We start from the raw sequence: 57671 nt of genomic DNA, 5'->3' as shown, positions 1-57671 counted from the left end.
ATAAGAACCTTTCCCCGTATAAATATAAGCCCATTTTGTAGGATTGAATGAAGCGTCTAATTTCATGCCCTTCATCTTTGTTTTTACTGATTTAACCGCAGTAGTATCCTGGCTATCTTCCCCATCTACACTATTCGGTCCTAAATCAGCAGTCACTTCGTCTAAGGTCATGTCATATTTACCCGCACGATCTTTATCTACATCAAAACCAATATTGATATTTGACCACGCTATTTTATTTTGTGGAGAATTTGGATCTGTCACTTCCCCTGCAGCTAGTTCAACTTTACCTTTCGTTGCTAAGCTATAGCTAGTAGATGCCTGATATTGAATAGGCTTATCTGATTTAAGTAAATCAAATAAAGGTTGGGTTGTTTCATTTTTACCAATCACACCTTGTGCTGAAAACATCGTTGGCACAAAGTTGAATTTTTCTAACTGATTAAGCGGAAATGGACCATGATAAAGTTTCGTTGAAAATGGAATAGTGAAAGTCTCACCTTCTTCAGGTAAGGAAATCACGAGTTCATCTTCTACTTGAGAGGTAAATAAACCACGATCAAACTGTTTATTTTTATAAACAACCTTAAATGAATCAGATGAGCCTAAAGCCTGAGCTTGTTTATTTGCTAATTCAATTTGGCGTAAATATTCAGTTTGTGCTTTTTCCCCAGTAAACCAGGCCCCACCGACACCTACCGCACCGAGAGCCACAATCATACCTAATGCTACGACTGATTTTTTCATTTAGATTCCTTTGTTAAATTAATAGATGATTAAAATTGTCGGCAATTTACCACAAAACAAAAATTTTTTCTTATTTTTTCAAAATAATTTTATATTTCCCCCTTGAACTTTGTTCAGCTGGACTTATTTTGTAAAACAAGAACGGAAATGACCGCACTTTAAAAGGAAGAAAAAATTTAAATCTTACCTCTTGAAATGCGAAAAAGTATCCACATCTTATTCATCGTAACAATTTACAACGAATTTAAAATTTAATTAGGAGTAACAACATGGGAAAAATTATTGGTATTGACTTAGGTACAACAAACTCTTGTGTGGCAGTAATGGATGGTGATAAACCACGCGTAATTGAAAACGCAGAAGGTGATCGCACTACTCCGTCAATTATTGCTTATACAAATGATAACGAAATTTTAGTAGGTCAACCGGCAAAACGCCAAGCGGTAACCAACCCGAAAAATACTTTATTTGCAATTAAACGTTTAATCGGTCGTCGTTTTGACGATGCTGAAGTAAAACGTGATATCGACATTATGCCATTTGAAATCACCAAAGCAGACAACGGTGATGCATGGGTAAATGTAAAAGGTGAAAAACTTGCGCCTCCACAAATCTCTGCAGAAGTATTGAAAAAAATGAAGAAAACTGCGGAAGATTTCTTAGGTGAGCCAGTGACTGAAGCGGTAATCACTGTTCCTGCATACTTTAACGATGCTCAACGTCAAGCAACAAAAGATGCAGGTCGTATCGCAGGCTTAGAAGTTAAACGTATTATCAACGAACCTACAGCTGCAGCATTAGCTTACGGTTTAGATAAAGGTCAAGGCAACAAAACTATCGCCGTATATGACTTAGGTGGTGGTACATTCGACTTATCTATCATCGAAATTGATGAAGTAGGTGGCGAAAAAACCTTTGAAGTATTGGCAACCAACGGTGATACTCACTTAGGTGGTGAAGACTTCGATAACCGTGTAATCAACTACTTAGTAGATGAGTTCAAAAAAGAACAAGGCGTTGATTTACGTAATGATCCACTTGCAATGCAACGTTTAAAAGAAGCAGGTGAAAAAGCGAAAATTGAACTTTCTTCTGCACAACAAACTGATGTTAACTTACCTTACATCACTGCAGATGCGACGGGTCCTAAACACTTAAACATTAAATTAACTCGTGCTAAATTAGAATCTTTAGTAGAAGATTTAGTGGCTAAATCACTTGAACCTGTAAAAGTTGCATTAAACGATGCTGGCTTAAGTGCATCACAAATTGATGATGTTATCCTAGTGGGCGGTCAAACCCGTATGCCATTAGTACAACAAAAAGTAGAAGAATTCTTCGGTAAAGCACCTCGTAAAGATGTGAACCCGGATGAAGCTGTTGCTATCGGTGCAGCAGTTCAAGGTGGTGTATTAGCAGGTGATGTAACTGATGTCTTATTGTTAGACGTAACGCCATTATCTTTAGGTATCGAAACCATGGGTGGTGTGATGACTACCTTAATTGAGAAAAACACGACGATTCCAACTAAGAAATCACAAGTGTTCTCAACAGCAGAAGATAACCAAAGTGCAGTAACCATTCACGTGTTACAAGGTGAACGTAAACAAGCATCTGCGAATAAATCTTTAGGTCAATTCAACCTTGAAGGCATCAACCCTGCTCCACGCGGTATGCCACAAATTGAAGTAACCTTCGATATCGACGCTGACGGTATTATCCACGTTTCTGCGAAAGATAAAGGTACAGGTAAAGAACAACAAATCACCATCAAAGCCTCTTCAGGTTTAAGTGATGAAGAAATTCAACAAATGGTTCGTGATGCAGAAGCAAACGCTGAAGCAGACCGTAAATTTGAAGAATTAGTACAAGCTCGCAACCAAGCGGATCATCTTGTACACGCTACACGTAAACAATTAGAAGAAGCCGGTGATAAAGTTCCAACTGAAGATCGTGCAGCAATTGAAAGCGCATTAAGCGATTTAGAAACTGCGGCGAAAGGCGAAGATAAAGCAGCAATCGAAGCTAAACTTCAAGCGCTTGCAGAAGTTGCTCAAAAACTCGCTCAAGCGGCTCAACCACAAGGTGATGCACAACAAGCTCAAAGCAGCAGCAAACCAAATGATGATGTTGTTGATGCAGAGTTTGAAGAAGTGAAAGACAATAAATAATTTCACTTAAACCCAAATTGAAGGGCGTAGCGATACGCCCTTTTGGCATATTCATTAAACGAATATTTTTCCTGACTTTATTTGAAAGAGTAGAGTCAGAAAAAATCCAATTAGTAGGATAATTTACGTGAGTACTCTACCTAATAATTAGGTAGACGTTAATGTTGAGCATTTCCACATTACAAATCCAAAGTGTAAAAAACGTTATCAAAAACGACCGCACTTTACCCAAAACAAACACAACCAAAGGAAAAAACAATGAAATTCGAAACGAAATGCCTCCATGCTGGCTATAGCCCTAAAAACGGTGAGCCACGTGTTCAACCTATCGTACAAAGCACGACTTATACCTACGATTCTGCAGAAGAAATTGGCAAGTTATTTGATTTACAAGCTGCAGGTTATTTCTATACTCGCCTAGCAAACCCAACAACCAATGCTGCGGAAGAAAAAATTACAGCACTTGAAGGTGGCGTTGCAACAATGTGTACTGCTTCTGGTCAATCTGCGGTTTTCTACGCAATGCTGAATATTTTAGAAGCGGGCGATCACTTCATTTCCTCTTCTTATGTGTATGGCGGTTCCTATAATTTATTTGCCCACACATTCAAAAAAATGGGTATTGAAGTGACTTTTGTAGATCAAGATTTACCACTTGAAGAACTCAAAAAAGCAATCCGTCCAAATACAAAAGCGGTCTTTGCTGAAACTATTGCTAACCCTGCTTTACGAGTATTAGATATTGAAAAATTTGCTGCCTTAGCGAAAGCAGCAGAGGCGCCATTATTAATTGATAACACTTTTGCCACCCCCTATTTTTGTCGCCCAATCGAATTTGGCGCAAACGTGGTCATTCACAGCGCATCTAAATATTTAGATGGTCATGCTATTGCCTTAGGTGGATCCATTACTGATGGTGGTAACTTTAATTGGAATAACGGCAAATATCCGCAATTAAGCACGCCAGACCAAACTTATCATGGTTTAGTTTATACAGAAACCTTTGGCCCTGCGGCTTATATTGTCAAAGCACGTGTGCAATTAATGCGTGATTTAGGTGCTACTCCTGCCCCACAAAATAGTTTCTTGTTGAATGTAGGCATGGAAACCCTGGCTCTTCGCATGCAACGTCATTATGAAAATGCACAGACTGTGGCAGAGTTTTTAGAAAAACATCCGCAAGTCGCTAAAGTGAATTATCCTGGCTTACCGAGCTCACCAGATTACGCTCTCAAACAAAAATACTTACCGAACGGTTTGTGTGGTGTCATTTCCTTTGAGATTAAAGGTGACAAAGAAACCGCGGCAAAATGGTTAAACGCATTGCAAATGACTTCACGAGAAGTACACGTAGCCGATATTCGTACTTGTGCGTTACATCCAGCAACCTCAACGCACCGCCAATTAAATGAAGCTGAATTAGAAAAAGCGGGGATTTCTGCAGGACTTATTCGTCTCTCTTGCGGTATTGAAAATATTCAAGATATTTTAGCAGACTTAGAGCAAGCATTTGCAGCAGCAAAATAAGTCATAAATTAACGAATTTACCCTTGATATTTCTGACTTCGGCATTATTTTTATTCTTAGGTATGTTGTTAACGCAATACCATACAATAACAAAATAAAATTTTTTAAATTTATATTTTTAAACGGAAAACGAAAACATTATGGCAAAGAAAGATTATTACGACGTTCTTGGTGTTGAACGTGGCGCAGATGAAAAAGCAATTAAACGTGCTTACAAAAAGCTCGCCATGCAATATCACCCTGATAGAACCAAAGGTGATAAAGCCAAAGAAGAAAAATTTAAAGAAATCCAAGAAGCCTATGAAATTTTAGGTGATAAAGAAAAGCGTGCCGCTTACGATCAATATGGTCACGCAGCCTTTGAACAAGGCGGCATGGGAGGCGGCGACTTCGGTGGCGGATTCAGCGGTGCTGATTTCGGTGATATTTTTGGTGATATGTTTGGCGATATCTTCGGCGGTGGCGGACGTGGTCGTCAACGTGTAGTACGCGGTGAAGATTTACGTTATGACATCCAAATCACGTTAGAAGAAGCCGTAAAAGGTACAACCAAAGATATCCAAATCAATACACTTGCTCACTGTGATAGCTGTGATGGCTCTGGTGCAGAAAAAGGATCGAAAGTTGAAACATGTCCAAGCTGTCATGGTTCTGGTCGTGTTCGTCGTCAACAAGGTTTCTTCGTAACTGAAACGGTTTGTCCTACTTGTCATGGTTCTGGTAAGAAAATTGAAAAGCCATGTAAAAGCTGCCATGGCGAAGGTCGTGTTCATAAGAAGAAAAACCTTTCTGTTAAAATCCCAGCAGGTGTGGATACCGGCAACCAATTACGTTTAAGCGGTGAAGGTGCGGCTGGCGAAAATGGTGCACCAGCAGGCGATTTATATGTGGTGATTCACGTTAAAGAACATCATATCTTTGAACGTGATGGAAACAACCTCTACTGCGAAGTGCCAATCAGTTTCTCAATGGCAGCGTTAGGGGGGGAAATTGAGGTCCCAACCTTAGACGGTAAAGTGAAACTCAAAATTCCTGCGGAAACCCAAACAGGCAAACTATTCCGTATGCGTGGTAAAGGGGTGACCTCTACACGTAGCGGCTACGCAGGCGATCTCATTTGTCGAGTAGTAATTGAAACACCGGTAAACTTAAATAAAGAACAAAAAGAATTATTAGAAAAACTGGAAGAAAGTTTGAAAGGGCAAAAATCTCATAGCCCGAAATCTTCAAGCTTTTTAGACGGTGTGAAGAAATTCTTTGATAACTTAGGTAAGTAAGCCTAAATAGAAAGTGCGGTCAATTTTAAAACTATTTTGAAATTGACCGCACTTTTATTTTATAAGCAATGATTTTACACGACAGAAATGGCTTTTATTTGTACATAAACATCCATGCTTTGAGCAAAATGTAATTCATTAAACGCCCATTTACTGATACTTGCCCAAACTTTATGCCCTTCTACCAATACCGCAATATCAATGCGATTCTCTTGCGGAACAATTTGTACAATTTGCCCACGTAAGATATTACGAATACTCGTTTGTTCTGGTTTGCTGAGAGTGAGTGATACATCGGAACTATAAATACAGACGCGCACTTTTTCATTCGCTTGATGATGCACTTCGTTAATCCAAAGCTGTTGTTCGCCTAAAGAAAGTGCGGTCATTTTATAGGTTGGATTATGCAAATAGACAGGCAACGCCAACACACTACTCTGCTCCGATTCACCTTTCCAAGGGGCAAATAACGGACTGTTCCAGACATTTTCTAAGGTGTCATAGGCTTTCACTTTGCCATTTTCCATCAGCACAACGCGATCGGCCAAACGTAATAATTCGTCCAAACTGTGCGTCACATATAAAATCGGCACATTAATTTCTTTGGATAGACTTTCCAAATATTGCATGAGCTCACGTTTACGAGGCACATCTAAAGCAGAAAGCGGTTCATCCATTAGCAAAATATCAGGATCCGTTAATAAGGCTCGCCCAATCGCCACACGTTGTTTTTCTCCGCCTGATAAAGTAAGCGGATAGCGTTTGAGCAACGGTTCAATACCAAGTAGCTGGACAATATAGTCAAAATCTTCACGACTGACATGCTTCATGCCATAACGCAAATTACCTTTGACATTGTAATGCGGAAATAAACGAGCATCTTGGAATACATAACCAATTTTGCGTTGGTGCACAGGGAGATTCTCACCGTTCTCCACATCGACCAAAGTGCGGTCATTTAAACGAATAAATCCTTGATCGGGATGAGTTAAACCACTCACTAAATTAATCAATGAGGTTTTACCCGAGCCTGACAAACCAAAAATAGCCGTCACACCTTGAGTTGGCAATTGCAGATCCGCACGTAAGGTCAGGCGACCTAATTGTTGTTGTACATTAATGTGTAGCATCGCCCTGCCCCAATTTTTTCTGCATCCGTTTACTTAAGGCTTCGGAAAGCAATAAAGAAATTAATGAAAGGATCACCGCAAATAAGCAAAGTCGTGCAGTTTGTGCTTCCGCGCCAGGTGTTTGGATGAATGAATACATCGCTAAAGGAATAGTTTGAGTTTCCCCCGCAATATTGGAAACGAAAGTAATGGTTGCGCCAAACTCACCTAAAGAGCGTGCAAACCCTAATACTAAACCCGCTAATACACCAGGTAGAGAAAGGGGTAAAGTAATCGTGAAAAAAACTCGCCAAGGTGAAGCGCCAAGCGTTTGTGCAGCTTGCTCTAATTTAAAATCAATACTTTCCAAGGAAAGACGAATCGCCCGCACGACCAATGGAAATGCCACTACTGCAGAAGCTAATACCGCCCCCTTCCAGCTAAAGCCAAAGGATAAGCCAAACCATTGATATAAATACTTGCCGATAAAACCGTTACGCCCCATGGCGACTAATAATAAATAGCCGATTACCACCGGCGGTAGCACCAAAGGCAGATGAATAATCCCTGTGATTAGCGACTTACCGTAGAATTCTTTACGAGCCAGCAACCAAGCGATAAAAATTGCGAAGGGCAAACTCCAAAGCATAGAATTCAATGCGACACTCATGCTTAAGTGAATCGCATCCCATTCCATCGGGCTTAATTGAAACCAAGAGAGCAAAATATTTCCTTGTGTATATATCGATATGACGAAATTTCTTTAGAGATAACAAAAAGGACAGTTTCCTGTCCTTTCTTTATAAAGTCTGAGCTCATTATTTCACAGAGAAACCATATTCAACAAATATTTTTTTCGCTGCACTTGATTCTAAGTAATTAAGGAAATCACGGGTATCCGCATTGTCATGATCTTTTAAAATCGCAACCGGATATTCAACCGGTTTATAACTGTCTTTCGGGAATACACCTACTGCTTTCACGTCTTTACTCACTTTTGCATCAGTGCTATACACGATACCATAAGGGGCTTCAGCGCGTTCAACTAAAGCTAACGCACCACGCACGTCTTTCGCACGCGCTAATTTATCTTTGACTTGATCCCATAAATTCAATTTCGTTAATGATTCTTCTGCATATTGTCCTGCAGGAACATGCGCAGGATCACCCACGGACAAATAACTGTCTTTTAAGCCTTTAATCCATTCACCTTTAGCAATATCCACTGAATTAACCGCACTTTTAGCCGGCGCAATCAACACTAATTCATTGCCTGCTAATACTTTTTCCGTTTCTTTTACAGTGAGATTTTTATCTGATAAATATTTCATCCATTTGTTGCTAGCTGAAATAAATAAGTCTGCAGGTGCACCTTCTTCAACTTGTTTTGCAAGGGTAGAAGAAGAAGCAAAAGAGAAAACCACGGTATTATTTGGCTTTTCAGTTTGGTATTGATCCGCAATTTGTTGTAACGCATCAGTCATTGAAGCTGCTGCAAACACAGTCACTTTTGCTGATGCCGCAAAAGATACGCCCATGCCTGCAATTAAAAGTGCGGTTGCAAATTTAGTTAATTTCATTATTTATCTCCTATATAAATGAAACTATATATAAAAAAATATACTACGAGTGAATTATAACTTGAATTTTTAAATAAGCATACAGAAAAACTTAAAGATCAAGTAAAATAGACAGAATTGTGTATTAGGAGGAGATGATGAAACAAACTGAAATTTTACTAACGATCAAACTTCATCAAGAATTATTTATTGATCCAAAACGTGTTCGCCTCTTAAAAGAAATTAAAGAATGTGGCTCAATCAACCAAGCGGCCAAAAATGCTAAAGTGAGCTATAAAAGTGCTTGGGATCACCTTGAGGCAATGAATAAAATCAGCCCCAAACCGCTTTTAGAACGTAATATCGGTGGGAAAAATGGGGGCGGCACTTCATTAACTACTTATGCTGAGCGTTTGCTGCAGCTTTATGATTTGCTCGAACAAACACAAGAGCACGCGTTCCATATTCTGCAAGATGAGACGATCCCGTTAAACAGCCTTCTTTCAGCAACAGCAAAATTCTCCTTACAAAGTAGCGCTCGCAATCAATTTTTCGGTAAGGTGGCAAGCCAACATATTGTGGATTCCCGCTGCATTGTTGCAGTAAATATTCAGGATTTAGCTTATCCATTACATGTTTCGATCACCATGCGCAGCGCTGAGCGTCTCAGACTCATTACTGAAAAAGAAGTGATGGTCATGTTTAAAGCCCCTTGGGTGAAAATTAGCTCTACCCCATTAGAAGAAAAAAATAACCTCTTCCAAGCAACAATTCTTTCAATGCAGAATGAAGAAGCAATTCTACAAATAAAGGACAGTTCAATTGAATTTTGTGCGAGTATTCATAGCAAAGATGGTTGGAAAGTGGGGCAAGAAGTGTGGTTACACGTAGATCCTGAACAGATTATTTTGGCAACATTGAAATAATCCAAGAAATAAAAAGTGCGGTCAAAACTCACCGCACTTTTTTATTTTCGCTTATAACGCGATCTCATCAATCGAACGCCCAAAACTCGGCAAAAAGACCTGTAAAAAATAATCCATTTCTTGACTGTGCCATTGTTCCATTAAATTTTCTAAGCGTTTTTTCGCTGTTTTAAATTCATGGTTACCATGCTCTAATTCAAATTGAGCTTTAATATAGGCACAAATCAAATCCGCTTGTTTTACTATATGCTTTTCTTCAGGGCTAAATTGCTCGCTATCTAAATATGGCGCGAAACTGTCTTGTAATTCTGTCGGGAGCAAACTAATTAAATGCAATTCTGCAGCCGCTTCAATATCTTTGTAAGCATGAGTAATTTCAGAATTGAAATACTTAATTGGGGTCGGCAAATCTCCAGTAAAAATTTCAGAAGTGTCATGATACATTGCCATCACCGCAATACGCTCAGGATTCACTTCCCCACCAAAAAATTGATTTTTAATAATGGCTAAGGCTTGTGCCACAAAGGCAACTTGCAGACTATGCTCTGCCAAGTTTTCCTTTTCAATATTGCGCATCAATGACCAACGCTGAATTAAGCGAAGACGATCTAAACAGGCAAAAAAGTGACTGGTTTTAACTTCCACAATATATCCTTAGTTAGATGGTAACTCTTCAATAACCACAGGGAGATCAATCACTTTACCTAAGCGAGAAACAGTAACAATAACTTCTGTATTCGGTTTAGTATCACTAATAATTTGCATCATGTCACGAATAGATAAGTTATCTTGTTTATTTAAACGTAAAATCACATCACCGACTTGGATGCCTGCTTTAGCGGCAGGACTATTCGCTGTCACACCGGTAATCACAATACCACCGTTTGAATTAGCGGTGATTTCACTTTGTACCCCAAAATAACCACGAATCACGCGACCATCGCGAATAATTTTATACAATACATCGTTTGCAATACTGATTGGAATCGCAAAATTTAACCCTTCTGCAATTTCATTAGCTGTTTTACCAATACTTAACGTGCTGATCCCCACTAATTCGCCAGCTGAGTTAATCAATGCACCACCAGAGTTACCACGGTTAATTGATGCATCTGTTTGAATAAAGTTTTGACGACCTAAAGAATCCCCTACGGCACTACGTCCTACCGCACTGATAATCCCTTGTGACACACTTTGACCAAGGTTATACGGGTTACCAATAGCCAGAGCAATATCCCCCACTCGTACTTGGCGTTCATTATTTTGTGGAATCGTCGAAAGATTGGTTGCTTTAATTTTTAATACTGCAAGATCCGTCAAATTATCCGAACCAATTAAATTTGCTTCATAAATATTGCCGTTTTGCAAAGCGACTACAATTTGATCAGCATTTTGAATAACGTGTTTATTGGTGAGAATATAACCGTCTTTGGTCATAATCACGCCAGAACCTAAGTTATTTACCTGTAATTGTTCGCTATCATTAATGCTAGCAGAAGAAAAAGATCGATTGTACACATTCACCACGGCTGGAGAAGCAATTCTCACGGCACTGTTGAAAGACACGATATCATCAGCAGAGAAAAGGCTGCTGTTATTGAGCTTAGGAACGGCAAATAAAATAACACCTGCCGCAGCAAGCCCCCAAAGGGCGGAGTGGAAAAGTTTTTTAAGCATTTTTTTATTCTTTTATTAATAAGTTAGGTAAATAACTGAGCTTTAAATCATCCCCAATTCTTTCACATTCTTGCAGTTGCCACAATGGGGCATCCGCAAGTTTTTCCAAATGCGAAAGTTGGCATAATCCTCGAGCTTTATCTCCCAAGAGTTTCGGGGCAACATAAATGATTAATTCATCTACAGCATGTTGTTCAATCAAGCTACCCGCTAAATGGGCGCCCGCTTCTACCCAAACAGAATTCACTTGTCGCTTACCTAATTCTATCATCAATAGATCTAAATCATAGTTTTCTGGCAGTAGAATTTGCTCACAGAAATCAGGGAATACAGACATATCTCGTGGAATTGAACCCACAAGCCAAACTGGCGAATAGGTATGGAATAATTGATGGCTTGGCTGAACTCGATTTTGAGAATCTAAAATAACACGAATAGGCTGACGCACAGTCTCTTCGGCATATTCCGCTTTTAAATCATCAGGGAATTGATTCCAACGCACGTTCAAGTTTGGATCATCAGCTAATACGGTAGCGCTAGTTGATAAAAGTGCGGTCGCTTTGGCTCGCATTTTTTGTACATCTGCACGAGCTGCTTCACCTGTGATCCACTTGCTTTCACCGCTCGCCATGGCTGTTCGACCATCTAAACTCATGGCTAATTTTAGTTGCACATAAGGCTTGCCGGTTCGCATACGTTTGAGAAAACCTTTATTTAAGGCTTCTGCTTGTTCATTCAGTAAATTGACCGCAATTGGTATGCCTGCATCGGCTAACATTTTTAAGCCCTTACCTGCCACTTGCGGATTAGGATCTGCCATGGCCGCTACTACTCGACTGACTCCGGCTTCAATTAACCCTAATGCACAAGGCGGTGTACGTCCATAATGAGAACAGGGCTCAAGCGTCACATAAGCCGTTGCGCCTTTCGCTTTCTCACCGGCATCGGCCAACGCCACACGTTCTGCATGAGGCTGACCGGCTTTAAAATGAAACCCTTTCCCGACAATTTCACCGTTCTTAACTAACACACATCCTACGGACGGATTCGGTGCGGTGGTGTACTGCCCTTTTGCCGCAAGCTCAAGAGCCAGTTGCATAAATTTCACGTCATCAGGGGAAAAGGTGTCACTCATATTAATCCTTTAAGCTTTCAATTTCTTTGGTGAATTCATTGATATTATCAAAGCTCAAATAAACGGACGCAAAACGGATATACGCCACTTTATCTAATTCTTTCAGCTCATTCATGGCTAATTTACCCACGAGATGACTTGGCACTTCGCGCTCACCTGTCGCACGTAATTGGATAATAATATGGCTGATGGCTTTTTCCACATCATCCGAACTTACAGGGCGTTTTTCTAACGCATGTTGAATACCGCTACGCAATTTATCTTCATTAAACGGCTCGCGTGACCCATCATTTTTAATAATTTTTGGCACCACTAATTCGGCCGTTTCAAAGGTGGTAAAGCGTTCATGACAATTCCCGCATTCCCGACGACGACGCACTTGATACCCATCAGAAACCAAACGGCTGTCAATCACCTTAGTTTCTTCAGTTGAACAAAACGGACAACGCATTTTAGCTCCTTTTCAAAATCATTCTTAGGTCAATATCTTATCAAAAATCCAAGATCTTTTCGATCTGAAGATCCGCGTTAAGTCAACATTTCTCCAAACCAGGATGTGGTTTGTTTCACTAACTGCAAAAGACCATCCTGCGATTTAAATTGTTCTGTTTGCCCCAAAACCCTTGCCCAATAAGGATCGGCTTTTCTATAACTATAGTTATCATCTTTCGCAAGGGATTCAATATTCGTTAAAACATTGTCAAAATTGACCGCACTTTCATCTTTTTCAATAAACTTCGCTATATTTTCCGTTGGAATGAGCTGAATTTGTTGCTGGCTTTGTAAATAAGCCTCGACATACATTTTCAGTTTCTCAAGTGCGGTTGATTTTTCTATTGTTTTTAATGTTAAATTCTTATCTTTAGCGATAATGCGTGGTGGCAGTGCGTTCTCTTTTGTCGCCAGTTGAATGAGATAATAAAGCCATGGGCGAATGCGATAACGATCTTTATATTTTGCAAATCGCCATTCGATTATCTGATTTTCATCGCCAAATAATGGCTCCATATAGCCAAACAAGCGAATATTGCCTTGTGCCGTTTCCACCACAAAATCGACACTCTCACTATGTGGTGAAGAATAATCCTTAATTTTCTCTTTAAAAGCCAATACATCAGCACGAATGGATTGCGCGCAGACTTCCGCAAACTCGCCGCGTGGCATGATGCCTTTCACTCGCTGTTTGGCAAAATAATCGTTAAATTGCGCTTCCTCTAAATGCAATAACTCATTACTAATGTGATAATGATCCAAACCATTTAACGTGAAGTTTTCACTTTCTTCAATGCGATCGTCTTCATCTCGAAAATACACGCCAAGCTGCTTTTCAAAAAAGAACTTCACTGGATTTTCAACAAAACTCACAAAACGATCGAGCTCAATTTCCGTTATTGGCGCTTGATTTTCGCTCATCGGCACAACAAATTCATGACATTTTCGTTCTTGGAATTGGGCAATCGGCAACCATTTTTTCGCAAAAGAGCGGTTAATTTCTCCTTCATTTTGGAAATTGCTTGGACTAAATGCCGTCATTGGATGTTGTTCAATTCTCAAGCCATTGTCTGAATAATGATTAATATAATCAACCAACTGGCTCACCAATACTGAAGGTTCTTTAGGTTGATTATCAATAATCGAACAGCCCACATAACTCACATAAAAATGAGATCTTGCGGCCAGCAAGGCTTCAAGGAATAAGTAACGATCATCATCTCGACGAACACGATCGCCTTTTTGATGATGATATTGCATCAAGTCAAAACTATTTGGTGTATGACTGCGTGGGTAATCTGCCTCATTCATCCCAAGCAAACACACCACTTTGAAAGGAATAGAACGCATTGGTAAAAGCGTGCAGAAATTCACTTTCCCCGCTAAGAAACGAAGGCTGTTTGGTGTTTCTTCTAAACGTGCAGACATCACTTCCGCAATCACATCCGCTTGCAAAGTTTCTTCAAAATTGACGGTCTGCAAATCATCTGCAAAGACATTGATACAATCTTGAATATAAAATAAGGTATCCGCGGTTTCTTCATTTTGCACAAAGAAATCCGTCAAAAGTGCAGTCAATTTTTCACGCCATTTTTCAATATTGTGTGCCTTTTGCAAATCTTGATGCCATTTATTTAAAGCCGTAAAAAATTGATTCACCGCACCGACTAATTGCCCCTTCAATCCATAGCTACTATCAAGTCCAAGACTGTCTTGCCAAACGCCTTGCTCTTCACGCATCGCATAACCTAAGGTCATACGTTCAAGCCCCGCCTGCCACGCATTAAAATTCAGTGTATTCTGCAATTTTTCCAAACCAAAGCGAATACCCGACTCTTTCACCCATTCACGTATTTGTTCGAGATCGGCAAGGGCAATATTAAAACGTTCACGGATAGCGGGAATATCCAATAAAGCCAGTACTTCTTCCGCGCCAAACTGACTTTCTCTTAAATTTAACAGAGAAAGATAGCTTGATACGATCACATCACTTTCAGACAATTTACTGTCCGAAATTGAGAACGGAATAACGGGTGCGTCCACACTATTCGCACCAAAGACAGCCTGAATATAAGGCGTGTATTGATTAACATCGGCCACCATGACCACCACATCTTTTGGTGTAATCTGTTCTTCTTTTGGCTTATGCTGATTTTGATTGAATAAATCCAACAAATAATCATGCAGCACTTCAACTTCTCGCATCGCGCTATGGCAAGATTTCACGACCAAAGAGCGGTCATTTTTCGCGACATTTAATGCACCATGACTTAACGTTAAAATTTGATTTTGGATCTGCCCTAACAACGTTTTTTCGGGAAGTTCTGCATAGTAATCACGGGAAATAGCTTGAATATTCTCCTCATCACGCACTAATTGGTAGAGAAAATCCCGTCCCATTTTTCCCCAAGAGGCTAAAAGCGGATTCCCGCTGAACAATTCTTCTTGTTGATTAGTGTAATCAAGGTCGGCAGGTTCCCATGACACTTGCTCGGCTGAAATTAAAGGCTTCACATCATCACTTGCTTGCACGAAACGCTGTCTTTCTAATAAATAAGATTTACTCAGATCTCGCAAGTCGCCCCAGTATTCTTGACATGGATTATTAAAGAATAAATGCACATCTGTTTTAGCTGAAATACCTTGGAAAATATTGAGATAAACTGTTGGCAATGCTGGAATACCAAAAATAAAAATACGTTCTGGTAAGTTGAGTGTCGCATTGGGATCACGACATAATGCTAAAAATTGTTGATTGAGTGCAGCACGATGTTTTGCTTTTCCACCGAAATCACGTTGAACATCATCCACCAAGGCTCGCCATAAAATTCCCTGCCAGTGAATATTGCCTTTAATTTGAGAAAGAAAGGTAGGATTTAATGCCGAAAGCTCCTGCTTTTGCTGATTAATTTGAGCCAAGATCTTTTCATCGTTATTTTCTTCCCATGCGGCAATCCATTCGGGACGATAGACGAGATATTGGTCAAATAAATCGGCAACTTTTAGGCTTAATTGATAAAGTTTTTGCTGTTCTGATGCAGGTGAAGACGCTAAATATTTTTTTAATGGTTCAAATTCTTTTTGCTGTAAAAAAGTAGGGATTAATCGCATTAATCGCCATAACGTTGAATCTTTTTCAAAAGGGTTTTGCGTAGAAACATTCGGCAAATTATCGGCGTAAAGTTTCCAAATAAAACTGGAAGGCATGGGGAATTGAAAATTCGCTGCAACACCGCGTTTTTTCGCAATTTCCATTTGTAACCATTGTGCCATACCAGGGCTTTGCACCAACACAATGTCAGATTGAAACGGATCATCTTGCGGTAAATTTTCCAACAGCGAAACTAAAATATCTTTTTGAATTTCTGGTTGGTTTGAATAATAAGTAACGAACAAAGTAACGCCCTTTTGAAAGCAAAAACAATGCGTTATTTTACTCGGTTTTCAATAAAAATTCACCTTGAGGATAGCGTATATTCACTTGATGATGACTGCATTGAATTGCAAATTGAATGCCATTTTGTTCTACGCTATTTTCACAAGACAAGCCTAAAAACTGACGTTGAGCCTGATTTTCAGCAATTTGAATCGCCTGAAATTCTTGAAAAATTCTGACCGCACTTTTCCGTTGCTCACTCGTCCATCGGTTAAAGATCAAAAATAATCCGCTGAAAATCGATAAGGCTAATAAAAGTGACATTAACGACATGCCTTTATTCACTTTGACCTTGCGCACTTAAATCACTCCAGCTTTTATTCACCAAACGCCATTGGCTATATTCTTGTACAAGTTTTGTCACCACGGTTTTACCGTAAGCCACCGTCACGCCCTCCTCTAACTTAAGCGAACCACCTGTAATCACTGCACCGCTAATTCGCCCTTTGCCGGTTAAAGTTAAATCCCCTTCTGCTAACAAAATGCCACTCACATTCCCTTTAACTTCTAATTGGTTTTGCGTTATCCAATACACTTGTAGTGTTTTTTGAGCAGTTAAAGTAGTATCTACTTTCACAAAGTGCGGTTGAAAATCAGCTTGTTTTTCGCTGGAAATAAAATCTCGCAGCATATTTTCATTAATGCCTTTTGTGGGCGATTTCTTAAATAACTCTGCTCGTTTACACCAAACAGAATAGGCTACTTTATCCTCTGCCCCATTAGACTCGAAAAAGACTTGTTTCACTTTTTCAGCACCATTTAAAGGCAAGTTTTGGCAAATATGTTTTTGTTGCTGCTGACTGATTTTCTGTAACGCAAGGCTTTGTTCTACATAATATTTTCGCTGACTCATTTGAGCTCGAAAAAACGCAAAGATCTGTTCATCAAATAATAAGATCAGCGCCAATAAGCCTGAAAGTAAAATCAGTGCCGTCAGTGTCACCATCCCTTTTTTCATGATCATTCTTCTTGATTTAATAAAGGCACCACAAGCGAAGTTTCATATTGAATATGCTTATGTGTTGCAAGATTTCCCGCGAGTTTGATTTCAATCCCTTTCCCTGCCTTTAACCAATCAAAACGTAATTGAGAGATCTCAAACTCTTTTTCATCCAATAAATCAGTCCATCCACCACCAGCGTTACAAGTAGATTGTGCTAAGGCTCTCTGACACTCTGCCGAGCGACAATCTGCATTTACTGCATTTTTGTAGGTTTGTTTGGTTTCGATCATTTTCCCGTTAAGTTTGTAACCAAATAGCTCTTTTTCGATATTTTTCGCCACATTTTTAACACCATTTACGCAGGTATTTTTTGTGTATTTTTCACCAATACAACCATTGCTATTCAAATCATAAAAAAACAAAACACAACTATTTGACGGGGCATTGTCTGCTTGAGCAATGGTTATTGCAGTGCCCTTTTCATCCAATTCAAATAAAGCCAGATTATCCTCGATGAGTTTTTGGTTTGCGCTCCGAAAGCCTACGCGACGCAAATCTTTCCCGATGAGTTGAATTGTACGTTGTAATTCCGTTTGTAGTTTGAGTTGTAACATTAAACGCTGATTCTGCTGTTGAGTTTGGGCATAAAATTGTGCAACCAATAGCAATAATAAAGCGGATAAGCCAAGTGAAATCAACAAACTCACCAATGTTTCGCCTTTTAATGGTTTCATCTTGTACATGCACTCGCCGCTTGATCAGACTTTAATTTAATACTGCCTACATTGAAAAAAGAGAACAATGTACGATGCTCTTCAGCCTGTAACATAAAACAATTCGTTTCCATGGTATTTCTTGCTCCATTAAATTTCACCGCCACTTCTGACGGATATAATTTAGGGCCTATAAGCATCGTTTTTCCTTCAAAATAAGGATAGTAAAAATGTGCATAAAGGTTTTTAGGACAATCCTGGGGATGAAAACAATCACAAAAATGATCGCTTTTTACTTGAGCAGTGATACACCAACGCTGATTCGCCCTATCTTGATTGGCCAAAATAAACCAAATTGCCGATGAGTTTTCTGCCCTCGCTTGAATATTACGTAAGAAAAAATAAAGCCGTTGTTGCTCTTTTTCGAGAAAATATTTGGGATCGTTTTTCTGCCATTTGGGTAATGCAAACGTCAACGTTAAGCTTAAAATAAATAATACAATCAAGGTTTCTAATAAGGTTATCCCTTTATACATAAAATGCCTTCTTTTTTGACCGCACTTTAAAATTCCTTAAGAAGAAAGCCAAATTTGCTACTTTATTTTTGCGATACTGATCGCAAATTTCCTTTAAAAAACGGGAAAAACCGTGAATTAAACATTTTCAACTGGCTATTTACTAAAACTCCCTTATAATAGGCGACCTATTTATCTGTTCTTTAAAATCTGGTGGAAATATGAACCCAATGTTAAATATCGCTATTCGTGCGGCACGAAAAGCGGGCAACGTGATTGCTAAAAACTATGAGCGCCGTGATGACATCCAAACAAGTAAAAAAGGTATTAATGATTATGTGACCAGCGTCGATAAAGCCGCTGAAGCTGAGATCATTGAAATCATTCAAAAATCTTATCCTGATCACACAATTATCAGTGAAGAACGTGGTGCATTAGAAGGCAAAGACAGTGATATTCAATGGGTGATTGATCCACTAGATGGCACAACCAACTTCGTAAAAGGTTTGCCACATTTCTCCGTTTCTATTGCTATCCGTGTAAAAAACCGTACCGAAGTGGGTGTGGTTTACGATCCTATTCGTAATGAATTATTCACTGCTGTGCGTGGTGAAGGCGCAAAATTAAATGAAGTGCGTTTACGTGTAGATAGTCAAAATGAACTTAACGGGGCGATTTTAGCCACTGGTTTCCCATTCAAACAACCAAGCTTGATGCCTACTCAATTTGCGATCATGAATAACTTAATTGATGAAGCAGCCGATTTCCGTCGTACGGGTTCTGCCGCATTAGACCTTTGCTATGTGGCATCCGGTCGCGTTGACGGTTATTTTGAAATGGGGTTAAAACCTTGGGATTGCGCAGCGGGTGATTTAATCGTGCGTGAAGCGGGCGGTTTAGTATGTGATTTCAATGCGGGTCACGGCTATTTACGCTCAGGCAATATCGTGGCTGCACCAGCACGTATTTTAAAAGAAATGCTAAATAAAATTCAGCCTTGCTTAACCGAACAAGTTAAGTAAGCCTCAAACAAAAGTGCGGTAGATTTCACCGCACTTTTTTTATGACTAATTTCTGTCGAGTGGCTTTCTATTTTCTTCCGTTTCCGGCTCAAGATCCAATTTAGCCATAAGAAGTTGATCGCCATCTTCTTCTGGGTTGCCTGTCACTAACAATTTGTCACCATAGAAAATGGAATTCGCACCCGCCATAAAGCACATCGCTTGCATTTCTTCACTCATGCCTTGACGACCAGCAGAAAGACGAACATAACTTTTCGGCATGGTAATACGCGCCACCGCAATAGTACGAACAAACTCTGTCCAATCTAAATCAGCTGCATCAGCCATTGGCGTGCCTTCCACTTTCACTAATTGGTTAATCGGCACTGACTCCGGCTGAGGATCAAGATTTGCCAAACTTGCAATAAGGCCTGCTCGCTCTTTACGGGTTTCATTCATACCCACAATACCACCACAGCAAACTTTCAAACCGGCATGACGCACTTTTCCTAATGTGCTTAAACGATCATCAAAACGGCGCGTGCCAATGACATTGTGATAATTCTCTGGCGCGGTATCTAGATTGTGGTTGTAATAATCCAATCCTGCATCTTTTAACTCTTCCGCCATACCATCCTGTAGTAAGCCAAAAGTACCGCACGTTTCTAAGCCAATATCTTTTACCGCACGAATAATCGCTGTCACTTTTTCCATATCTTTAGGCTTAGGACCACGCCATGCTGCGCCCATACAAAAACGTCCTGCACCACGTGCTTTCGCAATTTTGGCTTTTTCGACAATTTCATCAATATCCAAGATCTGCTGATTTTGTACACCTGTTTGATAACGCGCTGATTGAGGACAATAGCCACAATCCTCTGGACAACCACCCGTTTTAATCGACATCAACGTCGATAACTGTATCGCGCCAGGGTTGAAATGCTCTCGATGCACTTGAGCTGCACGATAGACTAATTCTAAAAAAGGGGTTTCAAATAGCGCTTCGACTTTACAAACAGACCAATACTCTACTGAAGGATGCGGTGTAATGGATGAAAGCTGTACTACATTTGTTGTGGTCATTATATTTTCCTCGTTTAAGCAACGTTGCTTTTATTAAGTTGAGCATATTACTCTGCAATATGATAAAAAGAGATCAGATCACTTTTCCTTGATGAATTTCAATCACTCGATCAATATGCCGTTCAATTTCTTTGGGTTGATGCGTCACCAATAACATGGTGAGCTTTTTTTCTTCACATAATTGATCCATTAAATCTTGCATCTCAATGCGTAATTTAGGATCAAGAGCTGAAAAAGGCTCATCCAATAATAAAATAGGTTTATCTCGTAGCAAACAGCGCGCTAACGCTACTCGCTGTTTTTGTCCGCCTGAAAGTGCGGTCGGTTTTCTCGTTAAAAAATCCTGTAAATTGACCGCACTTGCAGCTTGTTCTACAAGTGCTTTTTCTTCTGTATTTAAGGCTAAATTCGGTTTTAAACCTAAAGCGATATTCTCTTCTACTGAAAGATGAGTAAAGAGATTATTTTCCTGAAATAGCATAGAAACGGGGCGTTCAAAAGGTGCCGTTTTGGTATGATTCTCACCATTGAGCCAAATCTCCCCACTATCGGCATATTCAAAGCCAGCAATTAAGTTCAGCAAGGTACTTTTTCCTGCGCCACTTTCACCAATGATGGCGATTTTTTCTTGCGCTTGAATCTGTAAATCAAACACCATCGGCATGGATTGATAATTGAAGACTACATTATCTAATTTAATCATGTTGTTCCTTCTGCCCTTCAATAAACATAAATAAACCTAAACATAAGACCAATAAAATCAATGCCGTCACTGCCGCTTCTTGGCTTCGATATTGCCCGATTTGTTGATAAAGCAAATGAGGCAACGAAGTGAAGTCAGGGCTACCAAATAAAGCTATCGCCGTAAAATCGCCGAGTGATAAGGTTGTCGCGAGTGCCAAGGCATATTTCAACGGTGCTTTTAGTAGCGGATATTCAATTAAACGAAAACGCTGCCAGCCTGTAATATTCAGCGATAAACAGAGTTTTTCATAATATTGCATCGATTGATTCATTGGTGTATTGAGAATTTTGATCACAAATGGCAAGGCAGCCAAGGCGTTACAAACAGATACTACCACAAACAAATGCCCTGCCGAGAAATCAATATCTTGTAACCAAAGGAATAAGCCGACTGCTAAGACAATCGTCGGAATGGCTAAAATCATCATTCCACCTGTTAAAATCAAGTGAGCTAATTTAGGGTGATATAACCATTGCAGTTGACGGGAAAGTAACAATAAGAAGAACCCAAATAATACCGATAAAATCCCTGCGGTCGGCGCCATGGTTAATGAATAAGCAAGCGCCTTCCATAATTGTGGGTTTTGCCAATAGCCAAATAATTGGGTAGCTGACAAACCTTGAAAAACAATATTGAATAAGGGACTTAAAATAAATAAGCACACCGAGAATAAGACAAAAACATGCCCAAATTTGACCGCACTTGAAATAGGTAAAACCCATCGATAACATTGCGAAATCTGTGTTTCAGGTGCTTTAGCCCAATATTGTGAAAGTGAAAATAACGCAAAACAAAATGCAAATTGTACAAGCGCAAAAAGTGCGGCTTTGGGTAAATCAAATTCAAAGAAAATGGCTTGGTAAATGGCGACTTCTAGTGTGCTATTTTGTGGCCCGCCACCAAGTGCCAAGACAATCGTAAAACTGGTGAAACACAACATAAAAATCAGCACAAAGGCAGACACGATTTGGCTTTTCAAATAAGGCCATTCAATTAAGCGGAAAAATGTGAAACCTTTGATATTCAATTGTGCCGCAAGTTGGTGCTGTTCAGTCGGTACACTTTGCAAAGCCTGCAAACTCATTCGTGCCGCTAAAGGAATATTAAAAAATAAATGGGCAATGAGAATGCCACTTAAACCATAAATGGAGGGTTTCCACGAAATACCTAAGGCTTGCAGCAGTTGTGTTAGCCAACCGGCTGTGCCATAAATACCAATCAAACCGAAAATAGCCAGCAATGCTGGCAAAACAAACGTAAGAGAAAAAATGCGTAAAATGAGCGATTTGCCTTTGAAATCTAAATAGAAAAAAGCGCGTGCAAATAAAGTTCCAATTACGCTAGAAAGCAAGGCTGACAAGAATGCCTGCCCGACACTAAAGGCGATAACTTGATGCAAATAATCGTCTTTTAAGAAATCAGATAAGGCATAATCACTTCCGACTGAAAAAACAGCAGAAAGTGAAAATCCATAGAGCAAAACAATGAAAAAAATGACCGCACTTCCGCCCAAATAATGGCGAGGACGAAAATGCGGATGTTGCAATAAGCTCATTAATACTATTTAGATAAGGCTTTTTGCCATTGATTGATCCAGCCTTTCAGCTGCTCACTTGTTACCGTTGTGGTATCTAAAATACGCATTGATTTTGCGCGAGAATTAAGCGCATCAATATGACTTTCGATATTGGTCTCTACCACGGGTAACATGACATTATTTTTAGCAATATCCGCTTGAGCTAGCGGTGAAAGTAAGAATCCTAAAAATTCATCAGCACAGGCATTATTACGATTAGCGACTTTTGCTGCCACTTCAACTTGTAATACGCTCCCTTCTGCAAATTCCGTTGCCACATAATTGTCTTTTTGTTCAGAAAGAATATGGTAAATCGGTGAAGTATTGACGCTTAAAACCACATCCCCTTCGCCTTTTAAGAAGGCTCCATAAGACTCGGTCCAACCTTTGGTGACCGTGACCGTATGTTTAGAAAGAGTTTTCCAGGCATTTGCTACATCAGCTTCTGGATAAACCGCATTCATCCAAAGCAATAAGCCTCGTCCAATACTGCTTGTACGCGGATCTTGATATAACACTTTAAGATCTTGACGCTCAACTAATTCTTTTAAGCTCTTTGGTGGATTAGCCAGTTTATTTTTATCATAAATAAACGCATATTGCGCATAATCAAATGGTAAGAACGTGTGATTTTCCCATTTAATTGGTAAACGTAACTGGCTTAAATCCACTTTATTTGGCTCAAAAATATTGAGTTTTTGTGCATCCTCAATTTGATAACTATCTAAACCGAGCACCACATCCGCCTTAATTTTTTTACCTTCTAGACGAACACGGTTAAACAAAGTGCCATTATTGTCAAAAGCCACATAATTCAGCTTACATTGCGGGAATTGTTGTTCAAAAGCTGCTTTTACTTTTGGTCCAGCACTCCAATCAGCACTAAATGAATCATAAGTATAAACATCTAATGTTTGAGGTGCAGCTTGTGCGAAAGCGGAAAAGGTGAAAAGTGCGGTTAAAATGGGAAGCGTTTTGTTCATTATGCGTTCTCCTTATGTTTGCATAACGAAACAGCATAATGAGATGATTAGTTTCCTACGCCAGCATTATCTGTTTCAGGTTCACGGGTATTTCTCAGCCATCAGTATTGGCACCCCGACTAATGCGATGTAGTCTATCTTAAGGAAATTTAATCAACAAGTTATTTCATTTAAAAATGTTAATTCGATCACAATTTTATATCTGATTTATCATTTTTTAAGCAAAAGAAAACCTGCTAAAAGCAGGTTTATCTTGATAATCTATCGTCAATTAAGCTTGGTGTTTAGCAGCGACTTCGCTTAATAAAGTTTGAAGTTCGCCCGCTTGATACATTTCTAAAATAATATCACAACCACCAATTAACTCACCTTCTACCCATAATTGTGGAAAAGTTGGCCAGTTTGCATAAGCCGGTAATTCAGCACGAATATCTGGGTGTTGAAGAATATCAACATAGCCGAAAGGCACTTTGCAATTCATTAATGCTTCAGATGCACGCGCAGAGAAACCACAAGAAGGTAATTTTGGTGAACCTTTCATATAAATTAAGATTGGGTTTTCAGCGATTTGTTTTTTGATTTTGTCTAACGTTTCCATAATGTTCCTTGTTCAAATAAGTCTGAATAGGGCGTTATTCTAGCATAAGATAGAACCTGAGTGAAAGACTTGGTCTTACCAACTTCCACCTGCTCCACCGCCGCCGAAGCCACCGCCGCCAAAGCCGCCACCGGAAGAATCACCTCCGCCGAAGCCTCCACCAAATCCGCCTCCGAAACCAGAACCGCCACCTCGACGACGAGAAATCGCGCTTTGACGAATAATTTTATTCAGTTGGTCTCGTTGATTCGGGCTAATATAGACTTCATCTTTGTGATATTGGAATTCGCCAAATAATACAATAGCAATAAACGCCAATACCATTAAGAATGGAATATACTTATCGAACGCATCTTCTTCAACTTGTGCCGCGTCAAACTCGCCTTTACTTGCCGCAATAATTTGGTTTAAGCCGTCATTAATACCTTGCGCATATTGGCCTTGTTTAAATTGTGGCAAAATTGCCGAACGGATGACTTGCGATAAAAAAGCATCTGGCAGTACGCCTTCTAAACCTTGCCCTGTTGCGATAAAGACTTTGCGATCATCCTTCGCAATCAGCATCAACACACCATTATTCAGATTTTTACGTCCAATGCCCCATTTATCACCTAAAGCAAAGGTATAATCCGCAATTTCATATTCACCGGTTGTAGGAACCAAAACGACGGCGATTTGTGAACTCGTTTCTTTGCTATAAGCAATCAGTTTATTTTCTAAAATTTGCTTATGCTCTGCAGAAAGTGTGTTGGTGTAATCGTTAATATAATGGAAAGGATTTGGTGCAGGCGGAAACTCTGCCGCAGCAACCACTTGAACAAAAAAAACAAGGCTAAAAATAACCGCACTTTTCATAAAAGATAAAAGCTTAGCCATTAATAATTACCTCATTAGATAATTCATTCACGTCATCAGGCTGAATAGGGAAATGGCGAGATAAAATATCACTGATACGATCAATCGCATCCACAATGCCTTGTGTATAAGCTTTTTGTTTAAACTGCTCAATCATTAAATCACATTGTAACTGCCAATAAGCCACATCAACAAATTGATGGATTCCTTTATCACCTACGATTGCACAAAGATGATTTTTATATCCCACATAAATCAACACGGCATTTTGTGCCGCTGTTTTATGCATTTCCAGTTCATCAAACACTTCTAAAGCTCGTTCCATTGCAGACAGCTGTGCTGAAGCCTTTGGTACTTTACGTTCAATATAAACACGTAATTCAGCCGAACTTAAGCTTTCGAGGCGACTAATCGCCGCCTCGATTTGCTTTTTATCTACCGGAATTCTGGAAAAGAATGGCATAGATAAACCTTAGTTAAAGTTTACAGTTGGTGCATTTTCAGCGCCTGCAGCTGATTTAAAGTAAGGTTTAGCTTTAAAACCAAAAATCATTGCCGCTAATTTAGTTGGGAATTGACGTACTTTTTCATTATAGATACGTGCAGCTTCATTAAATTTATTACGAGCCACATTGATACGGTTTTCTGTACCTTCAAGTTGCGCTTGTAAGTTCATAAAACCTTCATTCGCTTTTAATTGTGGGTATTGTTCTACTGTAACAAGTAAGCGAGATAATGCTGAACCCACTTGATTTTGGTTTTGTTGGAATTCGTTTAATTGTTCTTCCGTTAAATTAGACGGATCAATTTTAGTTTGTGTCGCTTTTGCGCGAGCTTCGATTACATTGGTTAATGTCTGTTGTTCAAAATTAGCTTGACCTTTTACAGTATTCACTAAGTTTGGAATTAAATCAGCACGACGTTGATAAGATGATTCAACATTTGCCCAAACAGAATCAATTTCAGTTTCTGCTTTTACTAAGCCATTGTAGCTAGACATTAAGCCAAAACCTGCAGCAACGGCGATAATAATCAAGATAATCCACTTTTTCATTCAAAAATTCCTTCAATTTATAGGTTTAATTTATATAAGAAAAGACCTAAACCGAAGTTTAGGTCTTCTAATGCCAATCCGTTAATGGATAACTAAATAAAATTATTTAGTACCGTTAACTGCGATTTCAACACGACGGTCTGGCGCTAAACAAGCGATAAGTGCTTTACGACCTTTAACCGCGTCACAAGTAGAACCTGTAACTGGGTTAGCTTTACCGTGACCAACTGCAGAAATGTTTTGAGCTGGAACACCTTTAGCTACTAAGTAGTTAGCTACAGAGTCTGCACGACGTTGTGATAATTTAACGTTTGGTTCATCTTTACCGATACGGTCTGTATAACCCGCAACTGCTACGTTAGCGTTGTTGATTTGAACGATTTCACCGTAGATACCGTCTAAAGTTGCTTGAGCTTGTGGTTTTAAGTTAGCTTTACCGAACGCGAAAGTTACATCAGAGCTTAAGTTGAAAGTTTTGCTTACAACTTCAGGTGCAACAACTGGAGCAGCACCTTGACCGAAACGGTAAGATAAACCAGCGTTGATAGAACCGATCCATGGGTTGTAGTCTACAGAACTGTTCTCAGTAGCACCGGTACGTAATTTACCTACGCGAGCTAACCATTGATATTCAAGACGTAATGCTAACTCTGGTAAAGATGGTAACGCATACTCGAAACCTGCTGCGAATACTGGAGAAACACGTAAGCTGTGTTCACCTGCACCACGAACGCGAGCGCCTGTTGAGTTGTATACTTTATAGTCTGAACGAACTAAAGCTGCACCAGCACGACCGTAGAAGTCTAAACCTTCTAAAGCAGAAGTTAAACCGCCAAGGTTGTAGCTACCTTTAACGCTTAAGTGTGCACCATGGTTGGTGTGTTTGCGTGCTACTTTACCAGCATCTTTAAATTTAACACGACCGAAATCGTCGTAACCTAATTCAACCGCTAAACCTAAGTTGTCACGATTTAAGATTTGGTAACCACCGAATACACCGTAAGTGAAAGAATTACGGTTGTAACCAGTACCAAAACCTAAGCTACGAGGGTTAGTAGCATCAGTATTAGCTTTGATACCATCATGGAAAGATGCTTGACCAGCTTTAACACCTGCATAGAAAGTGTTTTCTTGTGGAGCTGCTTGAGCTACAGAAGCTGCTGCTAAACCAGCAACAACTAATGCGATTGCAGTTTTTTTCATTTTGATGTCCTCTATTTAGTCATCGTTATTAATAAGAAAAGTTTCCTTGTCTATCGTGAACTTTACAAAAAAGAAACACTCTAAACATTGCTTAACTAGGGTTTTGAATTTGCCCTAACTTATCCTTTTGACAAATTCAATTCCTTTGCCATAGCCAAAGGAACGTTCAAAAGTATGGTTATTATCCTATAAAAACACCAAAGATCAAACTTTTTTTGCCCCTTTTGGTTGTTTTATAGACAAACCACCCAAAAAATGAACGTTCATTCACAAAAAACAGGGTAATTTTTAACCCGTTTTCTATTCTAACAAAAAATATCTTTTGTTGAAATCGACTTTTTTTTGAGCTTCATATATCATCAAATTCACTTTCTTCTCTATTTATGTGTGAGTGATTTTATGTTGCCCCGTCTTTCTAATGTGCCACAACTTAATAATGTGGTAAGTGATTATCTTAGCGAGCTCCAAAAACAGCATTTTGAAGGTGATATTGCCTCAAATTATGCCGACCGTTTAAGTCTCTCTACGGATAACAGCGTCTATCAGCAACTTCCACAAGCTATTTTATTCCCTAAATCTGTTGCTGATGTGGTACGTATCACTAAATTAGCGAATAAAGAGAAATACCTTCACTTGACCTTTACACCTCGCGGTGGTGGCACGGGCACTAATGGACAATCTATTAATAACAATATTATTGTGGATCTCTCTCGCCACATGACAGGCATTTTAGAGCTTAATATAGAAGAACGTTGGGTTCGCGTACAAGCAGGCGTAGTAAAAGACCAACTAAACCAATTTTTAAAACCTCACGGCTTATTCTTTGCGCCAGAACTCTCTACCAGTAATCGAGCAACCCTCGGTGGCATGATTAATACCGATGCTTCCGGTCAAGGTTCATTACAATATGGTAAAACCTCCGATCACGTTTTAGCATTACGTTCTGTTTTGATGAATGGTGAAATATTAGATACAAGTGCGGTCAAATCTGACGATGTTTTAGAAAACTACCCGCTTACAGAAAATGGAAAAACACTACATCAAACGATTTTCCAACGTTGTAAAGAAAAGCGCGCCTCAATCATTCAAGATTTACCACAACTCAATCGCTTTCTCACTGGTTACGATCTTAAGAATGTCTTTAATAACGATGAAAGTGAATTTAATCTCACCCGAATTTTAACGGGATCAGAAGGTTCACTTGCGTTTATCTGCGAAGCTAAACTCAATTTATTGCCTATTCCTAAATATCGTACCTTAATTAATGTGAAGTACAGCTCATTTGATGCAGCCCTTCGCAATGCGCCTTTTATGGTGAAAGCCAATGCCCTTTCAGTTGAAACCGTCGATTCCAAAGTGCTGAACCTTGCTAAGCAAGATATTATTTGGCATTCAGTGAAAGAACTTTTAACAGAAGAAGAACAAAATCCAATTCTTGGTTTAAACATTGTTGAATATGCGGGCAACAATCAAGCTAAAATCGACAGCCAAGTGACCGCACTTTGTCAGCAATTAGATGAAAAAATTGCACAAGGCAAAGATCATATTATCGGCTACCAACTTTGTTCTGACTTGCCTTCTATTGAACGTATTTACGCCATGCGTAAAAAAGCGGTGGGGCTATTGGGGAATGCGAAAGGTGCTGCCAAACCGATTCCTTTTGTGGAAGATACCTGTGTGCCACCAGAACATCTTGCGGATTACATTGCAGAATTTAGAGCCTTATTAGATAGTCATAATCTGCAATATGGGATGTTTGGTCATGTGGATGCTGGCGTATTACACGTTCGCCCGGCTTTGGACTTATGCGATAAAGACCAAATAAAACTCTTTAAACTAATTTCAGATGAAGTAGCTGAACTCACAGTGAAATACGGCGGTTTGCTATGGGGGGAACACGGTAAAGGGGTACGCTCTCATTATGGCGAGAAATTCTTTACTCCCGAACTTTGGCAAGAGTTACGTTATGTGAAATTTTTATTTGATCCAAACAATCGTCTCAATCCAGGTAAAATCTGTACGCCACTTAATAGCAATGCTGAACTCTATTCTATTCTCTCGCCAATGCGTGCGGACAATGATCGCCAAATCCCAATTCAAATGCGAGATGAATTCAAAGGTGCGATGAATTGTAACGGTAACGGACTTTGCTTTAACTTTGATGAGCACAGCATTATGTGTCCTTCCATGAAAGTGAGTAAAAACCGCGTATTCTCGCCAAAAGGACGAGCCGCTATGGTGCGTGAGTGGCTGCGATTGATGGCGAATGAAAACGTATCGCCTGATCAATTAGATTTTCATAAAACACAAGTGAAACTGACCGCACTTGTGGAACGTTTCCGCAATAGCGTGCAGAAATGGCGTGGTGAATATGACTTCTCACATGAAGTAAAAGCAGCAATGGATACTTGTCTGGCTTGTAAAGCCTGTGCAAGCCAATGCCCGATTAAAATTGACGTACCAAGTTTCCGTGCGAAATTTTTCCATTTCTACCACAGTCGTTATTTGCGCCCAGCCAAAGATCATATTGTGGCGAATTTAGAAGTTGCTGCACCTTATATGGCGAAACAACCGGCATTATTCAATTATTTCACCAAACTGAAAGTTACTCAAAGCTTGGTTGAAAAAACGCTTGGCATGACTGATTTGCCTCTCCTTTCTGAGCCAAACCTTCAACAACAATTAGTGGAAATTGGCTACCAAGACAAAAAATTAGAAGAGTTGGAAGGTCTCAGTGCAACAGAAAAAGCCAATATGCTCTTTATCGTACAAGATCCTTATACCTCTTATTACGATGCTAAAGTGGTGCGAGACTTTGTCGCTCTCACACAAAAATTAGGATTCTCACCAATCCTTCTGCCTTTCAAACCCAATGGCAAAGCCATGCATATTAAAGGTTTTTTAGCTCGCTTTAGTAAAACCGCGAAAACACAAGCGGAGTTTTTAAATCGCGTCGCCAAATTAAATGTGCCTTTAGTCGGAGTTGATTCCGCTATTGTGCTTTCTTATCGAGATGAATATAAAGAGGCCTTAGGTGATTCTCGCGGTGATTTCCATGTACTCACAGCTCATGAATGGCTGACCAATCAATTAGAAAGTACCACATTACAAAGTGCAGTGAAAAATATTGCAAAATCTGACCGCACTTTTGAGTGGCATTTATTCCCTCATTGTACTGAATCCACCTTTATGCCAAACAGCCCGAAAGAATGGCAGTATATTTTTGCGCAATTTGGACAAACCTTGAAGGTAGAAAAAGTCGGCTGCTGTGGTATGGCGGGTGTATTTGGTCATGAGGTTCGAAATCAAACCATGTCGAAAGATATTTACGACGTATCTTGGGGCAAAAAATTACAAGGTAAAGATCCGAATCATTGTCTCGCAACCGGCTATTCCTGCCGTAGCCAAGTGAAGCGATATGAAAAAGCCATCTTGAAACACCCTGTGCAAGCATTGCTTGAAGTATTGAATAACTAGAATAGATTTTCTACTTACAACAAATATCGTAAAAAATAAAAAAGCGGTCAGACTTTAAATCTGACCGCTTTTTTACTTCGTTTTAAAACTACAACGCTTCAATCGCTTTATACTGTTCTTGGATTTTTTCTAAACCAGATTGGTATTCCGCTTGTTTTTCGCGTTCTTTCGCAATTACTGCTTCAGGCGCTTTAGCCACAAAAGCTTCATTACTAAGTTTATTCTCGATACGTTTAACTTCATTTTGATATTTTTCAATCTCTTTAGTTAAACGCGCAAGCTCAGCTTCTTTATTAATAAAGCCAGCCATTGGTACGAGCAATTCCGCATTGCCGACGAGTTTTGCTACCGCAAGTGGTGCGGTTTCGTTTGCGGCTAATACTTGAACATTGTCTAATTTCGCCATGGCTTTTAAAAGAGCGCTCTGTTTTTCGAGAATTTTTGCGTTTTCTGCACTTAAATTACGGAATAACAGATCTAAGCCTTTGCTTGGTGCGATGTTGCTTTCTGCACGAATATTCCGCACCGCAACGATCACTTCTTTTAACCACTCAATTTCTGTTTCTGCTTCTGGATCAAAGCCGTTATCTTCCACTTGTGGGAAAGGTTGTAGCATAATGCTGTCAGCTGTAATGCCCACAAATCCTTTCACTTTTTGCCAAATTTCTTCGGTAATAAATGGAATCAGTGGATGTGCTAAACGTAATAATTTTTCTAACACGTGAACCAAAGTTTGACTTGCCGCACGGATTTGTGCTGCATTGCCGTTTGCAAATACTGGTTTAGTTAATTCTAAATACCAGTCACAGAATTGGTTCCAAGTGAATTCATAAATCGCATTGGCACAAAGGTCAAAACGATATTGGCTTAATGAATTACGGAAAGTCTCCACTGTGCGGTTGAATTCTGATTGAATCCAACGATCCGCTAATGAGAATTCGATCTCACCTTCGCTTAAATCTAATTTTTCATTTGTTAAGACGAAACGGCTTGCATTCCACAATTTATTACAGAAGTTGCGGTAGCCTTCTAAACGTTTCATATCCCAGTTGATGTCACGACCGTTTGAAGCCAATGCCGCTAATGTGAAACGTAATGCGTCTGTACCGTGAGCCGCAATACCTTCAGCAAATTCTTTGCGCGTTGCTTTAGCAATTTTCTCGGCTAATTGCGGCTGCATCATGTTGCCGGTACGTTTTTCAAGTAAATCCTCAAGGCTGATACCGTCAATCATATCGATTGGGTCAAGCACATTACCTTTCGATTTCGACATTTTTTGTCCGTTTTCATCACGGATCAAGCCTGTTACGTACACGGTTTTGAATGGTACTTGTGGTTTGCCGTTTTCATCTTTCACGAAGTGCATCGTGAACATAATCATACGCGCAACCCAGAAGAAGATGATATCGAAGCCCGTGATTAACACATCCGTTGGGTGGAACATTTTGAGTTCTTTAGTTTGCTCTGGCCAGCCTAAAGTTGAGAATGTCCATAAGCCTGATGAGAACCACGTGTCTAACACGTCTTCATCTTGTTTGAGTTCAACCGCAGAATCTAAGTTGTATTTTGACCGCACTTCTTCTTCGTTACGCGCAACATACACATTGCCTTCCGCGTCATACCACGCCGGAATGCGGTGCCCCCACCAAAGTTGGCGAGAGATACACCAATCTTGAATATCACGCATCCAAGAGAAATAAAGGTTTTCGTATTGTTTCGGCACGAATTGGATTTCGCCGTCTTCCACCGCTTTAATTGCCACATCGGCAAGCGGTTTCACGCTCACATACCATTGGTCAGTTAGCATCGGCTCAATCGGCACGCCACCACGGTCGCCATAAGGCACTTTGAGATCGTGCGGTTTAATTTCGTCTAATAAACCAAGCGCTTCAAAATCTGCCACGATTTTCTTACGAGCAGCAAAACGCTCTAAGCCACGGTAATCTTCAGGAATAGTCGCTTCATAGCCTGCAAGTGGTTTGCCATCAGTACCGATAATTTCTGCTTCATCACGAATATCTGCATTTAAGGTTAATACGTTAACCATCGGCAAGCTGTGACGTTTACCGACTTCGTAGTCGTTAAAGTCGTGCGCAGGGGTAATTTTCACTACACCAGTACCGAATTCACGATCCACATATTCATCGGCAATAATCGGAATTTCACGGTTTGCCAATGGCAGAACGACCGTTTTACCGATTAAAGATTGATAACGCTCATCTTCAGGATGCACCGCAACCGCTGTATCGCCCAACATGGTTTCTGGACGCGTGGTTGCCACCACTAAATAATCCTTACCATCTGCCGTTTTCGCGCCATTTGCTAACGGATAGCGGAAATGCCAAAGCGAACCTTTGCTCTCTTTGTTTTCCACTTCTAAATCAGAAATCGCGGTGTGAAGTTTTGGATCCCAGTTTACTAAGCGTTTACCACGGTAAATCAAGCCTTCTTCGTACAAACGAACAAACACTTCTTTTACTGCATTCGATAAACCATCGTCCATCGTGAAACGCTCACGTTCCCAGTCGATTGAGTTACCTAAACGACGCATTTGTTGGCTGATTGTGCCGCCTGAATAGGCTTTCCAATCCCAAATTTTATTGATAAATGCTTCACGACCATAATCGTGGCGAGTTTTGCCTTCTTCTGCGGCAATTTTACGCTCTACTACCATTTGGGTTGCGATACCCGCATGGTCTGTCCCCGCTTGCCATAAGGTGTTATGTCCTTCCATACGGTTAAAACGGATCAAGGTATCCATTAAGGTTTGTTGGAAAGCATGCCCCATGTGTAAAGAGCCGGTTACATTCGGTGGCGGAATCGCAATACAATAGCTTGGCGCGTTTTCATTTTCAGACGGTTTAAAATAACCGCTCTCTTCCCAATGTTGATAAAGGGCTTGTTCTACCGCAGACGGATTAAAACGGTCTGCCATTTCGAATTTTTGTGTCATTGTTGTTCTCTTTTTGTAGGGTGGGCTTTTAGCCCACTGTTTAAATTGAAGTGGTAGGCTAAGACCTACCCTACATTATTAAAATTAAACTAAGAAAAGTTTAACCAACTTAATTCACTTATATTGATTTCTAAGTCTTTTAATAATTTATTTGTTTCAATATATTTGAATGGATTTCTTTGATTATTAGTTATTTTTTGCCATGCATTTGGAATATTAATTTTCGCATAGGAACTAAACTCCAAACATTTACGATTACTATCAATAGCTTTACCAACTATTCCCGTAAGCTTGCAAACCATAATTGCAGTTCCCTGCTCGACATCGTGAGTAGCCCACTCTTGAGTTAAACAACGAGTTATCACAGCATATTCTAAATTTTCAGCTCTCTCTTGATTAACACACCACCAACCAATGCCGCCATCTTCTTTCATTTCTTTTAAGCTTTTTCCACCAAAAATTAAAATTGATTCGCTCATTTTTACTCACCTACAAATTTTAATATAAATTCAATAATGTAAAACTGTTCTTCACTCGGATAAATCCCCCGAATCACCTTTTTCAACTCTTCCAACCCCATATTTTCCTGCTTCGCATGTTGTTCCGTCAGCTTGTCAAGAGTAATCGGCGACACGCTTAACACTTTAATGGTACAGAAATATTGATTATCCTCAAACCGCCCCACTCGCAGAATATCGCCCGGTTTGAAATGGCTTTCGGATTTATCTCGAATGGTAATGGTTTTACGCCCAGCGAGAATATCAGCTTCGAAGCGTTGATAAAAGGTAATATCGTTCATAAAGTGCGGTCACAAAAAATTTAATTTACTTCTTATCTAGCCAAGGATATTTATTATTTGGATCGCCATATTGCCCACATGATTTTCTTGCTTCATCATCTGATAGATAGTAACGAGGAATATTGATCGGTAACAATGCGGTATCAGCTACAACAGATAAAGGCCAATCGATAAAATATAATGGTCTGGTCATATGCTTAAAGCCAACACCATCGTAAAAATTACCAGCTACCATATTGTAATCGTATCGAGTTCCAATATAAGGGCAAGGATCTTTCAGTGTCGTTAAAGTTCCACATCCATAGAGAAACATACTTAATAATATAAAAACGATTTTTTTCATTTTCTTCGCGCCTTATGCTCTTCATCAGATTCAGTATAGTAACGAATAATATCGTGATATTTATCTTCTTTAATTTGGCTTAAATCAAAAGGCTTGTCATCATTCTCTTGTTGCACTTTATTTTTAAAACGTGAATTCAACATTACACCCAAAATAACAAAAACAATAAATGCAACAATGGTATAACCTATTCCAACACCAAGACAGCCTAGACCGCCTGGCCCCATACCAGCATCCATACAAGCAAAACTCATTAAAAAAGGAAAAGAAATAAATGCTAATATGGCTGACAATACAATAATCATAAGAAACACTCTTGGATATCTTGGTTACTTAATTAGGTCAAACTCAATCACCCAAAACTCATTTTCATTGGGATAAATTGTTTTAATCACTTCTCGCAATTCTGACAAGCTCATATTTTCCTGAGCTGCGTGCTGTTCTGTGAGATTATCGAGCATGATCGGCGACACTCTTAACACTTCAATCGTGCAGAAATATTGATTATCTTCAAATCGACCAACACGTAAAATATCACCTGCTTTAAAATGGCTTTCGGATTTATCTCGAATGGTGATGGTTTTACGCCCAGTGAGAATATCGGCTTCGAAGCGTTGATAAAAGGTAATATCGTTCATAAAGTGCGGTCAATTTTTAAGTATTTTTGTAACCATCCCCTCTTTGGCAAAGAGGGGTTAGGGGAGATTCGGCAGAAGTTATATCAACCTCATAAAGAAATTCACGCTTGTTATCAAATCTCCCCCAGCCTCTCTTTTCTAAAGAGGGGGTTTTTTTTATATCGTTATACCTGCTCCGTGCTCAACGTCCAGCCTAACTGTCTCAGTTGTTTATAACGTTCACGCGCTTGAGCTTTTTGTGTTTCTTCTACCGGTACAAAATCAATTAATTGTGTAAAACTGTGGCTAAAATCCGGCACTTCCATTTGTAAATTGATCAGCAAATCTCGACGCTGGGCATTTCGTTTGCCTTTCCAACTAATCTCAATTGGCGGGGCATATTGTGTTGCTTCGCCTGAAAGATTATGAGGAACAAACTCATTCGGATCCCGTTGCCATAATGTTTCATCAATTAAAAATGCTTGCTCTTCTGTTTCACAAGCGATTAACACTCGCTTGCCTAAACGCCACGCTTGAGCGGCAAGATCACAGGCAAGTTGCTCAACTGTTATCTTCTTTTCTGGATTTAAGAGATAAAATTGTGCGTTTTTTGCCATGATTGCGACTTCTCCATTTATCGTTTTATAAACTGGCGGATTTTATCAAAAAAGCACTAAAAAATAAATCATCAACAAAGTGATTAACGCAAATAGAAAAAACACGGAAATTTTTTACCGCACTTTTATGATCTACATCACAAAAGTAACTTTTAACCTTTATGTTACATTCCATTCATAACTCGCAGGTGTTAGAATTTTCAAGATTTATTTTTATTTTCGATGATAGGAGTATCACATGGCATTTCGTATTGAAAAAGACACTATGGGCGAAGTTCAAGTTCCTGCAGACAAATACTGGGCAGCACAAACCGAACGTTCTCGCAACAACTTCAAAATTGGTCCGGCAGCTTCTATGCCGCACGAAATTATTGAAGCGTTCGGTTATTTGAAAAAAGCCGCTGCTTTCGCAAACTGTGATTTAGGTGTATTACCTGCAGAAAAACGTGATTTAATCGCAACCGCCTGTGATGAAATCCTTGCAGGAAAATTAGACGACCAATTCCCGTTAGTCATTTGGCAAACCGGTTCAGGTACACAATCAAACATGAACGTGAACGAAGTGGTGGCAAACCGTGCTCACGTTTTACATGGTGGTAAATTAGGCGAAAAATCCTTCGTTCACCCAAATGATGATGTGAACAAATCACAATCTTCAAATGACACTTTCCCAACTGCAATGCACATTGCCGCATACAAAAAAGTGGTTGAACACACCATTCCTTGCGTAGAACGTTTACAAAAAACTTTCGCTAAAAAATCTGCAGAATTTAAAGATGTGGTAAAAATTGGCCGCACTCACTTAATGGATGCAACTCCATTAACATTAGGTCAAGAATTCTCTGCATACGCCGCACAATTAGATTTCGGTTTACGTGCACTAAGAAATACCCTTCCACACTTAAGCCAATTAGCACTTGGTGGTACTGCTGTGGGTACTGGTTTGAACACACCAAAAGGCTATGATGTGAAAGTAGCAGATTACATTGCAAAATTCACTGGCTTACCATTTGTGACTGCAGAAAACAAATTTGAAGCATTAGCCGCACACGATGCGATTGTGGAAACTCACGGTGCAATTAAACAATTAGCGATGAGCTTATTCAAAATTGCAAACGACATTCGTTTATTAGCCTCTGGCCCGCGTTCTGGTATCGGTGAAATCTTAATTCCTGAAAATGAACCAGGTTCTTCAATCATGCCAGGTAAAGTGAACCCAACTCAATGTGAAGCGCTAACCATGGTGTGTGCACAAGTATTCGGTAACGATACCACTATCGCATTTGTTGGCTCACAAGGTCACTTCCAATTAAACGTATTTAACCCTGTAATGGTGGCGAATTTCTTACAATCGGCACAATTATTGGGTGATGCTTGCGTATCATTTGATGAACACTGCGCAACCGGTATTCAACCAAACTACCCACGCATTAAACAACAATTGGAAAATTCATTGATGTTAGTGACCGCACTTAATACACACATTGGTTACGAAAATGCAGCGAAAATTGCGAAAACTGCACACAAAAATGGTACAACTCTACGTGAAGAAGCGATTAACTTAGGCTTAGTTTCAGCCGAAGATTTCGACAAATGGGTTCGTCCAGAAGATATGGTGGGTAGCTTAAAATAAACTCAGCCAATAATTTGGTGTCAAAGGCAGGTCTATCCTGCCTTTTTATTTGTGTTTTTTTAAAGGGCTTTTTTGTTATAATCACGGCAATATTTTTGACATGAAAAAAACTATGAAACTGAAATTTATTATTGCTGCCATTTCAGCCTTATTTTCCACCGCACTTTTTGCCCAATGGCAACCGGTCGGCAATGCTGAATACACATGGGGGCCATTCCATGTTTATACTGTCGGCTTATATTCTGAAACGGGTTCCTATGAAAAAAATGAACGTCCGTTAATGTTTTCGATTAAATATGAAAAGCCAGTAGAAGGAAAAAACTTCGCCATTGCTTTAACCAAAGAAATGGAATCACAAAATTTGAGTAAAGATGACACCACGGCATGGCTCAAAAAAATGCAGGAAATCTTCCCTGATTTTTCACCAAACGACATCTTAAATTTTGTTGCCTTAGCGGATAAAGGCTATTTTGTATTAAATGACACCGTGTTAGATCACGAATTCGATCAAAAATTTACACAAGCGTTTATTGATGTATGGCTTTCAGATAAAAGTAGTTTTATCAAATTACAACCGCAATTATTAGGTAAAGAAAAACCGGCTCACGATAGCAAAGAATTTCAACATCAACCGGCAAGCGAGCCTTTTGATGAAGAAAATACGATGCCGGAATTACCGCCAAATTACGATTTTAAACAAGACGCAAAAGGATAAACAACAAGGGCGAACATGATATAGTTCGCCCTTTTCTTTTATTGCTTCACTTGCTGTTCTAAAAACAAGATCATCTGTAATGCAATATCAATGCCACTGGTTTTCTCAATCATTTCTAACCCCGGGCTAGCATTCACTTCAAGCACCAATAACCCTTCTTTTGAACGAATCAAATCAACACCGGCTACCGCAAGCCCTAAAGCTTTAGTGGCACGAATGGCGATGGATTTTTCCTCTTCAGTGAGTTTAATTTTTTCTGCTGTGCCACCACGATGAAAATTTGCACGAAACTCGCCATCTTGTCCAATACGCTGCATTGTGGCGACGACTTTATCACCGATCACAAAACAGCGAATATCTGTCCCTTTTGCCTCTTCGACAAAATCTTGCAATAAAACAGACACATTCGCATCTTTTAACGTTTCTAAAATACTGACCGCACTTTGTGGACGTTCAGCCAAGATCACCCCAATACCTTGTGAGCCTTTTAAGGTTTTAATAATCATTGGAGCGGTTGTTTGCTTAATGGCTTGTTTTGGCTCAACTTCACAACCTGATAAGACTGAATTTGGCACGGCAATGCCTTGTTCCAATAACATCTGCAAACTGCGCCATTTATCGCGAGCGGCTAAAAATGCTTGTTCTTTATTAAGGCAATAGACGCCTTTTCCTTGTAAATGACGCAATACCGCACAGCCCATTTGGGTGCTTGTCGTCCCAAAGCGTGGTAATACAGCATCATAATCAGGCAATAAATAAAGCTCACTTTCTGCATTTTGTTGATAATACAAAGAAAAGTGCGGTTGATTTTTATCAAGTTTTAAAATGCAACGATTAGGATCCAAAATATCCATTTGATGCCCGCAACTTTCTGCTGCTTCTTTTAAACGCTGGCAGCTATAAAGGCGAGGCTCACGGCAAAGCATCAATAATTTCATTCAGTTATACCCTTAGGAAAAGAGGAGTTGATATATTACACCAATCACAATAATCCTGAAAAATGATTTCTGCTTTTGTGGAAATAGAGTAAAATCATTAGGAGTTTTGTTTAAATAAAAGGAAAATTTTATGTTCGTAGTTATTTTTGGTCGTCCTGGCTGCCCTTATTGTGTACGTGCAAAAAACCTTGCTGAAAAATTAAAAGGTGAAGTAGCGGATTTCGATTATCGCTATGTAGATATTATCGCTGAAGGTATTTCTAAAGCAGATTTATCAAAATCTGTCGGTAAAGAAGTGGAAACTGTGCCACAAATTTTTATCGATGAAAAACCAATCGGCGGTTGCACTGATTTCGAAGCATTAATGAAAGAACAATTTAACGTTGTTGCTTAATTTTTGCTAAAAACATAAAAGTGCGGTTAATTTCAACCGCACTTTTTTATTTCATCTTAGTTAATTTGTAGCGAGATCGACCAATCCCACTCCGTTTCATTCAAACGATATTGTTCTTTTAATACAGGTCCACAAGAGTTGGATCCTACCCCACTCATTTTATAATCCACACACAAGATCGTACTGCCACTTTTCTCCAAATCATATTGGTGCTTTTTACTGCCCAATTCTTCTTGAGAATAAGGCGAAACATTCATGCTAAAAGGCACATGACTTTGCACGATAAAACAATCAGCCGAATTCGCCACCTTCACTTCACGACAACCATAGTGACTGCCATTTTCTTGCGGCTTTAAATAAGGTACATGATTACTTTCTGGTATTGTCTTATAACGACCGAAAGCCGTGGCGTGATGTTTATCTAGATAACTTTCCGTTGGACCATAGCCTACATACTCCACTTGGTTAAATCCTTGATTAAGGAAGAAACGCAAACCAAAGCGTGGTAAGAATGGCAAGTGCGGTTGTTTTTCAGCATGAATATTGATGCGAAGTAATCCATTTTGCTCAATACGATACACCACATGCAATGTCAGAATTCGCGCTTTTGATACGGCAACCAATCCTAATTTAAAGGTAATTTCAACCGCACTTTCCTGCTCAGTTACACGGTAATCATAGACTCGACTCGTCGCACGATCGTAACCTGCTGCAAGCCAATGTGCTTTCATTAAACTATCATTATCTAAAGGCGCTCGCCAAATATTAAAATCGGCAGCTTGATTCAACCACGGCTCGCCCGCTTTGCGAATTTGTTGAATAGTGCCTTTATATTGATCAAACTGGTATTCAATATCTGCCACTTTAACTAAAATTAAATTGGCATGTTCTGAAACAGAAATCGGTTGGAGATTTGATTTGAGCTCATCAGCGAATAAATGAGGTTGCTCCGACAAAATAATCTGATCAAATCCTAAACTGTGCCCTCGGGGAATCAAGCCCGTTTCTGTTTTTTGATAATAGGTCAATGTTAAAACTTGTAATGAACCGTTACTTGCTGGCAATGGTAAAGGCAAAAGAGCGGTTGATTTTGGTGCTATTTTTAAATTCTCAATTTGGCCTTCTTGTACAACCGAAAAATCCTCGGTGATTTGATAATGAATCGAAATAGCCTCTGCCGCATCCGTAAAATCCAAATAATTTTTGAATTCAACATGACCATTTTTTAATGCAGCGCGAATTGGACGATACACATTCTTGTATTCCAACAAATTGCTTTGAATTTGACGGTCTGCCGTCACCAATCCATCAGCACAAAAATTACCGTCATTCGGTATGTCATTAAAATCTCCGCCATAGCCCATCTTGCTTGAATTTGGCAAATAAGGGGAATGATTGCACCACTCCCACACAAAGCCACCACAAGCGCCTGCATATCGTTCCATCGCTTGGAAATAATCTTCTGTGTCTCCGCAAGAATTCCCCATCGCATGCAAATATTCACAGAAAAGATACGGCTTTTGATTTTGGGCATCGGCAAAATAAGCATCCAATTCTTCCGTACTGGTATACATTTCGCTATGAAAATCTAAATTGGATGTGTCATTTTGATGGGCTGAATGTTGAAAGATCGCATTTTCATAATGCACTAAGCGACTTGAATCGCGCTGTTTCACCCAAGCGGCAGCTTGCTCAAAGTTCTCGCCGTAGCCACTTTCATTTCCCAATGACCAAATCACAATAGAAGGACGATTTTTATCTCGCTCAACATTGGCATAAGTGCGGTCTAAAATGGCTTGATTAAATTCAGGGCTTCGAGCCATATAGCAATAATTGTCGATTGTTTTTTGACGAATTGCTTCATGATCAATCTCTGTTTTTACCCCTAACAAAATACTTGTTTCTGGCGACTCCACATAGACTGCATTCGTACCGTGCGATTCAATATCACTTTCCGCAATCACATAAAAACCATATTCATCACACAATTCAGTAAACCAAGGTGCATTAGGATAATGCGCTGTGCGAATGGCATTAAAATTATGCTGTTTCATTACGCGTAAATCTTGCAATGCTTGTTCGCGGCTGATGGCATAACCGGTTTTCGGATCACTATCGTGACGATTAATGCCTTTAAACTGAATCGCTTGCCCATTAAATAACATTACGCCATTCTTCACTTCGATATGACGCAAGCCAACCTTTTGGCAAATCACTTCTGATCCATATTGCAAAATCAACGTGTATAAACATGGGTTCTCAGCATGCCATAATTGGGCGTTTTCAATTTCATCATGAAATGCATGCCCTTTTTGTTCAATTATCAATTTGCCTTGAGGATCAAATAATTGCCAAGAAATGGATTGTTCGCATTCTGCAAACTGGCAGATTACATACAATTGAGCCTTGGTAAGGTCTTGATTAAATTGTGTTTGAATGAAGAAATCTTGTAAGTAATTTCTTTCTCGCGCTAACAGATAAACATCTCGAAAAATGCCGGACATTCGGAATTTGTCTTGATCTTCCAAATAACTGCCATCACACCATTTCAACACGAGAACATGTAAGTGATTTTTCCCTTGTTGCAAAAAGTCAGTAATATCAAATTCGCTAGTGCAATGACTAATTTGGCTGTAGCCTACAAATTGGTGATTCACATAGACAAATAAGCAGCTGTCTACCCCTTCAAAATTTAAGAGATACCGTTTTTCGGCATTGATTTCAACATTAAAAACGCGATGATACAAACCACAAGGATTCTCAATGGGCACATAAGGCGGATCAAAAGGGAAAGGATAATTTACGTTGGTATATTGATGATTATCGTAACCATGATTTTGCCAATTTGAAGGAACGGGGATTTTATCTGTAAATGAAATATGAAGGAAATCTTGAGGCAAGTGAGTATAGCTTTCAAAATAAGCAAAATCCCATTCGCCATTTAGTAAGGTAAAATAAGGGGAAAATTCTCGTCTCTTTTTGACCGCACTTTCTGCTGAAGAAAAAGGAATAAAATAAGCATGATGAGGTGTGGTATTCACATGCAAGGTTTGCGGATTTTCAAAATAGCGAGGCAACGACATAAAAACTCCCAATGCAATTTAGACACATAAAAAAGGGCGCCTGAATGACGCCCACTATACCTAAAATCTTCGACTAATCTAGTGATAAGTTCACAAATCGTGATACTTATCACATTAATTTTTATGGCAATTTTGCCAAGAAGGCATAACCGCCTTTTTCACTCATTATTTCAACATTAGAATCCGCTGTAATGAATGCTGATTCACCTTGTTTTAAGGTAAGTGCGGCTGATTTTTCTTGTGTTTTTAGCTCGCCTTGCATCACCAAAAAAATACCTGCACTTTGAAGATTCACTTTAGTATGCTGTTCTGGTTCAATACGAATTTGAGCTAAAGCAAAATCTTTTACTGGCGTTTTATAAGTAAATTCTGACTGATTTTGAGGTGCTGCTGAGATAATTTGAGGTGTTACTTCACGACAATCCACAATTTTTAATAATTCGACAATATCGACATATTTTGGTGTTAAGCCACCACGAATCACATTATCGGAACAGGCCATTAACTCCACGTTTTGTCCGCGAAGGTAAGCATGAGGAATACCCGCATCTTGGAAAATGCCCTCTCCTTCTTTTAAATGCACAATATTAAAGAGATAAAAACACACCAAGCCGGCATCTAATTTTTCAGGCAAAATTGCCATGGCTTCCATGGTATAAAGCATCCAATAATCAGGATTATGTAGCGTCAACTCACCATTTTTATAAGGCTGTTGATTAGCTTCAATAATAGGTAATAGCCAATTTGCGAGCGTTGATTGATCCGCCAACATTACATCCGCATAAAATTCAGCAAGGCTTTGTGTGCTTAGTTTTTCAGCCAAAGGTTGCAAAGAGGGGCGTGCATTTAATGTGGCAAGAATTTGAGATTTTGTTTTAAAACCATGTAAAAGCCAGAAATCAGATAAAGCAATCATCATTTCTGGTTTGTGATTTCGATCTTTATAAGTCCGCGTACCGTCTGTTAATACCACGCCTTTTGCATTCTCAGCCTCAAAGCCCTTTTCAGCTTGCGCTTTAGTTGGATGCAATTGAATCGACAACGGCTTTTCAACATCTAAAATCTTTAATAAATAAGGGAGTTCATCACCAAATTGCTGGCGGCTAGCTTGCCCAAGTGCGGTCGGATTTTTCGATAAAAATTCAATAAGGGATTGTTTACCTGTTACATTCTCAATTTCAGAAGGTGCTGATGGATGTGCGCCTAACCACCACTCCGCACAAGGTTGATCTTTCGCTGAATTTAATCCAATCAATGATGCAATATAGTTTTTTCCGCCCCAAGCATAATGCTGTACTTGGCCAGTTAATCGATAAATCATTTTTACCTTCTTTAAAAAGAATAAGGATAAAAAAATCCGCTCATTTAAAGCGGATCTTTTAGTCAGTAAATCTTATTTTGTTAAACTTAAAACAACAGATTCTCCAGCAATCACTTCACCCGATTTTTTCTCGATAGATGAAATTTCATCCATGTTAGAGATAACAACTGGTGTTAAAACTGATTTTGCTTTTGACTCTAATGTTGCTAAATCAAATTCGATTACTGTGTCGCCGCGTTTTACGCTTTGACCTTCGTGTGCGATGCGAGTGAATCCTTCACCTTTTAATTCAACGGTATCAATACCGAAGTGAACGAATAATTCAACACCCTCTTTTGATTCCATTGAAAACGCATGGTTGGTTTCAAAAATTTTACCAATTACACCATCAACAGGCGCCACAATTTTGTTACCTGTTGGGCGAATCGCGATACCATCACCCACGATTTTTTCAGAGAAAACAACATCTGGTACATCTTCGATATTCACAATCTCACCAGAAAGTGGCGCATAAATTTCGACTTCCACTGTTTTGTTTTCTTTTGAACCAAATAATTTGTCAAATAAGCCCATTTTAATCTCCTATCTATTAAAGATGGCTAGTATTTTAACGTAAAACTCTGTTTTTGTATCTAGTTTAACGATTTTTCTGCTAAAAAAGCTTGAATTAATTGCTCAATTTCAGCAGCGGTTGGTTTTTGTAATGCTTCATCAGCTAAGGCTTTCACCTCTTGATAATTCACATGACGAATTAATTTTTTAATACGTGGCACAGAAATTGCACTCATACTAAATTCATCTAAGCCCATACCGAGTAACAATAAGGTTGCTCGTTCATCACCGGCTAACTCACCACACATACCTGTCCATTTACCTTCTGCATGAGAAGCATCAATCACTTGTTTGATCAAGCCTAGTACTGAAGGAGACATTGGATTGTATAAGTGAGAAATTAATTCATTACCACGGTCAACGGCTAGCGTATATTGCGTTAAATCGTTTGTACCAATACTAAAGAAATCCACTTCTTTCGCTAAGAATTTCGCATTCACCGCTGCAGATGGTGTTTCAACCATGACACCCACTTGGATGTTTTCATCAAAAGCTTTACCTTCTGCACGCAATTCTGCTTTTAAGGTTTCAAGCACTGATTTTAATTCACGAATTTCTTCTACCGAAATAATCATCGGGAACATTACAGCAAGTTTACCAAATGCAGACGCACGTAATACGGCTCTTAATTGTGCATGTAAAATTTCACGACGATCAAGGGCAATACGTACTGCTCGCCATCCAAGGAATGGGTTCATTTCTTTTGGTAAATTTAAATATGGAAGCTCTTTGTCACCACCGATATCCATGGTACGTAATACCACTAGACGCCCTTCCATTGCTTCAACCACTTCTTTATAAGCAATGAATTGCTCTTCTTCGCTCGGTAATTGATCACGATCCATAAAGAGGAATTCTGTACGGTATAAACCTACCCCTTCTGCACCATTACGATGTGCACCTTCGCAATCACGAATCGTACCAATATTCGCTACTACATCGACTTTATGACCATCAAGGGTCACAGCTGGTAAATCTTTTAATTTCGCTAATTCTGCTTTTTCTTCAGCGAGTTTTGCTTCTAAGGTTTTTAATTCATCAATTTCAGCTTGAGTCGGATTCACGTAAACACGGTTGTTTACCGCATCCAAAATAAGATAATCACCGGTATTCACTCGCGCTGTGACATCATTTGTCCCTACAATGGCCGGCAATTCAAGTGAACGAGCCATAATTGAGGTGTGAGATGTTCTACCACCAATATCCGTGATAAAACCTAATACTTTTTCTAAGTTTAATTGAGCAGTTTCTGATGGGGTTAAATCGTAAGCCACAAGGATGGACTCTTCGGTAATATCACCAAGATCCACAATATGCATGCCTAAAATATTTTTGATTAAACGATTACCGATATCGCGAATATCACCCGCACGTTCTTTTAAGTATTCATCATCAATTTCAGACAACATTTCAACTTGTTGATCAATGATTTTACTTGCAGCGACACTGGCATTCACTTTGTGTGAACGAAGATAATCAAGAATTTCTTCTTCTAATTCTTCGTCTTCAAGGATCATTAAATGGCCTTCAAAGATCGCCGCTTTTTCTTCACCTAAAGATTTTAATGCGCGTTGATGAATGGAATTAAGTTGCTCAACAGCAGCTTCACGACCCGCATAAAAACGAGCGACTTCTGCGTCGATTTGATCTTCTGAAATTTTTTGGAAATCCAGAACAATTTTTTCTTCTTTTAATACTAAAGCTTTACCAAAAACGATACCTGGCGATGCTGGGATACCTGTAATCATAATTTTACATTCCGAAATAATTTATTAAAGGCTAAATAAACAATAGCCACAGAATAGGAATCCTGTGGCTATCGTCAATTATTCTAAAGTAGGAATTAATGCTACTAAATGTTCAACGGCTTTTTGTTCGTCTTCACCTTCAGCCGAGATGGTGATTACAGTTCCTTGCGTCAAACCTAAGGTTTGTAGCTTAAATAAGCTTTTCGCACTTGCACTTTTTCCACCAGAAGTGACTGTTACATCAGAAGCAAAGGCTTTCGCTTCTTTAACAAATTGCGCCGCTGGACGGGTGTGTAAACCATTAGGGGCTGTAATTTCTACATCTTTTGAGAACATAATGTTACCTCTATTTAATAATAGTAAAATTTAAGCAATTTAATCTATAAATCGTTGGTAGTATCGCTATTAAATGCCCAATAATCAAGGCAAAACACAAAAAAAATTGAGCTACATCACAAAATTTAAACGTTTGCATACCTAATTTGAGTAAAAGATATACTACGCAGAAAAATGGCGTTGTGATTTCGTCTCACTCAAGCTTTCAATGAGGCGATGATAATTCTCATAGCGTATCGGTGAAATCCGACCTGCTTCAACAGCCTCACGTAATGCACAGCCAGGATCGTTCAAATGTTTACAATCACGGAACTTACACGTGCCTAAGACATATTGAAATTCACGATAGCCTTTGGTGATTTGATCAGGCTCCAAATGCCATAAACCAAACTCACGAATCCCTGGTGAATCAATCAAATTGCCGCCTTGTGGCAAATGATATAAACGAGAAGAAGTTGTGGTATGTTGACCCAAGCCTGAGGTTTCACTAATACCGCCTACTTGTGCATTGACTGTCGGTAAAATATGGTTAATTAAACTGGATTTGCCTACCCCAGATTGCCCCACAAAAATGGATGTGCCATCACTTAAAAGTGCTGTCAATTTTTCCATATTTTTTCCGGTTTCAGCAGAAATGATGATGGTCTGATAACCAATATCACGGTAAATCTGTAATTGGCTTTCCACTTCCTGTTCTTGCTCAGCATTCAGTAAATCGCCTTTATTCACCACAATGACAGGTTCGATCCCCGCATTTTCACACACCACTAAATAACGATCGATAATATTGAGTGAAAGTACCGGCACCACCGCAGAAACAATAATAATACGATCGATATTGGCCGCTATTGGTTTCAGCCCATCATAGTAATCTGGACGAGCAATTTCGTTTTGTCTTGGGTGAATGGCTTCAATCACGCCACTCACACCTTGGAGCTGTTCATTGCCTTGTCGCCAAATCACTTTGTCTCCAACCACGAGACTAGAAAGTGTACGACGTAAATTACAACGGAAAATTTCGCCTTGTGCATTTTCCACATCTGCATGAACTGAGTAACGCGTAACGACTACCCCATCTTGGCTTTCGCCTAGCATATCATCTTGCCATTCCACTTCTTTCTTCTTGTGGCGATGCAAGGCTTTCGCGTTATTTGATTGAATTCGACGAGTTTGATTTTGCGTTAGTTTACGTTTGCTCATAAAGTGCGGTCGTTTTTTCCGATGTTTTTCGTTAAAATAAACGGGATTAAAAATGTTTATAGGATACCTTATATTATGCAATTAGATAAACAAAATCTGATTTGGATCGATTTAGAAATGACCGGATTAGATCCTGAAAAAGAACGCATTATTGAAATCGCAACCATTGTGACAGATAAAGATCTCAATATTTTAGCTGAAGGACCTGTGATTGCAGTTCATCAAAGTGATGAATTATTAAACAAAATGTCGGAATGGTGCGTAAAAACCCACACAGCAAATGGCTTAGTTGACCGTGTTAAAGCGAGCAAACTCACTGAACGTGCAGCAGAATTACAAACATTAGATTTTTTAAAACGCTGGGTGCCGAAAGGTGCTTCACCGATTTGTGGCAACAGCATCGCACAAGATAAACGCTTTCTTTATAAATATATGCCTGATTTAGCGGATTATTTCCACTATCGCCATGTGGATGTCAGCACATTAAAAGAATTGGCTTCTCGCTGGAAACCAGAAATTTTAGACGGGTTCAAAAAAGGCAATACTCATCTAGCCCTTGATGATATTCGTGAATCAATTAAAGAGTTAGCTTACTACCGTGAGCACTTTATTAATCTGGGTTGATGAAAACTTAGGCAAACTCAATCATTTGCGAAATCTGCGCTTGCGTTGAATAAATTTTTTCGTATAATGATGCCTCATTCACCAATGTGAAATGCGGGAATAGCTCAGTTGGTAGAGCACGACCTTGCCAAGGTCGGGGTCGCGAGTTCGAGCCTCGTTTCCCGCTCCAAATTTTCACATGAATGCCCTGCGGGAATAGCTCAGTTGGTAGAGCACGACCTTGCCAAGGTCGGGGTCGCGAGTTCGAGCCTCGTTTCCCGCTCCAAATTCTTAATCCGTTGCTGAAAAGCAGCGGATTTTTTATTGTATTTTCCCTACATATTCCCTTCAAAATACGATAAAATCCCCCAGAAACTTTAACCTAAAAAATCACTCTAATAATGACCGAATTAACCCAATACATTCCTGATGAAGGCACGATGCTCCGTTTTGGTAAAAAACTCGCAGAAGTGCTTGTAAAACAACCGAAAGATAACGCTATTGTGCTTTATTTTAATGGCGATCTTGGTGCGGGAAAAACCACCCTGACTCGTGGAATGGTGCAAGGTTTAGGCTACCAAGGCAATGTCAAAAGTCCTACTTATACCTTAGTGGAAGAATATAACATTGCAGGAAAAATGATTTATCACTTTGATTTATATCGTCTTGCCGATCCTGAAGAATTGGAATTTATGGGTATTCGTGATTATTTCAGCCAAAATTGCATCTGCTTAATCGAATGGGCAGAAAAAGGTGAAGGTATCTTGCCTGGAGCTGATTTATTGGTGAATATTGACTATTACGACGATGCTCGCAACATTACGCTAATTGCTCAAAACTCAGTGGGCGAGCATATTCTGACACAACTATAAAATTGATTTACATGAAAGCAAAATTTTCGTTTCTTTTTGGAATATTTTCTCTAATTTCTACCACCGTATTTGCTGCCCCACAATGGACAATTGCTATTGATCCTGGCCACGGCGGTAAAGATCCCGGTGCTATCGGAAAAAATCTCGGCATTTATGAAAAAAATGTCACCCTTTCGATTGCTCGAGAATTAAAAGCCTTATTAGATAAAGATCCTAATTTCAAAGGCGTCTTAACACGCAGTAGCGATTACTACATTTCTGTACCAGAACGCTCTGAAATTGCACGTAAATACAAAGCAAATTTTCTCGTGTCTATCCATGCCGACTCCTCTCTTAATGCAGACCAACGTGGTGCATCTGTTTGGGTGCTATCCAATCGCCGTGCCAACGATGAAATGGGTCAATGGTTAGAAGACGATGAAAAACGCTCTGAGCTTTTAGGTGGTGCAGGAAAAGTACTTTCCAATAACAATGACAAATATTTAGATCAAACTGTACTCGACCTGCAATTTGGTCACAGCCAACGCACAGGTTATGAACTCGGCAACAGTATTTTACGTCGCTTTGCTCGCGTGACCTCATTAAGCCGCAGCACACCACAACATGCAAGCCTTGGCGTATTACGTTCACCCGACATTCCTTCTGTTCTGGTGGAAACAGGCTTCCTTTCCAATATGGAAGAAGAACAAAAACTGAATACCATTGCTTATCGTCGTCGTATTGCTTATATGATTTATGAAGGCTTAGTCGCTTATCGCAATGGTAATTTAAAATCGATTGCTGTTCCACCTAGTGATGAGCAAGACAGCAAATCTACAAAATCAAACGACAAAAATAATGAAAAATCAGACCGCACTTCCGATGTGAAAGACAGCGGTATTCGCCATAAAGTGAAACCAGGTGAAAGCATTGGTAGCCTAGCAAATAAATATGATGTCAAAGTCAGCGAAATCATTGAGTTAAATAAACTGAAACGCAAAGAACTTTGGCTAAATGAAACCATTAAGATTCCTGATAATGGCAAAGTCAAAAAAGCGGAAGAACCAACTAAAAAAGAAGAGAAAAACATAGAAAAATCAGACCGCACTTCCGATGTCAAAGACAGCGGCGTACGTCATAAAGTAAAACCAGGTGAAAGCATTGGTAGCCTGGCAAACAAATACGATGTAAAAGTCAGTGAAATTATTGAGTTAAATAAACTAAAACGTAAAGAACTCTGGTTAAATGAAACCATTAAAATTCCGGATAACGGCAAAGGCAAAAAGGTAGAAGAAAAACCTAAATCAGATGATAAAGCCAAAGCCGATAACAAAGGAAAAAACAGCAAGATTGTTGAAGCTGAAAAAGCGGTTTCTAAAAAAGATAAAAAACAAGAAAAAACCGAGAGTAAAAAAGAGCCTGAGAAAAAAGACAACGATAAAAAAGACACTTCTTCAAAAGGGAATGAGAGGAAAGATAATGGCAAGAAAGAAATCCCACTTTACCATACGGTGAAAGCCGATCAAACTATCTATGCCATCTCTCGTGAATACAATGTACCGGTTAATCATCTTTTAAAACTGAATCCAACATTGAAAAACGGCAAAGTCGTGACTGGGCAAAAAATCAAACTTAAAGAAAAATAAGGAATCCTATGGCAATCAAAATTCTTTCTCCACAACTGGCTAATCAGATTGCCGCAGGTGAAGTGGTCGAACGCCCTGCTTCTGTGGTGAAAGAATTGGTGGAAAACAGCCTTGATGCCGGTGCCAATAAAATTCATATTGATATTGAAAATGGTGGCGCCAGCCTAATTCGTATTCGAGATAATGGCAGTGGTATTCCTAAAGAAGAATTAAGTCTCGCACTCGCTCGACATGCAACCAGTAAAATTGCCGATCTTGATGATCTCGAAGCCATTTTAAGTTTAGGTTTCCGTGGTGAAGCCCTTGCCAGTATCAGCTCAGTTTCTCGTCTAACCCTTACCTCTCGCACAGCAGAGCAAAATGAAGCATGGCAAGTCTATGCGCAAGGGCGAGAGATGGAAACCACAATTAAACCTGCTTCTCACCCTGTTGGTACAACGGTTGAAGTGGCTAATCTCTTTTTCAACACGCCTGCTCGCCGTAAATTCTTACGCACTGATAAAACAGAATTTGCTCATATAGATGAAGTCATTCGCCGAATTGCTTTAGCAAAATTCAATATTGCTTTTACGCTCACACATAACGGCAAAATTATTCGACAATATCGTCCTGCAACGAATGAAGAACAACAGCTCAAACGTGTTGCCGCCATTTGTGGCGATGATTTTGTGCAACATGCCTTACGCATTGATTGGAAACATGATGATTTGCATCTTTCTGGCTGGGTGGCGACACCTGAATTTACACGTTCTCAAAATGATTTGAGCTATTGCTATATCAATGGACGAATGGTGCGCGATAAAGTGATCACCCACGCCATTCGTCAAGCTTATGCGGAGCATTTGCATACTGAGCAATACCCTGCATTTGTGCTATTTATCGATCTCAATCCACATGATGTCGATGTCAACGTGCATCCAACAAAACACGAAGTTCGTTTCCATCAAGCGCGTTTAATTCATGATTTTATCTGCCAAGGTGTAACAAATGCACTCAATGCCATTCCTCAAGCTGAATTGGATTTAGCGCCAGCGATAAATGAGGCAAGAGAGCCTTCAGCTTCGTATCAAACGCACTATGAAACAAAACCCAATCGTGCAGCGGCAGGGCAAAATATTTTCGCCTCAAATTATCATCAATCTCGTGAAAAACAATCGGAAAATCGACCGCACTTTTCAAACCGTAGTAAATACCTTCCGTCATATAGTTATCGCGAACAACCTACAAAGACGGAACAACGCTTATATGGTGAATTAGTACGTCCTGCGGAAAATTCTCAAGTTTTAACAAAACCTGTCGTTGAACAACAACTCCCACAGACAAGTGAAACAGGCTATTTACGCGCATTAGCATTAATTGAAAATAAAGCATTGCTTTTACAACAAAATCAGCAGTTTTATTTGATGTCATTAGCTAAATTGCAAACCTTAAATTATGAATTAACCTTACAACAAGGTGAAGTTTCACAACAGCCATTGCTCATTCCGATTATTTTTCGCTTAGATGAAAAACAATTTGAACAATGGCAAAAACAAAAAGCTTTTTTCCAACAAAGTGGTTTTGAATTTATTGAAAATGAAGCCCAGCTACGCCTCACATTAAACAAAGTGCCTGCGGTTTTACGTACACAAAATTTACAAAAATGTGTGGTGAGCCTACTTGCTAAACATGTAGAAAATATGCCTGATTTTCTGACCGCACTTTGTCATGTGCTAGAGGTGAAACCGATTCAAGTATTAGCAGATGCAGTCAGCTTATTAAGTGAAACGGAACGCTTACTGAATAAAGCTCATCAAGAGAAATTTAATACATTACTGAAACCGATTAACTGGCAGCCCTTTTTAACTGATTTGTAATATGACACAAAAAACTGACTCCAAACCAACCGCACTTTTTCTGATGGGACCGACGGCCTCAGGAAAAACGGATCTTGCTATTCAATTACGTCAAAGCCTGCCAGTGGAAGTGATCAGTGTCGATTCTGCATTAATTTATAAAGGTATGGATATTGGTACGGCAAAGCCTTCTAAAGAAGAACTAGCCCTTGCCCCTCACCGCTTAATTGATATTTTAGATCCCGCTGAAAGTTATTCTGCGATGAATTTTCGTGACGATGCGCTCAGAGAAATGGCCGATATTACCGCGCAAGGCAAAATTCCGCTTTTGGTTGGCGGCACCATGTTGTATTACAAAGCATTGATTGAGGGACTTTCCCCCCTTCCATCTGCTGATGAAAAGTTACGATTAGAGATTGAAGAAAAAGCGCAAAAACTTGGCTGGCCAGCACTTCATCAAGAATTACAAAAAATTGATCCTATTTCGGCAGAGCGTATCAACCCAAATGATTCACAGCGTATTAATCGTGCATTAGAAGTATTCTATTTAACGGGCAAATCATTAACAGAATTAACCGAACAAAAAGGCGAAGAATTGCCTTATCAATTTTTACAATTTGCTATTGCACCAGAAGATCGTTCGGTACTACATCAACGTATCGAACAACGTTTTCATAAAATGATCGAATTAGGTTTCCAAGAAGAAGTGGAAAAACTCTACCAACGAGAAGATCTCCATCCAGATTTGCCTTCTATCCGCTGTGTGGGCTATCGCCAAATGTGGGAATATTTACGTGGTGACTATGATCATGAAGAAATGGTCTTCCGCGGTATTTGTGCAACTCGACAATTAGCCAAACGACAAATCACCTGGCTACGCGGCTGGAAAACACCATTAAATTGGCTAGATAGTCTACAACCGCAACAGGCCAAAGAAATCGTACTACGCAAGATTGACGAACATTTTAAGGGGTAAATTATGGCGCTTTCACTTCCGCTTTCGACTGAAAAACTCATTCAACTTGGCGAAGTGCTTTGCCAACATTTCCCTGAAATGAATCTTGATGAAATAACCCAACAAATCGAGCGGGACGCGACAGATTTCACGACACCAATCGGACAAATAAACTATGCCATCAGTCTGTCTGATTTCTTGGAAAAAGTCTTAAAAAAACAACCGCACTTTTTAGCCCAATGGTGGCAAACACCTCCTCAATTTTCAGATTGTCAACATTATACTAGCCGTTTAGCTGACCAACTCTCCACTATCCAAAACGAAGAACAGCTTTACAAAACGCTACGAAATTTTCGTAATCAAGAAATGGCAAAACTTAGTTTCTGTCAAAGCTTGAATCTTGCCACCGTAGAAGAAATTTTTATTCGTCTTTCTCAACTTGCTGAGAGCCTTATCATTGGTGCGAGAGATTGGCTGTACAAACAAGCTTGCGAAGAAATGGGCACGCCTTGCGATGAAAATGGCAACCCACAGCAACTCTATATTCTTGGCATGGGAAAATTAGGTGGTTTTGAACTAAATTTCTCCTCTGATATTGATTTAATTTTTACTTACCCTTCACAGGGAGAAACCATTGGTGCAAGACGAGCCATTGACAACGCCAAATTTTTTACCCGTTTAGGACAACGTCTGATCAATGCTTTAGATCAATTCACGCCAGATGGTTTTGTCTATCGTACGGATATGCGCCTTCGCCCTTTTGGTGGCAGCGGGGCTCTTGCCTTAAGTTTTTCTGCAATGGAGCAATATTACCAAGATCAAGGGCGAGACTGGGAACGCTATGCCATGATAAAAGGGCGTATTTTAGGCGCAGATGAGCAAGATCCCAATGCAAAAACCTTACAACAATTACTTCGCCCCTTTGTTTATCGCCGTTATATTGATTTTAGTGTGATTCAAGCATTACGTGAAATGAAAGGTAAAATTGAGCGTGAAGTGCGTCGTCGTGGCTTAAAAGACAATATTAAGTTAGGCGCAGGCGGGATTCGAGAAATCGAATTTATTGTACAAGTTTTTCAGCTAATTCGTGGTGGACGAGAGATCAAACTCCAACAACATGAATTGCTTAAACTTCTCCCTGAAATGCGAGATCTCGGTTTAATTACGCCTCAACAATACCGTGAATTAAGAGAAGCTTATATCTTTCTACGACGTACAGAAAATGTGCTTCAGGCCATTGATGACCAACAAACGCAACTACTTCCAACAGATGAAGAAAATCGCCTTAGATTAATGGTCGCTTGTCGAGAATACACTTATTTAGATGAGAACAATCAGGCTACGATAAAATCTTATCCAATTGAAAACTGGGATGATTTCTATCAAACATTACAGGCACACCAGCAAAAAGTGCGGTCAGTTTTTGATGTATTAATTGGTGAAGAAAAAGATGAACCTAACGATGATAATAATCAGTGGATTGATTTTTTAGAAGGTGATCTCGATGATATTGAACAAATGCTAGTCGATAATCACATTGATGAAGACGCGATTTCCGATATCTTAGATAAACTTATTCAATTTAAAGATGGGCTTGCGCGCCGGGTTATTGGCTCTCGAGGTCGAGAAGTTTTAGCTCACTTATTGCCAAATATCTTCACCCAAATATTTAAACAAAAAAATTACCGCACTTTATTGCCACGCATCCTCAATATTGTCGATAAAATTGCGAGTAGAACGACTTATTTGGAATTGCTCTTAGAAAATCCTCAAGCCATTGAGCAGCTTATTGAACTATGTTCGCAATCACAGATGATCGCCGAACAAGTGGCTCGCCACCCTATTCTACTCGATGAATTACTAAATACTGAGGCACTACGTAATCCATTACCGTTCACACAGTACCCTGATGAATTGAAGCAATATATGCTGCGATTACCGCAAGATGATGAAGAACAATTTATTGACGGTTTACGCCAATTCAAACAGTCCATTTTATTACGTGTTGCAGCCGCCGATATTCTCGACGTATTGCCTGTTATGAAAGTAAGCGATCATCTCACTTATCTGGCAGAAGCAATCATTGATGCCGTTGTCAATTTTGCTTGGCAACAAGTCAGTCAACGATTTGGGATCCCCGAACATCTTGTAGATAAAACTGAAAAAGGTTTTTTAGTTATTGGCTACGGCAAATTAGGCGGAATTGAACTCGGTTATAAATCTGATTTGGATTTAGTCTTTTTATATCAAGCTGTTGAAGGAGTGACTGTTGATGGGAAGAAGTCCATTGATAGCAATCAATTCTATTTAAGATTGGCTCAAAAAATTGTTAGCATTTTTAGTATGAACACCAGTGCAGGCGTACTTTACGATATTGATATGCGATTACGTCCTTCAGGCGATGCGGGCTTATTAGGCTGTTCACTTCAAGCATTTGAAAACTATCAACTCAATGAAGCATGGACTTGGGAAAAGCAAGCGCTTGTCCGTAGCCGTGCTATTTTTGGTGAAACTGAATTAAAAGCAGAATTTGAAAAAATTCGCTGTAATGTACTTTCTGCTCAAAGAGATATTAATCAGCTAAAAATTGAAGTAAGAGAAATGCGTGAAAAAATGTACGAATATTTATCTCATACAAAAGACGGCTTTTTTAATATCAAAACCGATCGTGGCGGTATTACTGATATTGAATTTATCGCCCAGTATCTGATGCTCGCGAATGCCCCAGCTAATCCAATATTAACAAAATGGTCTGATAACGTCCGCATCTTTGATTCAATGGCTGAGTATCACATTATTTCTCTAACTGAATGTGAAAAGCTCAAATCCTGCTACGTGACACTACGTAATAAAATTCATCATCTGAACTTATTAGGAAATCCTGTTATTGTTGATGATTCGGCGTTTGCAGAAGAAAGAGAGTTTGTTTGTTCTTTCTGGAATAAGCTATTTTCTTAAAAAGATTAAAGGAGTCTATCCCCAGATATTTGAGATAAACTCCTTTTTATATATTCTCTACGTAAAAACAGCCTAACTTTCTACCGCGCTTATAGTGTCAAAGTAATCTTTAACAAAACTCCATAGACAAAAACCCCAAGCCATTTAGCTCGGGGTTCTACATTCAGTACCTGGCGGTGTCCTACTCTCACATGGGGAAGCCCCACACTACCATCGGCGCATCGGCGTTTCACTTCTGAGTTCGGTATGGGGTCAGGTGGGACCACCGCTCTATCGCCGCCAGGATTATTCCTTTAATAACTTTTCTATTTTCTCTCTGCTCCGCTATCTCTAGCGCTCACAACCAAACAAGCTGATTCACTTCAAAACTTTCTCTTTCTTCTCTGAGTTCGTTTTGTATACCACAACACCCAAAACCCTTGAGCGTTGTATAGTTAAGCCTCTCGGGCAATTAGTATCTGTTAGCTCAACGGCTCGCACCGCTTACACACCAGACCTATCTACGTCTTAGTCTTAAACAACCCTTACAGATTTGTAATCTGGGAGAACTCATCTCTTGGCAAGTTTCGTGCTTAGATGCTTTCAGCACTTATCTCTTCCGCACTTAGCTACCCGGCAATGCGTCTGGCGACACAACCGGAACACCAGTGGTGCGTCCACTCCGGTCCTCTCGTACTAGGAGCAGCCCCAACCAATTCTCCAACGCCCACGG

The 57671-nt window shown here is 39.5% G+C and carries 51 protein-coding genes, 2 tRNA genes, 2 rRNA genes and 1 riboswitch (1 of these 56 running past the window's edge); of the genes, 17 read left to right on the top strand and 38 right to left on the bottom strand.

The window, feature by feature from the left end; genetic code table 11:
- Nucleotides 1-747 carry the 5' end (the start) of a YdgA family protein gene (locus A9500_RS00275; RefSeq protein WP_065243471.1) on the bottom strand. It extends 759 nt beyond the left edge of the window, so only the first 747 of its 1506 coding nucleotides appear in the window; its start codon is at nt 745-747; its stop codon lies beyond the left edge, outside the window.
- Nucleotides 748-1016: 269 nt separating this feature from the next.
- Between A9500_RS00275 and dnaK the strand changes: the two genes are divergently transcribed.
- From dnaK to dnaJ, 3 genes are all read left to right on the top strand, one after another.
- Nucleotides 1017-2918, top strand: a complete 1902-nt coding sequence (gene dnaK / locus A9500_RS00270; protein WP_065243470.1) for a molecular chaperone DnaK — start codon at nt 1017-1019, stop codon at nt 2916-2918.
- Nucleotides 2919-3176: 258 nt separating this feature from the next.
- The gene (locus A9500_RS00265) at nt 3177-4445 is read left to right on the top strand and encodes an O-acetylhomoserine aminocarboxypropyltransferase/cysteine synthase family protein (RefSeq protein WP_065243469.1); all 1269 of its coding nucleotides are present in this window, start codon (nt 3177-3179) and stop codon (nt 4443-4445) included.
- A gap of 140 nt (nt 4446-4585) precedes the next feature.
- Nucleotides 4586-5722 carry a molecular chaperone DnaJ gene (gene dnaJ, locus A9500_RS00260; RefSeq protein WP_065243468.1) on the top strand — a complete coding sequence of 379 codons (1137 nt, stop codon included), beginning with the start codon at nt 4586-4588 and terminating at the stop codon, nt 5720-5722.
- Between the two features lie 74 nt (nt 5723-5796).
- Here the strand turns inward: dnaJ and modC are convergent, their stop codons facing one another.
- From modC to modA, 3 genes are all read right to left on the bottom strand, one after another.
- On the bottom strand, nt 5797-6852 hold the full coding sequence (gene modC, locus A9500_RS00255) for a molybdenum ABC transporter ATP-binding protein ModC (protein WP_065243467.1): 1056 nt from the start codon (nt 6850-6852) through the stop codon (nt 5797-5799).
- A complete protein-coding gene (gene modB, locus A9500_RS00250; protein ID WP_257005650.1) occupies nt 6839-7555 on the bottom strand; it encodes a molybdate ABC transporter permease subunit in 717 nt (238 codons plus the stop codon). Before modB ends, modC begins: the two co-directional genes overlap by 14 nt.
- A gap of 94 nt (nt 7556-7649) precedes the next feature.
- A complete protein-coding gene (gene modA, locus A9500_RS00245; RefSeq protein ID WP_083180179.1) occupies nt 7650-8414 on the bottom strand; it encodes a molybdate ABC transporter substrate-binding protein in 765 nt (254 codons plus the stop codon).
- 134 nt (nt 8415-8548) lie between these two features.
- On the opposite strand from modA, the gene A9500_RS00240 reads away from it, so the two are divergent.
- Entirely contained in the window at nt 8549-9316 is a 768-nt protein-coding gene (locus A9500_RS00240; protein ID WP_065243465.1) for a TOBE domain-containing protein, read from the top strand.
- Nucleotides 9317-9367: 51 nt separating this feature from the next.
- Here A9500_RS00240 and yfbR read toward each other — a convergent pair whose 3' ends face one another.
- The 9 genes from yfbR to A9500_RS00195 all read right to left on the bottom strand — a co-directional run bounded on the left by yfbR (nt 9368) and on the right by A9500_RS00195 (nt 18248).
- Nucleotides 9368-9964 carry a 5'-deoxynucleotidase gene (gene yfbR, locus A9500_RS00235; RefSeq protein WP_049370236.1) on the bottom strand — a complete coding sequence of 199 codons (597 nt, stop codon included), beginning with the start codon at nt 9962-9964 and terminating at the stop codon, nt 9368-9370.
- A gap of 6 nt (nt 9965-9970) precedes the next feature.
- Nucleotides 9971-10993 carry an outer membrane-stress sensor serine endopeptidase DegS gene (gene degS / locus A9500_RS00230; protein ID WP_065243464.1) on the bottom strand — a complete coding sequence of 341 codons (1023 nt, stop codon included), beginning with the start codon at nt 10991-10993 and terminating at the stop codon, nt 9971-9973.
- A gap of 4 nt (nt 10994-10997) precedes the next feature.
- Nucleotides 10998-12128 (bottom strand): bifunctional diaminohydroxyphosphoribosylaminopyrimidine deaminase/5-amino-6-(5-phosphoribosylamino)uracil reductase RibD, encoded by a 1131-nt coding sequence (gene ribD / locus A9500_RS00225; protein ID WP_065243463.1) that lies wholly within the window; start codon nt 12126-12128, stop codon nt 10998-11000.
- 1 nt (nt 12129) lies between these two features.
- A complete protein-coding gene (gene nrdR / locus A9500_RS00220; protein WP_005695670.1) occupies nt 12130-12579 on the bottom strand; it encodes a transcriptional regulator NrdR in 450 nt (149 codons plus the stop codon).
- A gap of 77 nt (nt 12580-12656) precedes the next feature.
- Nucleotides 12657-16016, bottom strand: a complete 3360-nt coding sequence (gene recC, locus A9500_RS00215; protein WP_065243462.1) for an exodeoxyribonuclease V subunit gamma — start codon at nt 16014-16016, stop codon at nt 12657-12659.
- 37 nt (nt 16017-16053) lie between these two features.
- Nucleotides 16054-16320, bottom strand: a complete 267-nt coding sequence (locus tag A9500_RS00210; protein WP_049383247.1) for a DUF5374 domain-containing protein — start codon at nt 16318-16320, stop codon at nt 16054-16056.
- A gap of 13 nt (nt 16321-16333) precedes the next feature.
- Complete coding sequence (locus A9500_RS00205) at nt 16334-17020, bottom strand: DUF2572 family protein (protein ID WP_065243460.1); 687 nt, start codon at nt 17018-17020, stop codon at nt 16334-16336.
- Nucleotides 17017-17733: a type II secretion system protein J gene (locus A9500_RS00200; RefSeq protein WP_083180196.1), complete on the bottom strand. Its 717-nt coding sequence runs from the start codon at nt 17731-17733 to the stop codon at nt 17017-17019. Before A9500_RS00200 ends, A9500_RS00205 begins: the two co-directional genes overlap by 4 nt.
- On the bottom strand, nt 17730-18248 hold the full coding sequence (locus A9500_RS00195; RefSeq protein WP_065243458.1) for a prepilin-type cleavage/methylation domain-containing protein: 519 nt from the start codon (nt 18246-18248) through the stop codon (nt 17730-17732). Before A9500_RS00195 ends, A9500_RS00200 begins: the two co-directional genes overlap by 4 nt.
- A 200-nt stretch (nt 18249-18448) precedes the next feature.
- Here A9500_RS00195 and suhB point away from each other — a divergent pair, with 200 nt between their 5' ends.
- A complete protein-coding gene (gene suhB, locus A9500_RS00190; RefSeq protein ID WP_049355386.1) occupies nt 18449-19249 on the top strand; it encodes an inositol-1-monophosphatase in 801 nt (266 codons plus the stop codon).
- 45 nt (nt 19250-19294) lie between these two features.
- On the opposite strand, the gene bioB is transcribed toward suhB, so the two are convergent.
- The 9 genes from bioB to ompA form a co-directional block, all read right to left on the bottom strand.
- Nucleotides 19295-20311, bottom strand: coding sequence for a biotin synthase BioB (gene bioB, locus A9500_RS00185; RefSeq protein WP_049374926.1), 1017 nt, complete (start codon nt 20309-20311; stop codon nt 19295-19297).
- 73 nt (nt 20312-20384) lie between these two features.
- A complete protein-coding gene (gene thiQ, locus A9500_RS00180; protein ID WP_065243457.1) occupies nt 20385-21014 on the bottom strand; it encodes a thiamine ABC transporter ATP-binding protein in 630 nt (209 codons plus the stop codon).
- Complete coding sequence (gene thiP / locus A9500_RS00175) at nt 21007-22611, bottom strand: thiamine/thiamine pyrophosphate ABC transporter permease ThiP (RefSeq protein ID WP_065243456.1); 1605 nt, start codon at nt 22609-22611, stop codon at nt 21007-21009. Before thiP ends, thiQ begins: the two co-directional genes overlap by 8 nt.
- A 5-nt stretch (nt 22612-22616) precedes the next feature.
- Nucleotides 22617-23615: a thiamine ABC transporter substrate binding subunit gene (thiB, locus tag A9500_RS00170; RefSeq protein WP_065243455.1), complete on the bottom strand. Its 999-nt coding sequence runs from the start codon at nt 23613-23615 to the stop codon at nt 22617-22619.
- Nucleotides 23616-23650: 35 nt separating this feature from the next.
- Nucleotides 23651-23743, bottom strand: a riboswitch (TPP riboswitch).
- Between the two features lie 143 nt (nt 23744-23886).
- Nucleotides 23887-24213: a Grx4 family monothiol glutaredoxin gene (grxD, locus tag A9500_RS00165; RefSeq protein ID WP_005699458.1), complete on the bottom strand. Its 327-nt coding sequence runs from the start codon at nt 24211-24213 to the stop codon at nt 23887-23889.
- Between the two features lie 75 nt (nt 24214-24288).
- The gene (locus A9500_RS00160) at nt 24289-25089 is read right to left on the bottom strand and encodes a YgcG family protein (RefSeq protein ID WP_065243454.1); all 801 of its coding nucleotides are present in this window, start codon (nt 25087-25089) and stop codon (nt 24289-24291) included.
- Nucleotides 25082-25531 carry a TPM domain-containing protein gene (locus A9500_RS00155; protein WP_014065676.1) on the bottom strand — a complete coding sequence of 150 codons (450 nt, stop codon included), beginning with the start codon at nt 25529-25531 and terminating at the stop codon, nt 25082-25084. The genes A9500_RS00160 and A9500_RS00155 overlap by 8 nt, the downstream gene beginning before the upstream one ends.
- A gap of 9 nt (nt 25532-25540) precedes the next feature.
- Entirely contained in the window at nt 25541-26122 is a 582-nt protein-coding gene (locus A9500_RS00150; protein ID WP_049364356.1) for a LemA family protein, read from the bottom strand.
- 102 nt (nt 26123-26224) lie between these two features.
- On the bottom strand, nt 26225-27325 hold the full coding sequence (gene ompA, locus A9500_RS00145) for a porin OmpA (protein ID WP_065243453.1): 1101 nt from the start codon (nt 27323-27325) through the stop codon (nt 26225-26227).
- A 399-nt stretch (nt 27326-27724) separates the two neighbouring features.
- On the opposite strand from ompA, the gene A9500_RS00140 reads away from it, so the two are divergent.
- Nucleotides 27725-30802 (top strand): FAD-binding and (Fe-S)-binding domain-containing protein, encoded by a 3078-nt coding sequence (locus A9500_RS00140; RefSeq protein WP_065243452.1) that lies wholly within the window; start codon nt 27725-27727, stop codon nt 30800-30802.
- Between the two features lie 88 nt (nt 30803-30890).
- Here the strand turns inward: A9500_RS00140 and valS are convergent, their stop codons facing one another.
- From valS to A9500_RS00105, 7 genes are all read right to left on the bottom strand, one after another.
- Nucleotides 30891-33755, bottom strand: a complete 2865-nt coding sequence (valS, locus tag A9500_RS00135) for a valine--tRNA ligase (RefSeq protein ID WP_065243451.1) — start codon at nt 33753-33755, stop codon at nt 30891-30893.
- A gap of 89 nt (nt 33756-33844) precedes the next feature.
- Entirely contained in the window at nt 33845-34234 is a 390-nt protein-coding gene (locus A9500_RS00130; protein ID WP_065243450.1) for a hypothetical protein, read from the bottom strand.
- Nucleotides 34235-34236: 2 nt separating this feature from the next.
- A complete protein-coding gene (yqfB, locus tag A9500_RS00125) occupies nt 34237-34554 on the bottom strand; it encodes a N(4)-acetylcytidine aminohydrolase (protein ID WP_065243449.1) in 318 nt (105 codons plus the stop codon).
- Nucleotides 34555-34579: 25 nt separating this feature from the next.
- Nucleotides 34580-34897 carry a YceK/YidQ family lipoprotein gene (locus tag A9500_RS00120; RefSeq protein ID WP_083180175.1) on the bottom strand — a complete coding sequence of 106 codons (318 nt, stop codon included), beginning with the start codon at nt 34895-34897 and terminating at the stop codon, nt 34580-34582.
- Nucleotides 34894-35202 (bottom strand): hypothetical protein, encoded by a 309-nt coding sequence (locus A9500_RS00115; protein WP_065243448.1) that lies wholly within the window; start codon nt 35200-35202, stop codon nt 34894-34896. Before A9500_RS00115 ends, A9500_RS00120 begins: the two co-directional genes overlap by 4 nt.
- Nucleotides 35203-35226: 24 nt before the next feature.
- Complete coding sequence (yqfB, locus tag A9500_RS00110) at nt 35227-35535, bottom strand: N(4)-acetylcytidine aminohydrolase (RefSeq protein ID WP_065243447.1); 309 nt, start codon at nt 35533-35535, stop codon at nt 35227-35229.
- 164 nt (nt 35536-35699) lie between these two features.
- Nucleotides 35700-36131 (bottom strand): DNA polymerase III subunit chi, encoded by a 432-nt coding sequence (locus A9500_RS00105; protein ID WP_065243446.1) that lies wholly within the window; start codon nt 36129-36131, stop codon nt 35700-35702.
- Nucleotides 36132-36369: 238 nt separating this feature from the next.
- Here A9500_RS00105 and fumC point away from each other — a divergent pair, with 238 nt between their 5' ends.
- The gene (gene fumC, locus A9500_RS00100) at nt 36370-37764 is read left to right on the top strand and encodes a class II fumarate hydratase (protein WP_065243445.1); all 1395 of its coding nucleotides are present in this window, start codon (nt 36370-36372) and stop codon (nt 37762-37764) included.
- A 112-nt stretch (nt 37765-37876) separates the two neighbouring features.
- A complete protein-coding gene (locus A9500_RS00095; RefSeq protein WP_054418949.1) occupies nt 37877-38479 on the top strand; it encodes a chalcone isomerase family protein in 603 nt (200 codons plus the stop codon).
- 38 nt (nt 38480-38517) lie between these two features.
- On the opposite strand, the gene A9500_RS00090 is transcribed toward A9500_RS00095, so the two are convergent.
- Entirely contained in the window at nt 38518-39417 is a 900-nt protein-coding gene (locus A9500_RS00090; protein ID WP_065243444.1) for a RimK family alpha-L-glutamate ligase, read from the bottom strand.
- A 130-nt stretch (nt 39418-39547) separates the two neighbouring features.
- Here A9500_RS00090 and A9500_RS00085 point away from each other — a divergent pair, with 130 nt between their 5' ends.
- On the top strand, nt 39548-39811 hold the full coding sequence (locus tag A9500_RS00085) for a GrxA family glutaredoxin (RefSeq protein ID WP_005695639.1): 264 nt from the start codon (nt 39548-39550) through the stop codon (nt 39809-39811).
- Nucleotides 39812-39867: 56 nt separating this feature from the next.
- Here A9500_RS00085 and A9500_RS00080 read toward each other — a convergent pair whose 3' ends face one another.
- From A9500_RS00080 to rsgA, 6 genes are all read right to left on the bottom strand, one after another.
- The gene (locus A9500_RS00080) at nt 39868-42894 is read right to left on the bottom strand and encodes a glycoside hydrolase family 2 TIM barrel-domain containing protein (RefSeq protein ID WP_065243443.1); all 3027 of its coding nucleotides are present in this window, start codon (nt 42892-42894) and stop codon (nt 39868-39870) included.
- Nucleotides 42895-43015: 121 nt separating this feature from the next.
- The gene (manA, locus tag A9500_RS00075; RefSeq protein WP_065243442.1) at nt 43016-44215 is read right to left on the bottom strand and encodes a mannose-6-phosphate isomerase, class I; all 1200 of its coding nucleotides are present in this window, start codon (nt 44213-44215) and stop codon (nt 43016-43018) included.
- A gap of 72 nt (nt 44216-44287) precedes the next feature.
- A complete protein-coding gene (crr, locus tag A9500_RS00070; protein ID WP_049374055.1) occupies nt 44288-44788 on the bottom strand; it encodes a PTS glucose transporter subunit IIA in 501 nt (166 codons plus the stop codon).
- 59 nt (nt 44789-44847) lie between these two features.
- Nucleotides 44848-46575, bottom strand: a complete 1728-nt coding sequence (gene ptsI, locus A9500_RS00065) for a phosphoenolpyruvate-protein phosphotransferase PtsI (protein ID WP_065243441.1) — start codon at nt 46573-46575, stop codon at nt 44848-44850.
- A gap of 78 nt (nt 46576-46653) precedes the next feature.
- Entirely contained in the window at nt 46654-46911 is a 258-nt protein-coding gene (gene ptsH / locus A9500_RS00060) for a phosphocarrier protein Hpr (RefSeq protein WP_065243440.1), read from the bottom strand.
- A 162-nt stretch (nt 46912-47073) separates the two neighbouring features.
- On the bottom strand, nt 47074-48111 hold the full coding sequence (rsgA, locus tag A9500_RS00055; protein ID WP_054418540.1) for a small ribosomal subunit biogenesis GTPase RsgA: 1038 nt from the start codon (nt 48109-48111) through the stop codon (nt 47074-47076).
- Between the two features lie 75 nt (nt 48112-48186).
- On the opposite strand from rsgA, the gene orn reads away from it, so the two are divergent.
- The 8 genes from orn to glnE all read left to right on the top strand — a co-directional run bounded on the left by orn (nt 48187) and on the right by glnE (nt 56959).
- Nucleotides 48187-48735 (top strand): oligoribonuclease, encoded by a 549-nt coding sequence (gene orn / locus A9500_RS00050; protein WP_049370207.1) that lies wholly within the window; start codon nt 48187-48189, stop codon nt 48733-48735.
- Between the two features lie 93 nt (nt 48736-48828).
- Nucleotides 48829-48904 (top strand) — tRNA-Gly (locus A9500_RS00045).
- 20 nt (nt 48905-48924) lie between these two features.
- A tRNA-Gly gene (locus A9500_RS00040) sits at nt 48925-49000 on the top strand.
- A 115-nt stretch (nt 49001-49115) separates the two neighbouring features.
- Nucleotides 49116-49586 (top strand): tRNA (adenosine(37)-N6)-threonylcarbamoyltransferase complex ATPase subunit type 1 TsaE, encoded by a 471-nt coding sequence (gene tsaE / locus A9500_RS00035; protein ID WP_065243439.1) that lies wholly within the window; start codon nt 49116-49118, stop codon nt 49584-49586.
- Between the two features lie 11 nt (nt 49587-49597).
- Nucleotides 49598-51211 (top strand): N-acetylmuramoyl-L-alanine amidase, encoded by a 1614-nt coding sequence (locus tag A9500_RS00030; RefSeq protein ID WP_065243438.1) that lies wholly within the window; start codon nt 49598-49600, stop codon nt 51209-51211.
- 8 nt (nt 51212-51219) lie between these two features.
- On the top strand, nt 51220-53067 hold the full coding sequence (gene mutL, locus A9500_RS00025; protein WP_065243437.1) for a DNA mismatch repair endonuclease MutL: 1848 nt from the start codon (nt 51220-51222) through the stop codon (nt 53065-53067).
- Between the two features lies 1 nt (nt 53068).
- Entirely contained in the window at nt 53069-54022 is a 954-nt protein-coding gene (gene miaA / locus A9500_RS00020; protein WP_065243436.1) for a tRNA (adenosine(37)-N6)-dimethylallyltransferase MiaA, read from the top strand.
- A gap of 3 nt (nt 54023-54025) precedes the next feature.
- Nucleotides 54026-56959, top strand: a complete 2934-nt coding sequence (gene glnE, locus A9500_RS00015; RefSeq protein WP_083180169.1) for a bifunctional [glutamate--ammonia ligase]-adenylyl-L-tyrosine phosphorylase/[glutamate--ammonia-ligase] adenylyltransferase — start codon at nt 54026-54028, stop codon at nt 56957-56959.
- 168 nt (nt 56960-57127) lie between these two features.
- On the opposite strand, the gene rrf is transcribed toward glnE, so the two are convergent.
- Nucleotides 57128-57243: ribosomal RNA gene (rrf, locus tag A9500_RS00010) — 5S ribosomal RNA — on the bottom strand.
- Between the two features lie 146 nt (nt 57244-57389).
- Nucleotides 57390-57671: ribosomal RNA gene (locus A9500_RS00005) — 23S ribosomal RNA — on the bottom strand; the annotation flags it as partial.

The sequence above is a fragment of the Haemophilus sp. CCUG 60358 genome, assembly GCF_001679485.1.
Classification (GTDB): domain Bacteria; phylum Pseudomonadota; class Gammaproteobacteria; order Enterobacterales; family Pasteurellaceae; genus Haemophilus_D.
Note: the sequence above shows the minus strand (reverse complement) of the source record. Positions and strands in the feature narration are given on the sequence as shown.

Bases quoted from the DNA above. Each gene is read 5' to 3' on its own strand.
- dnaK (WP_065243470.1), top strand. From the start codon at position 1,017: ATGGGAAAAATTATTGGTATTGACTTAGGTACAACAAACTCTTGTGTG.
- A9500_RS00265 (WP_065243469.1), top strand. From the start codon at position 3,177: ATGAAATTCGAAACGAAATGCCTCCATGCTGGCTATAGCCCTAAAAAC.
- dnaJ (WP_065243468.1), top strand. From the start codon at position 4,586: ATGGCAAAGAAAGATTATTACGACGTTCTTGGTGTTGAACGTGGCGCA.
- modC (WP_065243467.1), bottom strand. From the start codon at position 6,852: ATGCTACACATTAATGTACAACAACAATTAGGTCGCCTGACCTTACGT.
- A9500_RS00240 (WP_065243465.1), top strand. From the start codon at position 8,549: ATGAAACAAACTGAAATTTTACTAACGATCAAACTTCATCAAGAATTA.
- degS (WP_065243464.1), bottom strand. From the start codon at position 10,993: ATGCTTAAAAAACTTTTCCACTCCGCCCTTTGGGGGCTTGCTGCGGCA.
- ribD (WP_065243463.1), bottom strand. From the start codon at position 12,128: ATGAGTGACACCTTTTCCCCTGATGACGTGAAATTTATGCAACTGGCT.
- nrdR (WP_005695670.1), bottom strand. From the start codon at position 12,579: ATGCGTTGTCCGTTTTGTTCAACTGAAGAAACTAAGGTGATTGACAGC.
- A9500_RS00210 (WP_049383247.1), bottom strand. From the start codon at position 16,320: ATGTCACTTTTATTAGCCTTATCGATTTTCAGCGGATTATTTTTGATC.
- A9500_RS00205 (WP_065243460.1), bottom strand. From the start codon at position 17,020: ATGATCATGAAAAAAGGGATGGTGACACTGACGGCACTGATTTTACTT.
- A9500_RS00200 (WP_083180196.1), bottom strand. From the start codon at position 17,733: ATGAAACCATTAAAAGGCGAAACATTGGTGAGTTTGTTGATTTCACTT.
- A9500_RS00195 (WP_065243458.1), bottom strand. From the start codon at position 18,248: ATGTATAAAGGGATAACCTTATTAGAAACCTTGATTGTATTATTTATT.
- suhB (WP_049355386.1), top strand. From the start codon at position 18,449: ATGAACCCAATGTTAAATATCGCTATTCGTGCGGCACGAAAAGCGGGC.
- bioB (WP_049374926.1), bottom strand. From the start codon at position 20,311: ATGACCACAACAAATGTAGTACAGCTTTCATCCATTACACCGCATCCT.
- thiQ (WP_065243457.1), bottom strand. From the start codon at position 21,014: ATGATTAAATTAGATAATGTAGTCTTCAATTATCAATCCATGCCGATG.
- thiP (WP_065243456.1), bottom strand. From the start codon at position 22,611: ATGAGCTTATTGCAACATCCGCATTTTCGTCCTCGCCATTATTTGGGC.
- thiB (WP_065243455.1), bottom strand. From the start codon at position 23,615: ATGAACAAAACGCTTCCCATTTTAACCGCACTTTTCACCTTTTCCGCT.
- grxD (WP_005699458.1), bottom strand. From the start codon at position 24,213: ATGGAAACGTTAGACAAAATCAAAAAACAAATCGCTGAAAACCCAATC.
- A9500_RS00160 (WP_065243454.1), bottom strand. From the start codon at position 25,089: ATGGCTAAGCTTTTATCTTTTATGAAAAGTGCGGTTATTTTTAGCCTT.
- A9500_RS00155 (WP_014065676.1), bottom strand. From the start codon at position 25,531: ATGCCATTCTTTTCCAGAATTCCGGTAGATAAAAAGCAAATCGAGGCG.
- A9500_RS00150 (WP_049364356.1), bottom strand. From the start codon at position 26,122: ATGAAAAAGTGGATTATCTTGATTATTATCGCCGTTGCTGCAGGTTTT.
- ompA (WP_065243453.1), bottom strand. From the start codon at position 27,325: ATGAAAAAAACTGCAATCGCATTAGTTGTTGCTGGTTTAGCAGCAGCT.
- A9500_RS00140 (WP_065243452.1), top strand. From the start codon at position 27,725: ATGTTGCCCCGTCTTTCTAATGTGCCACAACTTAATAATGTGGTAAGT.
- valS (WP_065243451.1), bottom strand. From the start codon at position 33,755: ATGACACAAAAATTCGAAATGGCAGACCGTTTTAATCCGTCTGCGGTA.
- A9500_RS00130 (WP_065243450.1), bottom strand. From the start codon at position 34,234: ATGAGCGAATCAATTTTAATTTTTGGTGGAAAAAGCTTAAAAGAAATG.
- yqfB (WP_065243449.1), bottom strand. From the start codon at position 34,554: ATGAACGATATTACCTTTTATCAACGCTTCGAAGCTGATATTCTCGCT.
- A9500_RS00120 (WP_083180175.1), bottom strand. From the start codon at position 34,897: ATGAAAAAAATCGTTTTTATATTATTAAGTATGTTTCTCTATGGATGT.
- A9500_RS00115 (WP_065243448.1), bottom strand. From the start codon at position 35,202: ATGATTATTGTATTGTCAGCCATATTAGCATTTATTTCTTTTCCTTTT.
- yqfB (WP_065243447.1), bottom strand. From the start codon at position 35,535: ATGAACGATATTACCTTTTATCAACGCTTCGAAGCCGATATTCTCACT.
- A9500_RS00105 (WP_065243446.1), bottom strand. From the start codon at position 36,131: ATGGCAAAAAACGCACAATTTTATCTCTTAAATCCAGAAAAGAAGATA.
- fumC (WP_065243445.1), top strand. From the start codon at position 36,370: ATGGCATTTCGTATTGAAAAAGACACTATGGGCGAAGTTCAAGTTCCT.
- A9500_RS00095 (WP_054418949.1), top strand. From the start codon at position 37,877: ATGAAACTGAAATTTATTATTGCTGCCATTTCAGCCTTATTTTCCACC.
- A9500_RS00090 (WP_065243444.1), bottom strand. From the start codon at position 39,417: ATGAAATTATTGATGCTTTGCCGTGAGCCTCGCCTTTATAGCTGCCAG.
- A9500_RS00085 (WP_005695639.1), top strand. From the start codon at position 39,548: ATGTTCGTAGTTATTTTTGGTCGTCCTGGCTGCCCTTATTGTGTACGT.
- A9500_RS00080 (WP_065243443.1), bottom strand. From the start codon at position 42,894: ATGTCGTTGCCTCGCTATTTTGAAAATCCGCAAACCTTGCATGTGAAT.
- manA (WP_065243442.1), bottom strand. From the start codon at position 44,215: ATGATTTATCGATTAACTGGCCAAGTACAGCATTATGCTTGGGGCGGA.
- crr (WP_049374055.1), bottom strand. From the start codon at position 44,788: ATGGGCTTATTTGACAAATTATTTGGTTCAAAAGAAAACAAAACAGTG.
- ptsI (WP_065243441.1), bottom strand. From the start codon at position 46,575: ATGATTACAGGTATCCCAGCATCGCCAGGTATCGTTTTTGGTAAAGCT.
- ptsH (WP_065243440.1), bottom strand. From the start codon at position 46,911: ATGTTCTCAAAAGATGTAGAAATTACAGCCCCTAATGGTTTACACACC.
- rsgA (WP_054418540.1), bottom strand. From the start codon at position 48,111: ATGAGCAAACGTAAACTAACGCAAAATCAAACTCGTCGAATTCAATCA.
- orn (WP_049370207.1), top strand. From the start codon at position 48,187: ATGCAATTAGATAAACAAAATCTGATTTGGATCGATTTAGAAATGACC.
- tsaE (WP_065243439.1), top strand. From the start codon at position 49,116: ATGACCGAATTAACCCAATACATTCCTGATGAAGGCACGATGCTCCGT.
- A9500_RS00030 (WP_065243438.1), top strand. From the start codon at position 49,598: ATGAAAGCAAAATTTTCGTTTCTTTTTGGAATATTTTCTCTAATTTCT.
- mutL (WP_065243437.1), top strand. From the start codon at position 51,220: ATGGCAATCAAAATTCTTTCTCCACAACTGGCTAATCAGATTGCCGCA.
- miaA (WP_065243436.1), top strand. From the start codon at position 53,069: ATGACACAAAAAACTGACTCCAAACCAACCGCACTTTTTCTGATGGGA.
- glnE (WP_083180169.1), top strand. From the start codon at position 54,026: ATGGCGCTTTCACTTCCGCTTTCGACTGAAAAACTCATTCAACTTGGC.